The organism is Rahnella sp. RFA10(1/100) (genome assembly GCF_004195115.1).
Classification (GTDB): domain Bacteria; phylum Pseudomonadota; class Gammaproteobacteria; order Enterobacterales; family Enterobacteriaceae; genus Rahnella; species Rahnella perminowiae.
Genome location: NZ_SEWR01000004.1, coordinates 115343 through 172874 on the forward strand (window position 1 = coordinate 115343; position 57532 = coordinate 172874).

The window sequence follows — 57532 nt, forward strand, 5'->3', positions numbered from 1 at the left end:
TGTGCGTGCTGAGCAATCATCTTACGGGTGTTAATAAGTTCGCGATGATCGAGTACTGACAGAGGTTGCAGGAAAATCCAGGCTAACCAGATTTCAAATAACGAAACATCAAAGCAGTAGCGAACATTGCCGGTGATTGCGCCGTTTAACGGGAAATCTGCACGGATCCACTGGATGAAATTCACCATGTTTTGCAGGCTGATTTGGATCCCTTTGGGCTCGCCGGTGGTGCCGGAGGAAAACATGATATAAGCCAGGGGAATGCCGGATGCATCATGCAACCGCTGACGGCTTTCCCTGAGCAATTCATGCAACATGGCTTCAGTACAACCTGACGCGCTGACAGCTGCCGTGTGGATAGCCCCGGCAATGTTTATCTGAACGGCTGGCGTGCCGGTATTCACCAGCAGGTCAGCGCCAGCCGTGCGTGCAATTTTCTCAACGCGCTCAGGACTGTGGTCCGATTCAACCGGCACCACCGGACAACCGCAAATCAGACATGCCCACCAGGCGGCAATAAAATCAAATGACTTATGCCCGTATACCAGCACCGGTTTTAAATGGGTGTTGTATTCGGTCTGGTGCCGGCGTATCTGCACGGCAAGATCTGCCGCGCGCTGGCCCAGCGCCGTATAATCACAGCTTTGCGCGTGATGGGTCCAGGCCGCACCGGGCTGATGCCGGAAACGCATAAAAATGGCGATAATTTCTGTCCATGCATCCATTTAAGCAGCCCGGTTCGCGAGCTGGAGTTGAATGAAGTTCGATAAACTGCCGACGGTTTCGAAATGCTCAAATTCTAATGTGGCGGGATCAAGGATCAGACCATCGATTTTCTCTTCAAGATACATAATCAGCTCAATATACAGGCCGCTTTCAAACCCTAAATCGCGCTCCAGATGCGTTTCTGCATGTAATTCTGAGAGATGAGAACTTTCAAGCACTAAACCGATAGCTTCAATGATGGTTGAGGTAAACATGATGATTTCCTTATAATTTTACGGATTCGCGTTTAACATCATGGGGCGGGGATAACAGGAGTTCAGGCAGCCGGTTACGGTCAATTTTTCCATTAGGATTTTTGGGCAATGATTCGCTGAAATAGTAGCGGTGAGGGCGCTTGTAACCTTCAAGATGTGTCTGACAGAACGCTTTAAGCAGGGCAATATCAGGGGCTGTCACACATTCAATACAGGCGATGATTTCATCACCGTAAACCGGATGAGAGAGGCCAATCACCGCCACTTGTCCGACGCCGGGTATACGTTTTAGTACGCCTTCGACTTCTCTGGGGGCAACTTTCTCACCGTTGGTTTTCAGAATGTCATCTTTGCGGGCGACAAAATAAAGCAGGCCGTGTTCATCCAGCCTGCAGATATCCCCCGTATAAAGTACGGATTCGCCGGGAAGCGGGCCGGGACGCAATTTATTTTGCGTTTGTTCCTCATTGCGCCAGTATCCCCGCATGACTGTCGCACCACGGATTACCAGTTCACCGGTGGCATTGTTACGGTGTTGCACGCCGTTATCATCGACCACCCAAAGTTCGGTATTCGGAATGGCGTAACCGACACTTTCTTTATGCGTTGACAACATCGCCGGCGGCAGCCAGGTGCAGCGATGACATTCCGTCAGGCCATACATAGAAAAAATTTCCGCCTGAGGGAATAAGGTGATCAGTGTATCAATATCATTGGAATGCAGTGCGGCAGCCGTATTGGTGATTTTACGCAGAGAAGAAAAATCATAACGCTTTGCCAGAGGGGCAATCAGAGCCAGCAATGTAGGAACAATTGGCAATACCGTTGCCTGGTGTTTCACCAATTGTTTTAGGGCAAACAGCGGGCGACTGAAATCCTTTTCAATGATCAGTGTTGCGCTTGCTCTGGCGGCCAGAATCGCCTGATAAAGCCCGTAGTCGAAACTCATCGGGATAGTGCAGAAGATGCGATCGCTTGCCCGGAGATCCAGATAAGTGCACACCGACGACGCCGCACTCAACATATTGCGTTGGGTGAGCATGACACCTTTGGGATGGCCGGTGGAACCTGATGTATATATCAGGCTGGCCAAATCGATATCCAGCGCATTTTCCACCGTCAGCGGCGCAACGTCTGCTTGTGCTGCGATATGCTGTAAGGTCAGCAATACCGGATGGATCAGGTTCTCCGCACCAGGCTTATCAAACAGCACCGGGCCCGGGGAGCGCTGGCCTTGTTCATCGGCGGGCAGGGCAAACAGCGCAGCAGCTTGTTCACTGCTACTGACCAGCAATGCAGCCTCGGCATTGTTGAATATCCAGCGCACGCGCGCGACGGGCGTATCAGGATTTACAGGAACAAAGACAGCCTGCAGGTATTGAACCGCCCAGAAACACACCACAAAGTCGATACTGTTGGGCAGCCAAACCACCACCCGGTCGCCCCGTTTAATAGAATGTTGCTGCAAATAGCTGGCCGTCTTCATGACCCGCCGGGACAGTGCTGCCCAGCTTATCTCATCATCACCGGCAACCAGGGCTGTTTTCTCCGGGAATGCCTGTGCAGAACGGGCCAGCCAATGCGTTAAATGGCTTGTATTCATTGATTACCCTCACTTTCTGATTCGAGAACCATGGCGCCAAAGGTGCCCGCCACACCGGATGCCAGCGCAAGCATGCACTGAGACTTCGCAGGATGATCGTGACGGGCGAGAAGACTGTGGAGATTAAGAAACGCATCGCTGCAAAAGCAGTGACCCAGCGTGTAAAGGTTATGATGGAAAATGATCTCTCTGCCAAAACCGGTACGGTCGGCAATGCGATCAAAAGTCACCGGGCTGATGTGATAGGGGAGCACGGCGCTGAGGTCTTCAGGCTTGCGCCCGGCGGCTTCCAGCGCTTTTTGAATGGTTTCGGTCATCATCGGCAGAAATGCGTGATCATAAGCATTTTCACTTTCACGATCCGTTGACCGCATACGTGTGCCATAAGCAGCAAGTTGTTGTATGTGGAGTGCACGCAGGCGAAGTGACTGTACCGAAGGCAACATACCGACCAGCGTGGCGCAAAAAGCTTCGCCGAAATAACCGTTCTGATCGACGTATTGTACCGTACGGTGAAAGCATTTTTCGCCGGTGATCAACAGGCCACACACCGGGGCATTATTCTGCTGCGCGGCGCTCATTTTTGCCTGCAGATATTTCAGACTCATCAGACCCGAAGCGCAGGATGCCTGGGTTACCGAAAAAAATTCAATATCCCGATCACCAAAAAGCGCCTGAAGTCCGCCGGACTGTCCGGTCATAAGGTCGAACGGACTGACGGCATGCAGAGAATGCGCCCAGGCAACATAGCGAATTTGACGAAATAACCCGGGGTCACACTCCGCGCGTAATTGCTGCAGCAGTCGGATGATCAGATCCGGTAATGCCTCATGTTCAAAGAGACTGGCAGACTGCATCTTATGAAACCGGCTAAAAATCTTATGGTTGCGCTCCCCCCAGCGGTATTTTTTTTCCAGTACAGACAGCGGCGTAAGAACGGGAGCAACCAGTTTTGTGGTGGCATGGATATACACGATCAGCCCTCCATCACGAAACTGGCAAATATCATATTCTTCCCCTCCGGGACGATGAATAAGAATCGCGTATTATTCCGGGCCAGCTTTTTTAGTAATACCCAGGGCGCTGAAGACAATAAGGCATCGTCCCAGGTTTCTATCTGGATAGACGGGAAGTTTTCATCCCGGCGCAATACAGACGACAACTGCATTGTTGTCAGAATAATCAGAGGCAATTTGTTTTCCGTATCACTGAACATATCCAGCGTGGACAGCAAAGGATAAATGCCCGCCCCGGAAAGCGGGAGTGCGGTCTTCTGATAATTTTTAAAGATAATATTGCCCGGCACGCTGCGGACACCGGCGGGTGCGAAGCTCTGTAAAAGGAGCAAACAGCAACTGGCAGAAGGCCGGAAACTGGCGAGATAAGGGCTGTCATAAAGGATCGCATCCTGATCGGCCATCATCAGAAGCGCCTTGCGGGAACGCCCGTCCCCGCCAATATCCTCCAGGTAATCTTCAATGATTTGCAGCGCAACAAAGGCACTGCTTAAACCATGATCACTGATGGCGATACCAAAAGCGTTATGAGAGCCGGTTTCGTAAATAATGGCATTGGTTACCGACGCGCCGATTTCTGCATCAGGCGTCCAGTGGGTCAGCACCACCAAATCGAGATCATTCACCAGCGCCTGTTCTTCAAGCTGAGTGACCAACTTTTTGAGCATCGCCGTGAAGGTCAGGTTATCTGCATTATACCAACGGGAGACCGGCCGAAGCGGGGCTTCATTTATCCGGGAATGGGACTGGAAAAAAGCGTTAACAAAACTTTTAACTTTATCGAGTTGCTCACTGTCCGCTGCCGGAGAAGGCACGTTATTTTTTTCAAACTCATGCCACAGAATATTTGATGCGGAAAACTCCAGAGACATAGAGGTACCTTAGGCGTTCGCAACAGATAATGGCTGACAAATCTGAGGCGCCAATAATGTTTCAATGTTATCTGCGGTCCGGATAAGAAAAGCCTGATCTTTCTCCACCAGAATTTCGGCAGGATGACCAAAACCTAAAAAGTTTACCGGTGAGGCACTGGCCCCGTAAGCGCCTGAATGTCCGATGCCAATAAGATCACCTGGACGCAGTTCAGCCAGCATAACGTTCTCGCCTAATAAATCTGTGGGTGTGCAAAGCGGCCCGGTGACCTGGTAACGATACTGTTGGTCGGAACGGGTTTCACCCAGGCGGGCCATGGGAAAATTACGGCGAATCAAAGAATTGATCCCTGCCGCACTGCCGTGACAGTTGGCACCTCCGTCACAAACCGCGAACCATTCATCCCGCGAGGGCTTGAGGTAGTTAACCCGGGTAACGAAAACACCGGCGCGGGCAATCAGATACCTGCCCAACTCGACGATAATTTTACACCGGGGAAAATTTTCGTGATAAGTACGGATAATGTCCGCTAACGCATCACCCAGCGAATCAATATCCAGCGCTTTTTCTTTGTCAAAATACCGGACACCAAAACCTCCGCCGACATCAACAAAATCAAAATGAATCTTGTAGGTATTCTGCAAAGATTCGGCCAGCGACAGAATATTCAAAGTATTTTTAGCCAGTGCCTGCCAGTCAAGGATCCGCGTACCGAGATAAATGTGGATCCCCGCGAGCCGTAAATGACTCTGCTGCCCGACACAGGAAAAGGCCTGTGGTAAAAGTTGTTCGTCTATGCCAAATTGCCGGGGCTTGCCGCTCATCACCAGTTTGGCTTTTTCGCCAATAAAGTCCGGGTTGATGCGTAACGCAATGGTTTGTATAACGCCCATGCTTGCTGCAATGTCATTAAGCAGTTTCATTTCTTCAATGGATTCTATGACGACAGCTTTAATACCAATACGACAACATTGCGTTAATTCAGCAATGTATTTTCCGGGGCCGACGAAAATAATATCTTGCGGCTCGACGCCCTGACTTAATACCGTTTCGAGTTCTGCCAGAGAACATACTTCACAGCCTGTTCCGGCCTGGTTTAACAGGCGTACTAATGCTTTATTCGGATTCGCTTTAAGCGAATAAAAATAGTGAATATCATCAGGAAGTGAATTTTTTAACGCTGAAAAGTCTGCCCGTATTTGCGATGCGCTGTAGGCATAGAAAGGTGTCGGAACCTGGTCAGCCAGACGCTGATAACTAATGTCTTCGATTTTTTCTGCGCTGATAAACCGGCTGTCAGGAGGAAAAGCTAACATGGCTATACCTCCGGCTTAACAGCGCTTCAATTTCATTGATATTTTTGAAGTTTTCGAACAGATCGCCATCAAGGATATCAAAAAAACTCCCGGATGAATCGGTTCTGGTTTCCATCCACTCACCCATTTCTGCGATGAAACCCACTAAATGTATTGAGTCAAGTAAGCCTTCAGGTCCGTAGATTTCAGCGCCCTCTGCGATTGCTGCCAGCTTCCTATTGTCAACACCCACTTTCTCTAAAGATGAAAGTATAAATTCTCTCGTCGTCAATGAAATAGACATTGGTTTCGCCACCTTAAAAACTTCGAACCCACATCTTATCCAGCATGACAGAAAAGATTTGCTTGAAATTGCACCTGTTGTAAAAATAGGAAATCACTGAATGTCTGCGTCCCCGTCGTTTTCAATCATTTTGGTCAGAAGAGGAGGTTAATTGCGTTAAATACCGGAGGGCGGGGTATGGTATTATTTTTTTAAATTTCATATTCAGAAGGTGTTATGTTCAAAATATATCTGATCCTTGCTGTTTCTATCTGCGCTGAAACGCTGGCTACCACGATGATGAAGGCATCCAATGGATTTACCCGGTTAGTTCCGAGCGTCATTGTGATTGTAGGTTATGCCATATCGTTTTACGGACTTTCCCAGGTTGTTAAAGTGATGAATATCGGCATCGCCTATGCTATCTGGGCAGGAATGGGGATTTTCCTTGTGTCGACAATGTCATTTTTCATCTACAAACAACGGCTTGATACGCCTGCGCTGATTGGCATGGGCTGCATCGCCCTCGGTATTATGATCATCCAGCTTTATTCAAAATCAGTGTCGCATTAACCCCGGTACTCCCGTGTTGTCTTCCATCATTTTTTGACCGCCGTATCCGGCGGTTAATTTCACTGTTTTTGCACATTAGTTACAACATACTTATATGTGGAGAGATTTCCTGTCCGCGTTATCTGTATGTGCCTTTTTCAGTTGAACCTCCGCGTACCTCTGCAGCCGGCATGGCAGGCGGAGACTGGCTTATCCGGCAGGCGGATAAGAAATACCCTAACACTCATTATGAAAATGCCTTGACCCTGTGATAGTGATCACGTTTATTAGCCAGATTATACAGACATGAAATAGTTCACCTTGCTAAGGATAATAAAATGACTGAGTGCTCATCGCTGGACACCCGGCCAGAAACTTCTGCGTTCCGCCGCTGGCTGGCGGTTTTCTCACTGGCCTGCGGCACCTTCGCGCTGGTTAATACTGAATTTTTGCCGATCGGTTTACTTTCGCCGATCGCCCAGTCTCTGGGCATTACCGAAGGGCATGCGGGTCTGGCGGTGATGTTGCCCGGTTTAGTGGCTGCAATTTCTGCGCCGCTGATTATGTTGTTTGCCCGAAAAATGGATCGCCGCACCTTACTGTTGTTGCTCAGCGCAACGGTGATCGTGGCCAACGGTATCGCCGTACTGGCGCAGTCGTTCAATATTCTGCTGATCGGACGTATTATTCTGGGTATCGGCGTGGGGGGATTTTGGTCGTTTGCCATTCCCTCCGGACGACGGCTGGTGTCAGAAGAGCAGGGTGCACGGGCCATTTCGCTGATCACCGCTGGCGTGGCGGTCGGCACGGTCGCAGGTGTACCGGCGGGCGCTTTTATCGGCGATCTGTTCGGCTGGCGGATGGCGTTTACGCTCAATGCCGTACTGGCGCTGGCATTTTTTGTGTTGCAATGGGTGGCGCTGCCTTCGCTGCCCGCCCAGCAATCTATCGGCCTGCGTGCGATGCTTGGCGTCACGAAAGTTGCGGGGATCCGCTATGCGCTGATCATCGGGGTATTTATGGCGGGCGGTCATTTTGCGGCCTATACCTACCTCGAGCCATGGCTGCGGTTTAACCTGCACCTTTCTGCCGGCAATATTTCTTTGTTACTGATGGGCTACGGTGTGGCGGGGTTGTTAGGCACACTGACCAGTGAAATCACTGTCCGTGAGTTCGGTGTGAAGAAGGCATTTATGCTCAACATGCTGCTGCTCAGCGTCTCGGTGCTGGTATTGTCGCTGTTTCCGGTGCCGCTGGCGCTGGCCTGTGTACTGGTAATTCTCTGGGGATTAGCCTTTGGGGCCCTGCCAGTATGTCTGAATATCTGGACCTATCAGGCGTCACCTGCGTTGTTTGAAACCGGTTCGGCGTTGCTGGTGTGTGTCTTCCAGACATCGCTTGCGCTGGGTGCATTGTCTGGTGGTATCCTCGCTGACCACGCGGGCGTCAGCAGTGCCTTTCTGCTCGGCGGTGTGCTGACACTGCTGGCAGGCATCACCATCTTTCTGTCCCGCCCTCAGCCTGCGGTATTACAGGCTGCGGGCGAATAATCGGTTTACGATCAGGAAATCTTTCCACATAAGAGTATCTCCTTCGACAAAACCCGCGCAGAGCGGGTTTTATGCGTTGTAAGGCAGATGAAACTCAATAGTTGCTTGTTTTCTGTCCGTTCCCATAACAGTCCCGTATCTGGTTATTTCTTTTTCGTATTTGCCCATTACGACCTGCTTTGAAACACTGTGAACTTCAGCGATGTTATTTCAACATTTTAATTATTCACGGAAAGAGTAAAAACTTTTATGCGCATAACACTAAAATTTTCAGTTCTGGCGTTGTCTCTGGCAGGTGCACTGGCGCTGAGTGCTTGTGACCAAAAATCGCAGGAAAACCACATTAAAGTGGGTATCAGTGCGGGTATTGATCAGCAGATGTGGGAAACCATCAAAAAAACCGCCAAAGATAAATACAACCTTGATGTGGAAGTCGTGACCTTCAACGATTTCGTGTTGCCAAACTCTGCGCTGAGCAGCGGTGACATTGATGTGAACTCATTTCAGCACCGTCCTTATCTGGATAAGCAGATCAAAGAGCGCGGCTACAAGCTGGTGGAAGTGGGGAAAACCTTTGTTTATCCCATTGCAGGCTATTCCCGCAAGATAAAATCCATCGATCAGCTCAGTGATAACGCGCAGGTGGCGGTACCTAATGACCCGACTAACCTGGGGCGTTCGCTGCTACTGCTGCAAAAAGAGGGTTTGATCAAACTGAAAGAGGGCGTGGGTTTGCTGCCAACGTCTCTGGATATCATTGAGAATCCCAGGCATCTCAAAATTGTTGAAATCGAAGCACCGCAGCTGACGCGCGCCATTGATGACGACAAAATTGAACTGGCAATCATCAACACCACTTATTCAGGACAGGTCGGGCTGACGCCGGGCAAAAATGGCCTGTTTGTCGAAGATAAAGATTCACCTTATGTAAATATTATCGTGGCACGGGAAGATAACAAAGACAGTCAGGCAGTGAAGGAACTGGTTGAGTCTTATCAGACGGATGCCACAGTAAAAGCGGCTGACGCTATCTATCACGGAGATGCGGTAAAAGGCTGGTAAAGCAGGCAGGAAGTAGAATCATTGAATCCTGGGATTTAACAATCTCAGGATTTTTTATTTTAATACACAGGCTAAAATGAATATCTATTCAAAATAGAACCACGCCGTTTTAATCAGTCCCTTCTCCACTTCAAATACGGCAATGCTGTTAACCGGGGTGTCATAAATCCCGTAAATCATTTCATGATCAAAAACGTTATTGCCCAGTACTGTTCGCGAAATCAGCTCAGCGCGTAACGCCGCGTTGTTAAACCGGTGGTGCTTGTAAAAAGTTCTGAGTGCTTCTTTGCCCTGTAAGGAAGGCGACATGTTTGGCATACGATATGCGATGAAATCGTCGCTGTAGCAGGAAACGAAGGTATCGAGATCGTGACTGTTATAAGCCTGAAACTGTTTTTCTACCGGGATAACGACGTCCATTTATTACCGCCTTTAATGAATAATTATACTGTAATATCGAATATTAATTCATTAAAGGAGCAGAGGCAATACATGGGAAATAAAAAGGCCACCACGGCGGCCTCAATGGTCAATCGATGTGGTGATCAGCACACGCCAAAATCGCCGTCTTCATGATACAAATCGACGGTATCGGCTTTTACTGAAATTTCTGTGGCAGAAAAGTCATCTGTCCGCGAGCACCACAGCGTGTCGCCCTCAACGCGCCGGACAATCATTTTCGGGCCGCCGGTTTTGGACTGAACGAGATCTTGCGGTTTAAACATGCTTTATTCCCCGGTTATCTATGTTGTTGTGATTCATGGAAAAGGTGTCCGCAGACCGTACAGTACGGTCATCCTCGCGGATCACTCATCAGAAGCTATACTTAAAGTTAATGTAATACAAACCGGAGGAAAAGATGACCATACATAAGAAAGGACAGGCACACTGGGAAGGTGACATTAAACACGGTAAAGGCTATATCTCTTCTGAAAGTGGTGCCCTGAAGGAACAGCCATATGGATTTAATACCCGTTTTGAAGGCAAGCCAGGCACCAATCCGGAAGAACTGATTGGTGCGGCGCACTCAGCCTGCTTCTCCATGGCGCTCTCGCTGATGCTGGGTGAAGCCGGGCACACGCCGGAAAGCATCGATACTGTTGCTGATGTTTCACTCGATAAAGTGGATGGCGGTTTTGCGATCACCAAAATCGCACTCGACAGTAAAGTGAAACTGCCAGGCATCGACAAAGATAAATTTGATGAAATCATCAAAAAAGCCAAAGCAGGCTGTCCGGTTTCTCAGGTACTGAACGCTGAGATCACGCTGACGTACCAGCTGGAAAACTGATGATTTAACAGTTCAGGATTTTCTGAAAAAAGCCACGCGATGTTTGCGTGGCTTTTGTGTGGTGAATCATGCTCATTTTTAAACAGGCGTTACTGAAAGTTTTGCCGCGGCGAAAGCAACCCAGAGACAGCAATCCCATTTGCCTTCTTATCCCGGGATACAGGAGCACTGTTTAGAAAATCTTCGCACAAGGCAGAGTTTCACCGCCTCAGGTTATTCCGGCGCGCCGCCACTTCCCTGTTGTGAGGGCCATTTCCAGTCACGAACTTCAGGCAAATCCTCACCATACTCACGCACGTAGCGATGATGCGCGGCAATTTTCTCTTGCAACGTATCCAGAACATCATCCGCCTGGCCTTGCAATTTTTCCGTATGCAGAATGGCTGCCTGCGCCAGGTGAAAGCGATCCAGCTTATTGAGCACGGTCATGTCAAACGGCGTGGTGGTGGTGCCTTCTTCCATAAAACCGCTGACGTGGAAATTGCGGTGGTTGTTGCGCTGGTAGGTTAAGCGGTGAATCAGGCTTGGATAGCCGTGGAAAGCGAAAATCACCGGTTTGCTTTGGGTGAAAATGTGGTCAAAAGCAGCTTCGCTCAGTCCGTGAGGATGTTGTTCCTGGGTCTGTAAAGCCATAATATCCACCACGTTCACCACACGGACGCTGAGATCCGGCAGATATTCCCGCAATAAATCGACCGCCGCCAGGGTTTCCATGGTTGGCACATCGCCCGCACAAGCCATCACTACATCAGGTTCCGTTCCGTCCGGCTCATGGCCCGCCCACGGCCAGATGCCCATCCCTGCGGCGCAATGTTCTGCGGCTTCGTCGGCAGACAGCCATTGCGGGGCAGGTTGTTTACCAGCCACAATCACATTGATGCGGTCCCAGGTTTGCAGACAGTGATCTGCGACCCACAACAACGTATTGGCATCCGGCGGCAGATAAATACGCACGATATCGGCTTTCTTGTTCGCGACATGATCCATAAAACCCGGATCCTGATGGCTGTAGCCGTTGTGATCCTGACGCCAGACATGGGAGGAAAGCAGGTAGTTGAGAGAAGAGATCGGCTGACGCCACGGCAATTTACGGGTCACCTTCAGCCATTTAGCATGCTGATTAAACATGGAGCCGACGATATGAATAAAGGCTTCATAGCAGTTGAACAGCCCATGCCGTCCGGTGAGTAAATAGCCTTCCAGCCAGCCCTGACACTGATGCTCACTGAGAATTTCCATCACCCGTCCATCGGCAGCCAGTTGCTCATCGTAAGGTTCAATGTCTTCCTGCCAGGTGCGGTTGGTGACATTAAACACATCGCTGAGCCGGTTAGACGCAGTTTCATCCGGGCCGAACAGACGGAAGTTATCAGGATTGAGGGTAAAGATATCGGCCAGATAGCGGCCGAGCATTTCTGTTGATTGCACCTGCGGTTCGCCGCGTGAGGTCAGCTTAACGGCGAATTTGGCCAGTTCTGCCGGCACCAGTTTCCGCCGCAGTCTGCCGCCATTGGCGAAGGGCGAGGCACCCATGCGTTTATCCCCCTGTGGTGCCAGCGCCCGTAATTCCGGCTTCAGGCGTCCCTGTTCATCGAACAGATCGTCAGGCTGGTAGCTGCGCATCCAGTCTTCAAGGATCTGGCGATGCTCGTCGTTGTCACGGCAGGAAGATACCGGCACCTGATGTGCGCGCCAGAAACCTTCGACTTTTTTACCGTCAACAGTCTTCGGGCCGGTCCAACCTTTCGGACTGCGCAGGATGATCATCGGCCACGCGGGAACACCGTCGTTGGACGTACCGGCGCGGGCGCGTTGCTGGAGATCTTTGATCATATCCAGTGAAATGTTCAGTGCGCGAGCCATCTGAATATGCATCTGTTCCGGCTCGTGTCCGCTGACAAATAATGGCTCGTAACCATAACCGGAAAATAACTGACGTAGATCGTCGTCGCTCATTCGCCCCAGGAGGGTCGGGTTAGCAATTTTATAACCATTAAGATGCAGTATCGGCAGTACTGCGCCGTCCCGCACGGCATTGAGGAATTTAATGCCGTGCCAGCCCGAGGCCAGCGGACCGGTTTCGGCTTCACCATCGCCAATGACGCAGGCGGCAATGAGATCAGGATTATCAAATACTGCGCCGAACGCATGAGACAGAGAATAGCCCAGTTCGCCGCCCTCGTTAATCGACCCCGGTGTTTCCGGCGCCGCATGGCTGGGAATGCCACCGGGGAATGAGAACTGCCTGAACAGTTTTTGCATTCCGCTGGCATCCTCGCTGATCTGCGGATAAATCTCGCTGTAGCTGCCTTCAAGCCAGGTATTTGCCACCATGCCGGGGCCGCCGTGACCCGGACCGCAGATATAAATAATATCAAGATCACGCTGGCATATCGCCCGGTTGAGGTGCGCATAAATAAAATTCAGACCTGGCGTAGTGCCCCAGTGCCCCAGCAGACGAGGCTTGATGTGCTCAGGTTTGAGGGGTTCGCGCAGCAACGGGTTATCCATCAGATAAATTTGCCCGACAGACAGGTAATTGGCGGCCCGCCAGTAGCGGTCAATGAGTCTCAGTTCTTCTGTAGTAGAGAGGTGTGAAGGGGGGAGTGTCATCGTTTCCTCCTGGATGGGTTGGATGAGGTATACCTATTAACCCTAATAGAAAAATGCGATCCCGGCCAAGTTGCGCAATCTGCGAATTCTGACAAATGGCATTACATCAGCTATAGATACTGAGCGTTACCTTAAAAATTCGAATAATTTACCGGGGTTATAATGAAGGATAAAAGCGAAAAAACAGGTCTGATCGGGCTGGCAATCGGCGCGGCGGTTATGGGGTTAATTTCCAGTGGAACCGTCATTAACCGGGAAAGCATCATTGAAGAATTGCGACGGCTCGGACGTAAAAAAGGGGATGGCCTGGAAGATGAGATCTTTGTCAAAGCCGCTCAGCTGGTCGGTAAAGGGCAGTGATTGAGTAAACGGGCGCAAAAAAATACCCGCCAGGGGAGACGGGTATTGGATTCGTTACAAGGGGAGTATCTTAGTATCTGTAGATAGCTACAGAAAACACTATGCTATCCCCTTTATGCGAATCATTTATTTAGGAGAAATCTGTTTTCTCCTGAACGGTTATTTGCGGCCTAAAAGCAACCCCAGCACCACGCCAATCGCGCCGGCAGCAATCAATCCCGACAGCGGATTTTCTTTGATCTTATCCGCCACGTCAGAGACAGCTTCACTTGCCTGTGCGGAGTATTTGCGTGCAGCACCTTTCAGCTGGTGTTTAGGAGAATCAACAAAATCTCCAAATTGCTTTTGTGCTTCACCGGCAAACTCATTGACCGTGTTTTCTACTTTATCTTCCACACGGTTAGGATCTTTATCAAAGTCTTGTGATGACATATCGTGCTCCTTTTTGGGTGGATTTTAAGTCTAGTCGAAAAGTCAGGACATGCAGGGTTTGCCTGCGAAGGAGTCATAGATATCAGACTTTTCTTGCCAGCAGTGTCGCAAAACGCAGCGAATAACGGTGTCCGTTTTCGTCACGTTTATGCAGTTCTCCGACATCCTCGTTGTATTTCACTATCTCCCAGTCGCGATAATAATCACGCAACTCTGCCGGCTTAAACGTGAACGGGAAAGGCAGCGGGCACGGATAATCCGGGCTGTCCATGGCGGCGACAATCAGGTTATAGCCGCCCGTTACGGTGGCTGCATGCATATCTTCAATGATGTGTGGGATGCTGTCGCGTTGCAGAAACATCATTACTACGGTCGAAAAGATAAAATTATATTCACCGCTGAAACGGTGGGTGTTCAGATCCGCTTCGCTGATAGTGATGTTGGTCAGGGATTCCGCCGCAATAATATTATTCACTTTTGCGACGCTTATGGCGTTGTTATCCCAACCCGTCACATCAAAGCCTTTAAGGTTAAGATACAGGGAGTTACGCCCGCTGCCACAGCCTAAATCCAGTGCTTTACCTGACTGTACATAATGTGTTGCGTTGATTATTTCTGAGTGGGTACGGGTCAGACCGTATTTTTCGGTGTAAAAATCTTCTGGTGCGGGTTGATGAGTCATGCCCTGGCTTCCTGAAAGTGAATCGAATATCAGCGATTATCCTCTAAAACGACAACCGCGCCATTATCCTTAATGGTCAGGGACCTACGCAACAAGGCATTTCTTGCCACAATATGTAAGGAAAGATAATCAATTGAGAATTTTCCGTAAATAAAATTTCTGTTATCGTGGCGTTCTTAACTGGAGCCTGCCCTGGAATATCTGAATGCTTTTAACCCTCGTCTATCGCAGTCACATCAGCGACTCTGTCCGGCCTGCTTCTCTGGCAGAGATGGTGTCGCGAGCCAACATCGAGAACGAACGCCGTAGCATTACCGGTATTCTGCTTTTTGACGGAATGCACTTTTTCCAGTTGCTGGAAGGGCCGGAAGAAGCCGTCGATGCCATTTATAGCAAGATTTGCAGCGATCAACGCCACAATAATGTCGTTGTTCTCATGCGTGATTACGCACCGTCGCGGCGCTTCGGCAATGTAGGGATGGAGCTGTTTGACCTCAGGCATCATCATGAGGATGTTGTTCTTCAGGCAGTGCTGGATAAGGGAACGTCTAAATATCGGCTTACCTACGAAGACCGCGCGCTTCAATTTTTATGCACCTTTGTACAGGCTCGCGAAAAGGAAAATTATCTCGAAATTTTGCCAGCGGATGCCTGGTCCTTTATCGCAGATGAGTCACTGAAACCTGAAGCAGGATTTATCTTTCCCGAGATGAAGGATTACAATTTTACGTTTCAGCCGATTGTTGATCCCCTCAGTCGAGAGATTATTTCTTACGAAGCGCGTCTGTGCGGTCCCGGTGGCGGTTCTCCGATGGAATATTTCTCTGCACTTAGCGGCCCAAACATTTATGAAGCCGATTTACGATCCAAAAAGCTGGCTTTTGCGCTTGCCCGAAAGATGGGGATTGGCGACAAAATGCTGTCAATCAAACTGTTGCCTATGACGCTCGTCAGGGTACCCGACGCGATTGGATTTTTGCTTCGTGAGATTGTTGCTCATGATCTGGTACCGGAGCAGATTATTGTGGCAATCACAGAAAACGGTGTCGCGACGCGCGAAGATAATTTCGCGACAGCGTTACAACAGCTTAAAGCCTCAGGGATGCGCCTGGCCGTTGATGATTTTGGCGCCGGATCTGCCGAATTATTGCTGTTGACCCGATGCCAGCCTGATAAGATTATGATTGACCGCAATATGATTTGTGACATCCATACCAGCGGACCCAAACAAGCCATCATTCAGGCCATTATCAGATTGTGTTCTTCTTTGGAAATATCGGTCATCGCGGCGGGTATTGAAAAACCAGAAGAATGGATGTGGCTTGATGCGGCAGGGGTCTGTAATTTTCAGGGACCGCTGTTTGCTTCGCCCAGGCTAAATGGGGCGCCGGTTGTTACGTGGCCGGAGATTAAGCAGGAATATACATTAATGAATCAAAATCTTTAATTATGCCGGGTCTGTTAAAAGATTCTCAGAAAAGTAAACTCATCAGCCGGTGAGGTATCGTGTATTTTCCCGGCTGATTTGAAAAATTTATTGCCATACAGACGATATTTTATAGTGTGTCATCATCAGGGGTACGGTATACCACATACTCAAGTGCTTCTAAATATACATCCTGTTTAATCGAATCACTTTCCTGCTCAATTTTTTGAATCAGGCAAAGAATAATATCTTTATGCGTAACCCGTTCTTTATGACTTTTTAAATTCTTATAAATACGGATGACAGTTTCATTTCCGACCAGAAGTTCCGGATCCTCTGCCAGAATGTAATCAGCCAATTTGACATGAGTATAAGACACATCTTGCATTTTGATACCCTCCGCACCTGCTGTTTATGAGAGAAAGCACGCTCAGTTTTAAAATTGAACGTGAAACGATTAAATATCAGTAGCCGGGTTCAGACGCTGATGTCATCAGGCGTCATACCCACAACTATTTCCAGTGCACTACGCAAAATATCCAATTGTACAACATCGGAAGTGCATTCAAGTTGGGTGATCAGGTGCAATATAATGGCTTTATTTGTCACTTTGCCTTTTTCAGCCAGAATGACACGAATAGCGGCACCCAAAACTTCGGTTTCACTCAAAAAAAGTTCGCCCGCTTTGTTAAAATAGTTATAAGCTTCTGAATTAAAACCAGAGTCTGTCATCGGCTGGGATTGGTTTGATTTCATCGGGTCGCTGTGATTTAGCGTATAGCTCTTTGATGAATCAATGTCTTTTCTTGTCATCGGACGGCCCTTCAGCATTGAAAAAGTGTCGCACATTGTCGACATCCCGCACTTCGTAAGTGATTCGCCCACGTTTATCAGCCAGATCATGGCGGATCTCATTAATAATTCGCTCACAGGCGCTTTTTCGATTGATGTTGTCAGCACTCACAGCCATAAACTGTAATTGTGCAATAAGTCTGTCAGTCGATATTGGGCTCTTAGATTTAAGCAAGGAAATTACAGCCTCACCTATCAGCTTATCAGTTAATCTTTCTTCGTTACTTCTATACATATTAGCAGCCTCTGAATATACGCCGGCCAAAGGTCTTGGGCAGATTAGCTTCAGGTTCAGAGTTAGTACTTTACGCCATCAGGCATAAAATTTGGTAGGCTGTGAATTAATCAAGCCCGCATAATATGTCGAACTGAAATGCTATGAAGCCAATCGTTGCACTGTAATCTTAATCAGGATGGATCATGAATCTCGCTCAAGTACCAGACGGATAAGCTTCATATAATGCTTTTCCTCTTCTTCGCTGCCAGCGGCTTCAACACGATTTAAAAGTTTCGAACATAAAGCTTTGCGATTGAGATTCTTCCCTGCCTCAAGGATTTCAACCACAACACGCCCCATGGTTTCCTCATCAGAAAAGACCTGCGTATAGAGGGAATGAGACGTGTCCGGGGACGTTCCATTGTGCCTGTTCTGACGCATGATTAACCCTTATGTTAATAGATGTGTGATTAATGATTGCCTGTGTGACTATAAAGTTATACAAGATGTGAAAGGTTGTACAGGTATTTTAAGAAAAAAAAAGCCCGCAATGTCAGAGACTCAGAATTTTCCGATCTCAGGCCGGGGAAGCCTTGGCATGCGGGCCTTTATTCAGTCGAATGTTGAGCCATTTACCACCTACTGGCTGGTCTGCCGGTACAGGTAACTGCCGATGCCATGCACCGGATCACCCTCAAAACCCGTTTTTTGCATACCGATTTTTTCCAGAACATGCTGTGAAGCCAGATGATTTTCACGCACGGTAGCAGAAATCTGCGGTATACCCAGTTTCTCAAAACCGGTGTTGAGCACGGCGGTGGCAAACTCCGTCGCCAGCCCTTTTCCCCAAGCTGCTGTCGCAAAGCGATAACCGAGAAACACACGATGATTTTCGTAGCCTTCACGGATACCCAGTCCGCCGAAACCGATGATCTCGTCAGGCTTATGGTTCAGTGCAATTGCCCAGTGCCCGAAGCCATGATCCGACCATTCCTGTAACCAGCCGCTCAGTTTTTCCTGCGCAGCCGTCATGTCTTTCAGCGGACCGCGCGGATTAAATAAATTAGTTTGCGGATCGCCGTAAATAGCAAAAAAAGAACCGATATCATCAGCCTCTACTGGCCGGAGTAGCAACCGCGCTGTTTCGAGGATCATAGTGAGCGTCTTCCTTCTGTGAACTGCACTAAATCTTACTCTGGGCAGGAGACTCCGCCATCTGTTTTTTGAGGAAATCAATAAAACGCCGCACTTTTTCCGGCACATGGCGGGTGTTGGGATAGAGTGCGAAAATGCCCTGCGGTGGGAAACGGTGATCGGGCAGCAAATGGCATAACCGCTGTGCGTCGATTTCCGGCTGTACCAGCCAGTCCGGCAGCAGGGCGACCCCTGCGCCTGCGAGTGCAAAAGCTAACAACGCCGACGCGCTGTCGGCCACAATGGCTGCGGGCGAAGAAACCCTGAACGGTATCTTATCTCTGCCGGGGGTTATCACCGGCCAACGCATTGGCAGCGGCAACCGGCTATGAGCAATTTCCAGTTGCTTAACGTTAAAACTCACCACCGCTTTGGTCAGCTCGAGCGAAGTTGCTGCGCGGGTAAAACTGCCTGCACTAACCACCGCAATGAAAATCTCCAGCCGCTGTAAATTCAGCATTCCGGGTCTCCTCACTGTCAAAATAATTTTGACAGTGTAACTGCATCACGTCCGTTTATCCCTCCGAAAATCTCCGCTACATTGCCCGCCTTTAAACATCAGTGCGAGTTTGACGAACTTGTCGAAGCTGCCAGAGCAGCAGCCGATGGTGGTGATTTCGCCGCATATATTTCTGCGCAGGGTGGGGCGAATGTCCCACGCGATGAGTAAACGGTAATAACCGCCCACCAAGTGATTGATGAGTTAAACGAGTACGACGAAGAGATCCAGAAAATCATCGGTGTTTATGCCCCTCATCTTGGCACTGACTGAGTAGCGTTGCGTGTGGTGCCTTTGACGAGCTAAGAAAACCAAAGAAAAAATGGCTACCAGTGTACTCTGGTAGCCTTGTCTTAACCGATGAATCAGGATTTATGTTGTAACTGTTCTGGAGCCAATGCCACAGAAGCGATTGTTCGGCCTTGTTGATCGCAGAATTCAACTTCATAAGCCATCGATGGCGAACTATAAACATCTATAATTGCCCCGGTCATTCCTTTAACTAGCCCCTCATCAGGCAGGTCTACATTTAATATAACAACATCAAAAAGTGAAAATTCCATATCTGGCCTTTATTTAACGAAGATAGTAGTCATTCTGGGAACGGAGGAACCGGTATCGTACATCCAACCTGTTCGTACAATTGCTGTATTCCCATTAATCCCTGTAATTGGCATCTCTACAGCCATACGTTGACCAAAATTGTCTGAGCCTAATAGTTTTGCTGGGTTGGAGACAATACCAGCCTGAACTTTAGTAATTAGGTCGTCAACATTCGTCTGGTTATAGCCTAAAGCTGACTCGAAAACCTTAGCTTTGTTACCGCCAACAGGATGGTCTGGATTTAACGCATATGAAATGAGTTTTTTAGGATCAATTACAGCTTTATCAGCGTTCAACAATGTTCCTGATTTTAATAGAAAGCCCGTTTCTGAAGTAATTGAATTTGTTTTCGCAAGATTTTCCAGTTGCTTTATCTCGCTAATTGCACCCATTCGACCAAGACCTAATCCCGCTGCCGCAGAGACAATAGCAATCGCCGAACCTGCGGTTGTCTCATTCAGCATCTGATCATAACCTGCCGGAGCTTCACCGCCGAGCTGCTGAGCTGTTTTGGCATAGCCTTCTATGTTTCCATTGTAGACACCGCCAGCAGCTAATAACCGCCCGGCAGCTTTACTATTGATTGTCTTAGTTGACTGGGCATGTTGAACAGGTGCTGAACCCCACCCCCCGTAATCGTATTTCTGAGTTGGAAGGGCTTTTACACCTTGTCTTTCGGCTACGGCGAATTCATAAGCATCCATAGTCTGTCGAATAAACCATTCGTGGTACAGATAGGCTCTGTCACAAATCAGGTCACCATTTTCATCAACGTAAAATGGGTTTTCGACCCAATTCCATTGCTCAGTGGTATCCACACCAATCAGCCAGCCTAACTGAAGATGCTCTTTTATTAAGTCGTAAATGGGATCCACATACCCGGCCTGTGCGCGTCGCCATGTGGGCTGTCCTGAGTAAACGCGCTCAGGAACACTAAAGGGGCTGAATTTGCTGCGGTAATTTCGCTCATCCAGATCATAGTGGGTTTTAGATTGTTCTAAAGCGTGCTCGGGTGAGCAGATATAGGCGAAGCCTTCTGGGCTGAGTTCCCATTTAATTTCACGGCCTTCGTAGAGTGTAAACATGATGCACCTGCTAATCCTTGCAGTTTTGGTTGATCAGATTTTCATCATATTACTTTTTTTGACTTAACCAAAATTATTGTGTTTATATGCCTAAATAACATTTAGTTAGTGAAGTAAATGCATGCATCAAAACCGCCAAAAATATGGCGGTTTATTCAGTATCAACAATGCTTAAAGCGCATAATCAACAAACCTTCCTGATGTGATCGCAGAAACAAAAAAGCCCCGCACAGTTAAATGCGGGGCTTTTTTGTCGTTAAATCTCGAAATGGTCAATATGTGGACGTGGTTTGAAATAAATGCTTATATTTCAATTTGGTAAACCCTAAATCATGTCACCTTGAACTGTCTTAATAGCAAAAACAAAAGGAAATGCGATGAATCGTTTTGTTAAAGAAGTGTTTGATGCACATGTATTGATCCAGTGCTGGTTTTCCGATCCCGCTGCACATCAGCAGGCAGGAACCGAACTCCTGGCGCGTTTTAGTCCGGCATTTTCGATGGTAACCGTCACCGGTTACCGGTTGGATTATCCTGCATTATGTGCCTTTTTCAGGGAACAGCGGGGCACGAAAATCGGTTTGGAGATTAACGTTGAAGCACCCGTTGTTATTGCTGAAAATGAGGCAGGCGCAGTCGTTGCGTATCAGGAACGCCAGCAACTGCCAGGTCAGCCGGAGACGTTGCGTTATTCGACAGTGGTATTTGAAGTCGATACTGACGGGAAAGTGCTGTGGCGGCATCTGCATGAAACGGCGGCCGCTAATGGTCACTGACAATAATTCTTTTTCTTTCAGAAAATGATGCGGGTCAACAGCAGCGTTTATTACACAATAATAATCTGTAATCAAACTCGCTGACACTCAGTTTATGATAAAATCACGCCGCCTTGCAGGACAGAGGCTTATTCCCAACGGAGAGGGATGCGTGATATGACGTTATTTGATGTTAAAGATAAGTGTAAGTTAAATATGTTAGTGTTTTTCTTATACATATTGATTGTTTTAGTTCCTGTTACAGTGATGTCTCATCGCTATTTTTTTCATGAAACGCCTGCTGTAGTCTCAATATTTCCCGTCACTACCGCCATTTTATTTGTGCTGCATACCCTTATCGCCTTTTTCATGCTGATGCAATACATGGCGAATCGCAAGAAACTCTACCTGGCTGTATTATCCTTTGCGTACTCGTTGTCGGCATTCTATCTGGTTTACAAGCTGCTCTATTATCCGGGGATCTTCCTGACCGGGGCAGTGCTTGAAGGCTCCGTCAATGATCTGGCTATTTACTGGGTCTTTCGCAGTATCTCGATGGCCGCTGTATTTTTGCTCACTGCTTTCCTGTATCAGCGCAGGGATACTCTGTGCATCAGCCATCGTCGGGTGCTGAGCGTTGTGCTGGCCGCAAGCTGCCTGGCTGTGATTTTTGCCTATTTTCTTTCCAGTAAAAATCCGCTGTTCGGCATGGAGATTGTAACGGCAGACGGACGTGATTATAGCCAGCTTTGGTCTGGAAAAATGGGGTATGTTATTGGCGGTATCTGGGCACTTGCCACCGTCCTGATTATTTCTGTGACCCGGCTTAAAAATACCTTCTGGCTTGCTATCGGATTGAGCTGCATTTCCTATTTAGGCAACGTATCTATTTTACACAGCAGCATTTATATTCATTCGCTGGTCTGGTATTACGCGCGTTTTTTTGAAGTGTTATCGACGTTCTTTGTCGTGATTGTTTTACTATACGATATTTCTATGGTTTACAAGAAAACATTGATGAAATATCAGATTTCTTATGAGTCTTCTATTCGCGATCCGCTGACTAATCTCTATAATCGCCGGTATTATTACGATGCAATGAAAACTTATTTAGATAAAAAACAATCAGGGGTAAGGCTGGCGGTAATGGTGGCTGACATTGATTATTTCAAACGCTTCAATGATACCTACGGACACATTCAGGGCGATGAGGTCATTAAATATGTTGCCTGGTCACTTTCGCATTCCCTGCGTGATCAAGATATTCCTTCACGCATTGGCGGTGAGGAATATTCCGCACTGGTGATCGGTGCCTCTGAAGAGGAGGTTCGTACGATGGCAGAGCGTTTTCGTATCAACGTGAAACAACATCATAGGTCAGAATTTCCCGGCACTCTCCCCGCGCCGGTAACGGTCAGCGTCGGCATCTATTTTATGGGTAGTGAGGATGATAAAGCCGAAGCTTGTGTGGCGAAAGCTGATGCTGCGATGTATCAGGCGAAGCAAAGCGGCCGCAATCGCATCGTGGTGTTCGGCGAGGCGTCCCTTTGAGAAGATGACATAAAAACGGCCTTCCGTGAGGAAAGCCGTTTGTTGATGAGCAGAACGTTTAGTGAGCCAGAGTTTTTCTCACTTCACTGACGTCTTTTGCTGTGACAGCCGGTGCGTTGTTGCTCCAACCCTGACGGATGAAGGTCGACAATTGTGCTGCTTCTTCGTCAGTCAGACGGTGGGCAAAGCCCGGCATGACCAGTGTCGACGGTGCACGTGCCGTTGAAGGTTGCTGTGCACCCGCGAGAATGGTGTGGATCAGTCCTGTCGGGTCTTTCGCGTTCACAATCGTTGCCTGATCCAGCTGCGGGAACACGCCTGGTGCGCCTTTGCCAGTCACAAAGTGGCAGGCACCACAGTTATCCAGATACAGACGCTCGCCTTCGGTGAGATTTTTCGCTGCCGTCAGTCTGGCTTCGGTCGCGCTGGCTTTCTGCGAATCTTGTGCCGGAACCGGTGGATTACCGCCCAGGAACTTGATGTATGCCGCAATGGCTTTGAGGTCTTCATCGGTCATATGGGCGGTGCTATTTTCCACCACAGACGTCATTTCGCCGCCTACCGCCGCTTTGTCGTTACGCCCTTTGCCCAGATAATCGACGATCTCCTGTTCGTTCCAGTGCGCTACGCCGCGCAGCGACGGGACGTCCCAGTTATTGAGGCTGCCACCCGCCAGAAAATCAGAGTCGCTGCTGTCGAGTGCTTTTTCATTCATGCCGAAGCCGCGCGGAGTGTGGCAACTGCCGCAGTGGCCCAGGCTTTCCACCAGATAAGCGCCGCGGTTAACCTGTGCGGACGCACCGCCGATTGGCTGGAATGGTTTGTCAGACGCAAACGCCCAGTTCCAGAAGCGCATGCCCCAGCGCTGGCTGAACGGGAAGCTCAGATCCGTTTCCGGCGGTTGTTCCGCGCTCGGTTTTACGCCCTGCATAAAGTAAACGTAGAGCGCGTGCATATCCTCATCGCTGATTTTGGCGTAATCAGGGTAAGGCATCGCCGGATACAAACGGGTGCCATCCGGCAGCACGCCTTTACGCACCGCATCCGAGAACTGGGCTTCGGTATAACCGCCAATGCCGTGGTCTTTATCCGGCGTAATGTTGGTCGAATAAATGGTGCCCAGATTCGAGTTGATCGCCAGCCCGCCTGAAAACGCCGGTTTGCCAGCCACCGTATGACACGCGCCGCAGTCGCCCAGGCGCGCCACATACTCACCTTGTTTTATGAGCGCGACGTTGTCGGCTTGTGCATTCGTGGCTGCCTGCGCATTCGCCATAAAACCTGCACCCAGCAGCAAGGCATTAGCGATAAATAAACTTTTGAGTTTCATCGTGTTCATCTCCGCTTATGCCTGAACCAGTGGACCGGGATTTTTCAGGTACTGATCTTTAATGGCCTGCGCCGCCATCAGGGTGATCGCACCAATGGTATCGGTCGGGTTAGCCTGGAAGTTTTGCGGGAAGGCATTGCCGCCCGGCACAAAGACGTTATGTACATCCCAGCTTTGCAGGAACTTGTTCAGCGCAGAAGTTTTCGGGTTGTCGCCCATCACCGCGCCGCCCACGTTGTGCGTGGAAACGTATTTTGTCAGGTCAAAGTGCGCGTCCATCGGCAGGAAACTTTCGCTGTAGCTGTCCGGATTCAGCTCTTTAGTGATATTGCCAACGATACCTTTCAGATATTGCTGCAATTTGAGTTCGTTCTGTTTCCAGTCGAAGGTCATGCGCAGCAGCGGATAGCCATATTCATCTTTATAATTCGGATCGAGATCCAGATAAATATCGCGATAAGACTGGCAGGTGGTGGTAATGCTGATTTTCATCGAATGGCCGTACCATTCTTCCATCCCTTCTTTCCAGCCGGTGCCCCACGCAGGCGTGCCTTTTGGCAGCGAGGTGCTGATTGGCGTGCCGGTGGCCTGCGAACTGTGGATTTTCGCGCCGCCGATAAAGCCCAGCGCAGGACCGTCGAAGTTGCCCGGAGAGATATCGTTGAACATCTGGCCGGTGGCACCTGCGGTAGCGAACGGATTGAAGTTTTTGTCTTTGAAGAACAGCGTCGAGCCGCCGTTACTGAGGAACGCATAGTTACGGCCAATCACGCCTTCTTCGGTAATTGGATTATAAGGCTTGCCGATCCCTGACAGCAGCATCAGGCGCACGTTACAGAACTGGAAGCTACTCAGCACCACGATTTTGGCGGGCTGGAAACACTCGTTGCCGTCTGCATCCATGTAGATCACGCCTTTCGCGGTTTTCTTATCATCATGCAGTTCGACTTTCAGCACGTTGGCATGCACTTCATAGGAGAAGTTATCCATACGTTTAAGTGCATCCATGACCGCCGTCTGCGGTGAGGCTTTCGAGTAGTTCAGGCACGGATATTTACTGCAATAACCACAGTAGTTACAGGGTGCAATTTGGTTGCCGTAAGGGTTAGTCCAGGCGCGGGAGACACAGGCTGACGGATTCGGGAACGGGTGATAGCCCATCTTTTTGGTCACTTCAGCAAACATACTGCTGTTAAGCGTATCTTCCAGTGCAGGCAGGGGATATGGCTCGGAGCGGGGTCCTTCGAACGGATCACCGCCTTCCATAATCTGACCACGAAGATTGCCGGTTTTGCCGGACTGGCCGCAGATGTGCTCAAACTTAGTGTAATACGGCTCAATTTCATCCCATGTGAATGGGAAATCCATGATCCGCATATCTTCCTGCAAGATGCCCGGTTTGTAAGCTTCGTCAGCGTAGGTTTTAAGTTTTAAATCAGTCGGCGTCGGGCGAATCAATACTGCTGTCCAGTGCAGACCGGAACCACCAACGCCGGTACCCGGCGCAAATGCACCCCATTTACGGGTCGGAAGGGCAGTTTCACGCATGTTGTAACGCACGGTGACGGCGGCTTCTGCCGGGGTCGCCATGACTTTATTGCGTACCGCGTAGGCATATTCGTCCGCCGGTTTCGGGTAAGCAAATTCTTCATAACCACGATCGCCGCCACGCTCAAGCGCGCGCACGGTCAGGCCCGCCATTGCCAGCTCAATACTCATCAGTGAGCCAGCCCAGCCGAGGCCGACAACAACAACGTCGACTTCCGGTTTAGTTACTTTTGCCATCTTTAATCCTGTCATTCATCAGAAAACGGTAATAGGGCGGGCACTCAGGCACGCGCGCCTTGCAGGCTCACAGGTCCCAGCGGATAAGGGACATTGTGCTGCTTAACCCATTCGGTGAAACTGGCGCGGGCGCCGGGGAAGCCGATGGCTATCCATGCTTTCATCCCTTTGTTTCCGCCGTAGATCGGGTCTGCCAGATAACCGTGTTTGGTATCTGAAAGCAGTTCACTGAAGAATTGCGAAGCCACGAGGTTCTCTTCACCAAGATCCGCAAACTGAATGCCATTTTTCTGCAGCTGCGTCAGAACGTTGTCTTTGTCCTGAGCGGCGAGGTCATGGAAGGCTTTCTGGTGGTTTTGCTGACACCAGGCGTTCGCCAGGCGAATGCCGGTTTTGTAGATTTGCTGCGGACGGAACGGGATCTGATACCCCATTGTGGCCGGAGCATGCACATTGAACGGGCCCTGCATGTAAATTTCATCACCAAAATCACCGTGCATTTGCTGGTCGATAAAAATCGGCACGTTGGTTTCGAGTGCGCCCGGTGCTTTACCTTTGCCACCAGCAGGGATCAGGCGGTCAGCAGCGGCCATAATAAACTGCCACTCATCGGTACTGAAAAATATGGGTTTATAATCGAGTAAATCCGGGGCAGCCATTTCCGCAGCTTGTGCCGCCGACAATCCTTTCATCATTATGGTGCCGACCGGCAGAGCCATCAGCGACCCAAGTAAAAACTTGCGACGGGTTGTTTTTTTTTGAAGGAGCATAGAATTACGACTCTCACATGCCTGATGTTAAGTTTGGGTTAATTATTATTATTTTGGGGTACAAATTTATAATATCACTGCTACATCTAAAATAAATGAATAAATTCCATGCGAACTGTGCGGTGGCTAATGTGGTGGTTTTAAATAATCATGGAATAGATTTTAAATCCTTTTAAAACAGCTATTTATAAATTTTCTATTTACCAAAACTCAAATTAAATTAGCATCAGTTATCAAAGATCATTGTCTGTCTTCACTGGCTGAATTTAGATCAATATAATTGCGCACGGAAAGTTCCTGTTATTAGTTGTTGTGAATGTTAGCTAACATTTTTAACAAATAAGAATTGATTTCAATTTCGGATAATAACGCAGCACGGCTCCCTCCCCTGCGAAGGGGAGGGTTGGGGTGGAGTATTAAGGTCAAAAACATAAACTGAAATGTGCGCGGGCCCTAAGCCGATTCCCGAATCACCAGCCGGTAACCCATATCGACAATTGGCTCTTCAACCACGATGCCTTCAATTTTATCCGCCAGCATATCCGCCGCGCGGATGCCTAAATCCCACTTTTCAACGCTGACTGTGGTTATCGCCGGGCGGTTGTGGGCAGCAAAATTCAGATCCGCAAAACCGATCACCGAGAAATCATCCGGAACACATAAACCCTGTGCTTCGGCTTCCATAATTGCACCTTGGGCCAGCGTATCAGAACTGCAAATGATGGCGTCGAACGGCTCACCGGTGGCAAGCAGTTGTCTGAGTGCATGACGCCCGACTTCCATATTGGCCGGACGTGAGACGATCACTTCTTTAATATCGTGCCCGGAGAGAGTCCGTAATACACTGATGGCTCCGTTTTTACGTACCATGGCGCGGCGATCCGAGGCGCAGATAAAACCAAAGCGGGAAAAACCTTTGCTGAGGAAATAGTCACCGATGGCATTGCCGACTTTTTCGTGCGAGAAGCCAATCAGCATATCTATCGGCGTAGGTGTCAGATCCCAAATCTCCACCACCGGAATATTGGCATTCAGAATGATTCTTTTCAGTTCTGAGGTGTGATGGATGCCGGTCAGCACAATCCCGTCCGGTCGACGCGAAAGCAAGGTCGCGACAATATCGGTTTCATCTTCCGGCTCATAGCCGACAATACACAACAGCATGTGGTAACCCCGCGCCGCGAGCTGGTCGCTGATCGCCTGTACAGTATCGACAAACATATTATTGTTGATTTGCGGCACCACGACGGCGATGAGTTTTGTGCGACGGGTGGCCAGTCCGCCGGCCAGCATATTAGGAATGTAACCGGTGCTTTTTACGGCCTCCATCACGCGGGCAATGGTTGCCGGACGCACGACTTTAGGATTGTTTAAGGCGCGGCTGATCGTCATCGGGGAGAGGCCGGCGGCCTGTGCGACATCTTCGAGCGTGGCCGTGCGGGAAAGGCCATTTTGGATATTTGTTTTCTTATTCAAAGTATTGACCACTGAATTCGGGCGTCAAAATAGTAATGTTTGCGCAATCATTATCAGTTTCTCATATTGTTCCCTGCTTGGGTAAGGGGAAATGTTAACTTTCTGTTGCGTTGCAGCCCGGCTCGGTCTTATTTATCCTCGCGAATTATTTCCCCAAAACGTGAAGGGAGTCATAGGGGATGGTCAAGGAGAGAGGATTTCTGTAAGCACCGAATTATCGCGTCCCGGCGCGATGCCGTATAATGCTTTCAAGCAGAGACGATTCATCATTTTCATTTATATGCTCTGAATACATTCTCACAGGTGAAGGAAAAACCGTTGCCAGAGCTGCAATCTATCGGGATATGAGGGTTTCATCATGGAAAAGAAAGTCATTTATTTGTTTTGCTCCGCCGGAATGTCCACTTCATTGCTGGTTTCTAAAATGAAGGTTCAGGCCGAGAAATATGAGGTCCCGGTCATTATCGAAGCATTTCCTGAAACACTGGCCGCTGAGAAGGGTATGGCGGCAGATGTCGTTCTGCTTGGGCCGCAAATTGCTTATATGCTGAATGAAATTAAAAATGTCTTGCCCGGCAAACCGGTTGAGGTGATTGATTCTGGCCTGTACGGCAAAATCGATGGGTTAGGTGTTCTGAAAGCAGCGGTTGCTGCGATCAAAAAAGCAGCAGCGCAGTAATTTTAATTTTTCCTTATTTTTAAATTGATCGTCTTTATATTGAAATTTTTAAGTCAAAGAGAACTCCAGTCAAAGAGCGAATTTCTTCCCCTGGCCGCCGGATGGCGGCATTAAAGGAAAATAACAATGAGCAAAGCCATTGATTCACTTGAAAAGATACTCCTTCCTTTTGCCGTCAAAATAGGTAAACAACCGCATATTAATGCCATTAAAAATGGCTTTATAAAACTCATGCCGCTAACCCTTGCGGGTGCCATGTTCGTTTTAATTAATAATGTATTCCTGAATTTCGGGGCCGGTTCTTTCTTTTATTCATTAGGTGTGCGTTTAGACCCGTCAACTATCGATACACTGGCCGGTCTGAAAACCATCGGTATTAATGTTTATAACGGTACGCTCGGTATTATGTCGCTGATGGCACCGTTCTTTATCGGCATGGCATTAGCGGAAGAACGTAAAGTTGATTCGCTCTCCGCCGGTTTATTAGCCGTCGCGGCCTTTATGACCGTGACGCCATACAATGTCGGCGAAGCCTATGCAGTAGGTGCAAACTGGTTAGGGGGCGCCAATATTATTTCCGGTATGCTGATAGGTTTGGTTGTCGCAGAAATGTTTACCTTTGTCATTCGCCGGAACTGGGTTATTACCTTGCCGGCGAGTGTGCCGTCTTCTGTTTCCCGATCTTTTTCAGCACTCATTCCGGGTTTTATTATTCTGTTTATTTTCGGGATGATTTCCTGGTTACTCGGATTATATGGTCATAACTTCCACCAGATCATTATGGATTCTATTTCCAAGCCTCTGGCGGCGATGGGCGGCGTGGTGGGCTGGGCGTATGTGATTTTCAACTCCCTGCTGTGGTTCTTTGGTGTACACGGTTCGCTCGCACTGACCGCTCTCGACAACGGTATTATGACCCCGTGGGCCCTGGAAAATATCGCCCTGTACACCGAGTACGGTTCCGTGAGTGCTGCCATTGATGCCGGGAAAACCTTCCATTTCTGGGCAAAACCGATGCTGGATTCCTACATCATGCTGGGCGGTTCCGGTGCGACGCTCGGGCTTATCATCGCCATCTTTATCGCTTCACGCCGTGCCGATCATCGCCAGGTGGCGAAGCTGGCGCTGCCGTCAGGTATTTTCCAGATTAACGAGCCTATTTTGTTTGGTCTGCCGATTATCATGAACCCGGTCATGTTCATTCCGTTTGTCCTGGTCCAGCCGATTCTCGCAGCTATCACACTTGCGGCTTACTCTCTGGGGATCATTCCCCCGGTGACTAACCTGGCGCCGTGGACCATGCCGACCGGGCTGGGCGCCTTCTTTAACAGTAACGGCAGTATCGCTGCGCTGCTGGTCGCGTTGTTCAATCTCGGTGTCGCCACGCTGGTGTATATGCCATTCGTGATCTTATCTAACAAAGCGCAGGCGATCATTGAAGAAGAAGAAAGCGAAGAAGACATTGCAGCCGCATTGAAATTTTAATCTCAACGGAGGGCGGGCAGAGGCCATCTTCCCGCTGTTATCCGGCCAATCAAGGAGAGACCAGGATGATGGATTTAGACAGTATTGTAGAAACTGAAAACGAAATGCAGGATCTCGAAGAAGTGGTCATGGGGTTGATCATTAACTCCGGACAGGCGCGCAGCCTGGCTTACGCAGCGCTCAAAAAGGCCAAAGAAGGAGATTTTGAGCAGGCGCACGCGGTAATGGCACAGTCAAAAATGGCCCTCAATGAAGCGCATCTGGTGCAAACCAAACTGATTGAGGCCGATCAGGGCGAAGGGAAAACCAAAGTCAGCCTGGTACTGGTGCACGCGCAAGATCATCTGATGACGTCAATGCTGGCCCGTGAGCTGATTGCGGAACTCATTGAGCTTCATGAGAAAATAAAATAACGTAGGGATCCATAATGCAGCCACCGGTACTGAGCATGGAAATCAAGACAGCGCGCGAAAATCAGCTCTTCGACGGGCAGAATTTCCACATGTTCATCTACAACAAAGTAGAAAGTATTTCCGGGCTGCATGAGCATGACTACTATGAATTTACAGTGGTACTGACCGGGCGGTATTACCAGAACGTCAATGGCAAACGGGTATTGTTAGAACGCGGCGATTTTGTGTTTATCCCGCTGGGATCTCACCACCAAAGCTTTTATGAGTTTGGTGCGACGCGGATATTAAATGTCGGGATCAGCAAAGCGTTCTTTGAGCAACATTATTTATCTTTATTGCCATCCCGCTTCGTGGCATCACAGGTTTATCAGATTAAGACTGAATTTCTGGCTTATATAGAATCTGTGATTGCTTCGTTGAATTTCAGGAACGGGGAATTTAATGAGTTTCTGGAAATGGTGACGTTTTATATTGTGAACCGTTTACGTCATCACCGGGAATCCGAAGTAGCGACAGATGCGCCAGGCTGGCTTAAAAATGCTATTGAGAAGATGCATGATAAAGCACAGTTTGGTGACAAGGCATTAGTGAATATGGTGGCACTTTCCGGTAAATCTCAGGAATATCTTAGCCGAGCCACGCAGCGACATTATGGCAAAACGCCGATGCAGATTATTAATGAAATCCGTATTGATTTTGCCAAAAAGCAACTGGAAATTACGAATTACTCGGTTTCGGATATTGCATTTGAATCTGGTTACAGCAGTCCGAGTATGTTTATTAAAAACTTTAAAAAGCTGACATCTTTCACCCCGAATCATTACCGGAAGAAGTTATGCAGTATTAATTAATCCGAATCATTTATTTCTCTGTTTAAATTTGCAGTGCATTATTATTGCACGGGAGTTCCTATGCGTAAAAAACTGAAAGTCGTCACCGTCGGTGGCGGAAGTAGTTATACCCCGGAATTACTGGAAGGCTTTATTAAACGCTACGATGAACTGCCCATTACTGAATTATGGCTGGTTGATGTGGAAGCCGGGAAAGAGAAACAGGACATTATTTTCAACCTTTGCCAGCGTATGGTGGAGCGCGCAGGCGTGCCGATTGTGATGCATAAAACACTGGATCGCCGCGAAGCGCTGGCGGATGCCGATTTCGTCACCACGCAACTGCGTGTCGGCCAGTTGAAAGCACGCGAGCTGGATGAACGTATCCCGCTGAGTCACGGTTATCTCGGTCAGGAAACCAACGGGGCTGGTGGATTGTTCAAAGGGCTGCGGACTATTCCGGTGATTTTTGACATCATCCGGGATGTCGAAGAAATCTGTCCGGACGCCTGGGTCATTAACTTCACCAACCCGGCGGGTATGGTGACAGAAGCCGTATTCCGTCATACCCAATTCAAAAAATTTATCGGCGTATGTAACATCCCGGTCGGCATGAAAATGTTTATTCAGGATGTGCTGAAGCTGGCACCGCAGGATGATTTGTCTATCGATTTGTTTGGCCTGAACCACATGGTGTTCATCAAAGATGTTCTGGTCAACGGCGAATCACGTTTCGCCGAACTGCTTGACGGCGTAGCATCCGGCACACTCACCGCCGGTTCGGTGAAAAACATCTTTGATTTGCCCTTCAGTGAAGGGCTGATCCGCTCCCTGAATCTGCTGCCGTGTTCTTATCTGCTGTATTACTTTAAGCAGAAAGAGATGCTGGCGATTGAAATGGGGGAATTCTACAAAGGCGGCGCGCGCGCTACGGTGGTACAGAAGGTTGAAAAGCAGCTGTTCGATCTGTACAAAAACCCTGATCTGAATGTCAAACCCAAAGAACTGGAATTGCGCGGCGGGGCCTATTATTCCGACGCGGCCTGCGAAGTCATCAGCGCGATTTACAACGATAAACAAACCGAGCAGTACGTCAATTTCCCGCACAACGGACATGTTGATAACATTCCGGCTGACTGGGCGGTGGAAATGACCTGTACTATCGGGCGTGACGGCGCAAAACCACACCCGCGTATCACGCATTTTGACGAAAAGGTGCTGGGGCTGATTTACACCATCAAAGGGTTTGAGATTGCCGCGAGTGAGGCCGCACTGAGCGGTGAACTCAATGACGTTCTGCTGGCGATGAATCTCAGCCCGCTGATCCATTCCGATAAAGATGCCGAAATACTGGCGCGCGAAATGTTGCTGGCTCATGAAAAACTGCTGCCAAATTTTGCCAAAACCATTGCTGCGCTGAAATAACCCATGGCCTTCCCCGAAAAGGGAAGGCGTTCAACCGGGACATTTATGGATAAATTACTGATAGTGAACGCCGATGATTTCGGGCTTTGTAAAGCGCAAAACTACGGGATCATTGACGCATTCAACAACGGCGTGGTGCGGTCGACGACGGCGATGGTCAATATGGCCAGTGCTGAACACGCGGCGGCGCTGAGCAAAGCAAATTCTGATCTTGCCGTGGGCATGCACTTCGTGCTGACGCTTGGACGTCCGTTGTCACCCATGCCGGGTCTGGTCCGCGACGGTGAACTGGGCAAATGGATTTGGGAAATGGCCGGGCAGGGGACGTTACCGCTTGATGAAATCAGGCATGAACTGCAAAGCCAGTTCGACCGTTTCCTGGCTCTGTTTGGCCATTTGCCGACCCATCTCGACAGTCATCATCATGTGCATATGTTCCCGCAGATTTTCCCGATCGTTGAGGCATTCGCGCAAGAGCAGGGCATTCCTGTACGCATAGACCGTGAGGAAATCCGCAGGGGCGACATTGCGCTGTGCGGCGCGAAGAGTACCGACGGTTTCGACAGCAGTTTCTACGGTGAGGCGGTTTCAGAAGCCCTGTTTGTGCAAACACTGGACAGCGCGACACAACGTGGTGACCGCTCGGTGGAAATCATGACCCATCCGTCGTTTATCGATAACACCATTCTGGCGAGCAAATATTGCACTCCGCGCCTGGCGGAGCTGGATGTGCTGACGTCGGCCTCGCTCAAAACTGCGATAACTGAACGCGGATTCCGGCTGGGATCGTTTAAGGATTTATAAGCCGTAATACGCAAAGGCTGCCGCGGGCATCAGGTTCGCGGCGGCCTTTGTGCAGGCATCAGCCCGGTCCCTCACTCCCCGCCGCCAGCAGCGGGACCAGAATGTCGCTGATCGGTGTAGGAAGACCCCGGGCGAGCCCATAACGCTGTACGACGCCGTTACGTATATCCCATTCCAGCGGGCGGTTAGCCTGGCGATCGGCGAGAATGGATGTGCCTAAATCTGCCGGCGCACGATGAAAACCCTCAACGATCTCTTGCGGAACGGTATCGCTAAGTACCGCCCCCTCTGCACGCGCGACCGTCAGACATTCCTGCAGATATGCCAGTGCCAGTTGCGTGATATCCCCGCGTGAGAACATACCTGCCCGGCGGTTTGCGAGAACCATCAGACCAGCGACCGCATTCTGCAGCAGTTTGCGCCATGCGATCGTGAGGAAATCGGATGACAATTCAACCGCACAGCGCGTGTCACTGAGCGCCTCAGCGATCCGTTTTGCCTTTGGCACATCCGGCAACGTCAGTCGTGGTTTGGCGCGCAGCCGGACTGAAGCATCCGGTTCGCGTTGTGCCGGGAACCATACGACGGAAGGCAGTACCGTTGCTCCGTTAACGTAAGGTTCCAGCAGCGTTTTCTGTTCAACGCCGTTTTGCAGTGCACAGACAACGGTATTTTCATCGCATAAGGTGGTCAGCCAGCCAGCGCTGTCAGCCACCTGCGTCGTTTTCACCGCAACAAAAACCAAATCGAAAGGACGGGTAACGGTTGACGGATTGTTCAGTACCGGACCTGGTACTACAATTTCGCCGTCATCATGGCGCAGAATTAATTCGGGGTGTGCGGTGCGCCCGCAAAGTAGCGGGGTGCGGTTCACCTCATGCAGTACTGCGGCGATGGTGGTACCAATCGCACCGGGGCCTATCAGAGCTATAGCAGGGCGGTCAGACATTTTAAGTTCTCCTGATTTGATTAACCCATCAATAATGTGCCGGTGGCAATCACCGCACATGCCAGCATTTTTCTCAGCGTGAGTGTTTCGCCAAGGAACCAATAACCCAGAACAGCGGCAAACAGTACGCTGGTTTCGCGCAGCGCGGAGACGGCACCCATCGGTGCGGCCGTCATGGCATAAATAATAATGCCGTAAGCCAGCAGCGATACCAGACCCCCCGCGGCCGCACTGAGTAAACCAGGCCGCCAGCGCAGTAAGCTTTTTGTGTCGCGCAGAACGATATACAGCACTGGCATCAGCACTCCCCATAACATGCTCATCCACACGGTATAGGAAAACGGATTGCCGGAGACGCGTACGCCCATTCCATCCACTACGCTGTATGCGGCGATAAACGCGCCGGTAGCCAGGGTATATTTCAGGCCTGGCATCGCCAGTTTGCGGCTTCTCATTGCAAGCATAAGAATACCGCCAGAAATTAGCGCGATGCCAAGAAGGGTGTTAAAAGCGATCTTCTCCCCGGCGAACAGCGCTGCGCCACAGGTCACCATCAGCGGCGAGGAGCCGCGTGCAACCGGGTAGGTTTGCCCGAGATCCCCGCTCTGATAACTGCGTATTAAACACAGGTTATAGCTGACATGCAGCAGGGCAGATAACACCGCATATCCGATGCTCGCCCGGGCAGGCAGTGGCAGAAATGGCGCGATGACAACGCAGCTCAACGCAATCGCCACACACATGATGGTCATCGACCACAACCGGTCATTACCGCTGCGTAATAAGGCATTCCAGCTGGCATGCAGCAGGGCGGCGAATAATGTAAGTAAAATAATATGAGCGGGCATGTACCGATGCTAAACAGCCTGTCCCCGGATTAACAGTGAAGTGTTGTCATCGGGGTATGAGCAATGATTCATACTTCAGCGGTAACTTAACTGTGCCTGTTGTGACTCGGCCAGCAGCCAGTTACGGAATTTAATGATATGTGGCTGCGTTTCGATGCCTTGCGGACAGACGAAGTAATAGGCGGCCGGTGAAGGAAAATTGATGTCAAAGAGCCTGACCAGACTGCCCTCACGGATTTCTTTTTCTACGTGTCCGCTGCGCGCTAACGCAATGCCCTGGCCCAGTAACGCGGCTTCAATCGTCATATTAGTATCGGCGAAGCGTACACTCTCGTGCAGCACATCGGTGTTTATCCCGACCAGCTTAAACCAGGCATCCCATTTCGGTACCAGATCGGCTCCGTCACGCGTCAGCAAGGGAAAACGCAACAGTTCAGCAGGCCCGGAAGGGGTACCAAAGCTGGCTAAAAAAGCGGGGCTGGCCACCGGAAATAATTGTTCGCGGAACATAAATTCTGTATGCAGTGCCGCATAATTACCATGTCCGAAACGGATCGCCACATCGGAATCTGCGCTGGCGAAGTTGATGGCTTTATCCGTACTTTCCAGCGACACCAGAATCTCCGGATGCAAACGTGCTAATTCCGGCAGACGCGGTAACAACCACTTTAAGGCAAAAGAATAGGTGGTGCTGACACGCAGTCGCACCCGTCCTTTCTGTTCACGCAGATCCGCAAGTGTGGTTTCAAGTTTACTAAAGAATTCCCGTACCAGAGGGGCGAGCGCGGCACCGGCAGGTGTCAGGCTAAGGGTTTTACCCCGTTGGAAAAGTTGCAGGCCCCAGATTTCCTCCAGTTTTTTCAGCTGATGGCTGACCGCACTTTGTGTAATAAACAGTTCGTCTGCGGTTGAGGTAAACGTTGTGTGGCGGGTGGCCACTTCAAAGGCACGGAGTGTGGCTGTAGGAGGGAGGTCACGCATCATGGTGTTCCTGTTAATGAGCAAATGCTCATAATAGGGTATGGCGTAGCCTGTGCAAAAGATACGATGACAGAAAAAATGGCCTGCGTTACAGGCCATTTCCATGTTGTTCTTAAAGGGTCAGAACGAGAAGCACGAACACCCTAAAGCCCCCCAGAAGGCGTTGTCATCGGACACCGGGACATCAGAACCCCGGGCAATATCATGGCTGTGTTTATGCACGCCGCACGGGCCAACGCACTGATGTCCCTGACGAACCAGCCCGACACGCGCGGCACCTTGTGGCGGTGCAGAGCGGTAATGTCCGGGTACCGTGGTGACCGGCGACCAGTCCGGCAGCACCGGAATCGCTGGCGGAGCCAGAGGCGAGAAGCTGCCGGCAGCATAGACCACTTTACCATCGACTACGGTCATCACTGATTCGATACCCTTGATACGTTCTTCCGGCACGCTGAAGAAATCTTCGGAAAGCACCGCCAGATCGGCCAGCTGTCCGGCTTTGATCTGACCTTTCTTGCCCTGTTCGCTGGAGAACCACGAGCTGCCCTGTGTCCACAGCATCAGCGCAGTTTCGCGGTCAATGCGGGCCTCATCATCATACATGGCCATGCCGCCTACTGTACGACCTGAAACCAGCCAGTACAGCGCCGTCCATGGGTTATAACTGGCAACGCGGGTCGCGTCGGTACCCAGTCCGACCGGCACGCCTGCGGACAACATTTTTGCCACCGGCGGCGTATGTTTAGTGGCTTCGATACCGTAACGGTCAGCAAAATATTCTCCCTGGAACGCCATACGATGCTGTACCGCAATGCCACCGCCCAGCGCTTTGACGCGCTCAATATTACGTTCGGTGATGGTTTCCGCGTGGTCAAAGAACCAGTGCAATCCGTTGAACGGAATATCGCTGTTCACTTTTTCAAAGACATCCAGCATCCGGCTGATCGATTCGTCATAGGTTGCATGCAGGCGGAACGGCCAGCGGTGCTCCACCAGATGACGCACCACGCGTTCAAGTTCGACCTCAGTTCCCGGCGGTAAATCCGGACGCGGTTGCAGGAAGTCTTCAAAGTCTGCCGCTGAAAATACCAGCATTTCACCTGCGCCGTTATGACGGTAGAAATCGGTACCCTGGCCAGGTTTGAGCATGTCAGTCCAGAGTTCAAAATCTTCCAGCTCGTGTTGCGGCCGCTGGGTAAACAAGTTGTAGGCAATGCGTACCGTCAGCTGATTTTTCTGATGAAGCTCATCAATGATCTGATAATCCTCAGGATAATTCTGGAAGCCGCCGCCCGCGTCTATGGCGCTGGTCAGGCCGAGCCGGTTCAGCTCACGCATAAACTGGCGTGTGGAATTCACCTGCTGTTCCAGCGGCAGTTTCGGACCTTTTGCCAGCGTTGAATACAGGATCATGGCGTTTGGTTTGGCGATCAACATGCCGGTCGGATTGCCGTTGCTGTCACGCTGAATTTCACCGCCCGGTGGATTTGGCGTGTCTTTGGTATAGCCGACCACTTTGAGTGCGGCGCGGTTGAGCAGGGCACGGTCGTATAAATGCAGGATAAACACCGGCGTATCCGGTGCGGCCTGGTTAATTTCATCGAGCGTAGGCATGCGGCGTTCAGCAAACTGAAACTCGGTCCAGCCACCGACGACGCGCACCCATTGCGGGCTTGGCGTACGCAGCGCTTGCTCTTTGAGCATACGCAGGGCATCGGCCAGTGAAGGTACGCCTTCCCAGCGCAGTTCCAGATTATAATTCAGACCGCCACGGATCAGGTGCAGATGCGAGTCATTCAGGCCGGGAACGGCGGTATGGCCGTGCAAATCGACCACCTGCGTCTGTGCATCAGCAAACTGCATCACTTCATTTTCGGTACCGACAGCCAGAAATTTACCGTCTTTGATTGCGACGGCATTTGCCAGCGGTTTTTCTCTGTCAACGGTATGGAACTTGCCATTAAGCAGGATCAGTGAAGCAACATTATTTATTGGATTCATTGGAAAATCTCCTGTTATTGCGCGGAAGAGCGCGTCAGCCATGAATGAAATACGCGTGTAACGATCGGCATCCAGAGGAAAACCACCAGCCCGACGACCGTTGCGTCATTAAGTAAATGACCGCCTTCGGTGCCTTTAAGCTGCGGCAAAAACTGCCCCCAAAACCAGGGCACAATGTGAGTCGATGGGTAAATCACCCCTAATGTCAGCAGATATTGTTTCCAGCGTGCTGGCGGGCGGACATTCGCACTTGGCGGGGTGAACCAGAATTCGGCGCCGGGACGCACCTCGGTGTTGTCGTTTTGCAATAACAGCGGGCTGACTTCGGCGACCAGTTGTTTACGCAGATCCGAGTTATGCCATGCGTTGAGGTTTTCCAGCGTGTCGAAACGCACCAGAATGGTGTAAGCATCGCCGCTGCGGTTCGGGCGTATAACGTTGACGCCCAGATGGCCCGGAAAGGTGCTGGCCTGCGGCATAATTTTATTCAGCCAGGCCTCGTATTGTGTTTCGCTGGCTGGCGCAATCTTGTGGGTAATAACGAGCGTGACATGTTGCTGGTGGGGCTGGGACAGGGACATACATCACCTCAGCTGATTAAAATAAAAGGGTTTATCGAATCAATGAAATGATGTTAGTCGGTGGGTTGAATCAATGATAGGTGAGAATTTTTGGGGACTTGTTAAGTTTTTTTGTTAATTACTGCGTGCCTGCAATATGCAAGCTACGCTGTTTCATCACACGATGCAGATTCGACTCCAGCCAGTCCGCGAGTCCGGCAACCTGATCTTTTACTTCAACGCCGAGCGGGGTCAGAGAATATTCCACATGTGGTGGCACCACCGGATAAGCGCGGCGGTCGATGAAACCGTCTTCTTCAAGGGATTGTAAAGTTTGCGCCAGCATTTTTTCACTGACACCACCGACTTTGCGGCGCAGCTCGCTAAAGCGCAACGTATTATCGCTGAGGGCGATCAGGATCAGTAAGCCCCAGCGGCTGGTGATGTGGCGTAGAATTTCGCGCGACGGGCAGTTGGGATCCAGCACTTCGCCCCGGCGGATTTGCTCTGTCAGTGGTAAACGTTCAGCGGGTTGTCCGGAAGAAATTATTTTCATACTAACCTTTGGGTGCGTACTTACGAAAAGTTAGTATATCGCATAGGATGTGCTTACGGCGACGCTTTTAGCGTCTTTAAAGTATAACTTTTCTGTCGAAGACTTTTTGGAGAAACCACTATGATCGCAGTTACCGGTGCTACCGGCCAGTTAGGCCGCCTCGTTATTGCCGCACTTTTGAAAAAAGTGCCTGCTCATCAGATAATTGCTGCGGTACGTAATCCGCAAAAAGCGCAGGACCTGGCAGAGCAGGGTATTCAGGTACGTCAGGCCGATTACAGCCAGCCCGCCACACTGGATTCGGCTTTTGAAGGTGTCGAAAAATTGCTGCTGATTTCTTCCAGTGAAGTCGGTCAGCGCGAAGCGCAACATAACGCGGTCATCGATGCAGCAAAGCGTGCAGGCGTGCAACTGCTGGCCTACACCAGTTTGCTTCATGCAGACAAAAGTCCGCTGGGACTGGGTGTTGAACACCGTGCGACAGAAAAAGCATTAAGTGAATCCGCTATTCCTTTCGTGCTGCTGCGTAACGGCTGGTATACCGAAAACTATGCGGCAAGTATTGCCCCGGCGCTGGCACATAACGCGTTTATTGGTTCAGTGGGTGAAGGAAAAATCTCTTCCGCTGCGCGTCAGGATTATGCTGAAGCCGCCGCCGCAGTACTGACCCAGGAAAATCAGGCCGGTAAAATCTACGAACTGGCCGGGGATGATGCCTACACGCTGGCTGAATTTACTGCCGAAATTGCCCGTCAGTCCGGTAAAAAAGTCGATTATATCAACCTGCCGGAGGCGGATTTTGCCAAAGCGCTGCTCGGGGCCGGTTTACCGGAAGGTCTGGCGAATATGCTGGCTGATTCTGATGCGGGTGCCGGGAAAGGCGGCTTGTTTGATGATTCCCATACATTGAGCAAACTGATTGGTCGTCCGACTACGCCAGTTAAAGATGTCATTGCAGCGACGCTGAAAACGCTTTAATAAAAAAATGATTGCACTCCGGCCTGTTAATATCATGCCTTAACAGGCCGGTAATATTTCTAGATCACATCATCCTGCGTTGAAAGCAACACCAGCTCTAACAAGTTGCGACAAGCTTGCTGATTACTGACGTTGGTCTCCTGTTCCAGCTGACGCACCAGACCTTCAATGATGGCCTTATTGCTTACCGGATAATGGCTGGAGAGAAGTCCTGAAACGATAGTCCCGAGGATCTCCACTTCGCTTAATGTCGGCGTTTCCCGAATATTTAAATAATCACTGATTTCTGTAACTGTATGTTCTGCTTCGATTTGCATGTAGACCTCCTTAAACTTTTCAGCAGACTTGTCTCATGTGAAAAGTGCCTATTACCAGTCAGAAAAGAGAGTATTGTGAAGTTTCTCTTCACAATTTCCGGCCCTGACTCATCTGATCATTGAATTGCGCATCACGAAATCCCAGCCGTGAAAAAAACCTTTGGAAGAAGGGAAATCCAATTTTCCTTCCAAAGGCCAGGCTGAACACGCCCGTAAAAGACGGACTAATGATGAAGCAGGGGTAACAGAAAGTTATACAAAGATTTCAAATCTGTACAGGTATGGTCGTAAAATATCTTAAACTTTGTTGCTAGCAATCTAAAAAAAGCACAAAAAGTTCATCGTTCTGGTGTGTTAATACATTCACGTAACAATTAAGTTCCGCGCGTAATGGTTCAGAGCGTGAATTTATCTTCCTGTACAACTGAAATGGAGTGCGGCAAAATATGCGCCTTTTTTGCTCGGGTCATAGGCAATATCCGACAGTAGATAAGGAGTCATACGGTGAAAATCAATGTCATTGGCACCAGCGGAAGCGGGAAATCCACGCTTGCACGCAATATTTCTCAGAAACTGAATATTCCTTATATTGAACTGGATGCGCTGTTCTGGCGTCCGGACTGGCAGGGCACGCCGGATGACGAATTTTTTGCCCGTCTGGCAGAAAAACTGGCGGCCAGTGACGGCTGGGTGATTGACGGAAATTACAAACGTACGCAGGCAGTGAAATGGCGCCAGATCGATATGATCGTGTGGGTAGATTATTCGTTCGGACGTACGTTATATCAGGCGGTGAAACGCGCCGTTATCCGGGCATGGGGACAAAAGGAAATCTGGGCAGGCACAGGGAACCGTGAGTCGTTTCGTAAGAGCTTCTTCAGCCGGGATTCGATTATTCTCTGGACGTTGAAAACTTATGCGAAAAACCGGCGTCAATATCAGGCATTGTTTAACGATCCTGACTGGCAGCATGTTCGCTTTGTTCGTCTGACATCACCCAAGCAGACTCAGGATTTTCTGCATAATCTGACCCAGCTGTAACACTATCCGCGGGCTGAATGCCCAGGGCGTTGCCCGTACACTGTTGAGTAGGTTTTCCGAATTAACTTACTGATAATCCATGATTTCTTCGCCTGTCTCCCACACCCAGACATAGCGTCCGGTCGTAAGGCTGGTGTCAATCGTGACAGGCCATTTACCTGTCTTATTCCATCTTGAGCTATACCAATCTATGACATCCTGATTATTCACCATAAGCGGTCATTCTCTCTCGCACTGGTGTTGTAACGACGGGTGCTTTTCCAAACAATTTGAGATATGTCACTCGCAGGAATTACAACACCTGGGAAAGGGATCCAGCGCGCCACAAATGCCCCAGGATTATCGACATAGGAGAATTTGAGACGTTTGGTACTTCCAGTTGTCAGTGTGCGCCGCCGTCATCTTTAAGCCATAGGTAAGCGGGTATCGCCATTTTGATAAGTCCCATTTAACAGTGAGGGTATAGTTATGCCCATCAATCGCCGAAAACAATTAGCGCCGAAAACAATTAGCGGAAATCGTAATAAGTTGATTTTCATAGGCTTATTATTGGTGAGCATTCATCATCGGGACGGTGCAAGAGTGCCTTAGTACCTTTTGGGGCAATACGGCGCTGAATGCAGATTAATGACCGGAATTATGGAACGAAGCGGCCTTCACTAATCAAGCCACAAGGGTTTACGGCAAAGTTATACTGAATCCTCCATCATCGACTTCAGCAGACGGACTAAATGCTGTTGATCGTCCGGAGAAAGTCTTGCCAGAAATTCAGTATCTACCTGCTGACCGGCGGGCCGGATTTTCGCGAGAACCGCTTTCCCCTCCGCCGTCAGTGTAATAAAACGCCGGCGTTTATCTGCCGGATCGGCTGCACGGATCAGCAGCCCGCGTGTTTCAAGACGTGCCAGCATTTCAGCCAGTGTCGCTTTACTGCTGAAGGCGACATCCGTGAGTTGGACCTGCTCAATTCCGGGGTTTTCAGCAATAGCGCGTAACACTGCATACTGCGGTTTCGTCAGTTCCGGGATGCACTGCTGCCATCTCGCAGTGTGTTGCTGGAATACCTTACGCATTAAGTGAAAGGCTTCCTGTCTCAATTGTGTGCTCATCATCATTTCCCGAATTTCTTATTGGTCTGACTCTATCTTAGCAATCTCTGAAGAACGAATGTGACAAGCTATCGCAGGGTTCTCAAAAAGGGCATAAGAGAAGGATTATTCTCATAAGAACAAAGCGCTTTTCTTGTAAAGGAGAATCAGCCTGTCTCTCAGGCCGATTCTCCTGACCAGACGAACATCCGGAGTGTGTTCTACTAAACGGATTCTGTGGTGTTAAAAAACACATTTTCCGGATGTTTTAATCCTAAATTTTCCCTCAATGTATTCCCTTCATATTCTTCACGGAACAGTCCGCGTCGTTGGAGTTCAGGGATCACGAGATCAATAAAGTCATTGACGCCCCCGACAGTGTCCGGAGGCTGGATATTAAAACCATCGGCTGCGCCTGCATTGATCCACTCCTCCATTTTATCAACGACTTCTTTAGCGGTTCCTGCGATGGTGATATGCCAGTCATCTCCTCTGGCAATAGCCCGGTACATGTCTTTGATGGTGTATTTATGTTCTGCTGCTTTCTGAAGCAGAAGCTTGCTGAAATGGCTGTTGATCCATTCAAGTTTTAATGCTTCAACATCAAGCGGGAAAGGGGCGTTAATATCCAGGTGCGTTAAATCACCGAAGAAGGGTTTGATCAGGGCAAACCCCACATCGGGCGTGACGAGATCTTGCACTCTGTCCAATTTTGCCTGTGCTTCTTCACGCGTCTGGCCGACATAAACCATCATTCCCGGCATTACGAAGACTTCATCCTCTCGTCCGTACTCCCGGGCCTTGCTTTTGATTCGCTGATAAAAATCTCTTGCACCCTCTAAGTCGGGCTGTCCGGCATAAACAATATTGGCGTATTTACCGGCCATCGTCACGGTATTGTCTGAGTCGCCAGCAGTTACGAGCACGGGCTGGCCCTGGGGAGATCGTACAATATCCAGCGGCCCACGGACTTTAAAATGTATCCCCTCATGTGCCAGAACATGCATTTTGCTGCGATCGACATATAACCCTGTCTCCTTATTTACAGGAAATGCATCATCACCCCAGCTATCCCATAACCCTTTTGTGACATCAATAAACTCCTGGGCACGCGCATAGCGAATGGCCGGATCCGGCCTCTTTTCAAGACCGAAGTTTCGTGCTTCTTCCAGATTGTGTGAGGTCACAATGTTCCACCCTGAACGTCCGTTACTGATTTGATCTAAAGTGGCGAAGGCACGCGCAGTTTTATAAGGATGACCGTATGTTGTAGATACCGTGGCGACAAGACCAATATGCCGGGTATGTACAGCAATGGCCGAAAGGATTTGCAGGGGATCATTTTTATGAACCGCATGGCCTTTCGTTTTCGTTCTTGAATCATTTTCTATATGGTGTGAGCCAAGGACATCGGCCAGAAACACTAAATCAAATTTTCCTCTTTCGGCAGCTTTTGCAACGTCAATAAAACGCCATATATTCATCATATTATCTTGTGGAACTTCAGGAAGTCGCCAGGATGCAACATGGTAGCCATGACGCCAAATGGACAGACCTAACTTAATTTTTCGTTTCATCATAATTCCTAAGGCCAATAAAAATAAAAAAGGCAGGTATATTTGAGGATTAAAATATCTCAGTCGCATGAATGCGATTATTTAAGGCTGCTAATTTTCGAGTGCCATCTGTGCGTGGTAATGTCACGCATTGTAATTGATCAAACCAAACGGCATCCGGGTCATATTTCGCAAGGAAAGGCTTTCTGCATAATGACGGATCGCGAGCCTGTAGATACTGAAGAGAAAGATATTTCTCTTCATTGAGTTCAATGATGCCGTCGATACAAACTTTACCTGAGGTCGCCGACATTATGGGCCCTCTGACCGAACGTGAAAGCCCCGAGACTTTTGAATAGGCCTTCTGGAATATGTCATAACACTCTACCAGAGGGACTTCGAAATACTGCTTCGGACCGGTATCCCGCTCAACGAACATGTAATAAGGAATACAACCAAGCTGAACCTGTTTAGTCCATAAATCTATCCAGGTCTCTGGTTTATCATTGATATGTTTTAGCAAAGGTGCCTGGGTTCGGATGACGGCCCCGGTCGACAGTATTCGTTTTATCGCCTGCTGGGTTTGTGCCGGTGCCAGCTCCCGTGGATGATTGATATGGGCCATAAAGGCTAAATGCCTGCCACTTGCTGTGATTTTTTCAAATAATCTCATGAGGTCGTCTGCATCTTCATCACTCGTGAAACGTTGCGGCCAGTAGGTAAGTGCTTTAGATCCCAACCGTATTGTTGAAATATGTGTTTCGTCGAGTAGTGGTTGAATGTAGCGCTCAAGTATCCGGGTCCGCATAATCATTGAATCACCGCCAGTAATTAATATATCCGTGATCTCAGGATGAATTTTCAGATAGTCGATTAACTGACGAATATCTCGTGACTGAAAACGATCCTCTGTTTCACCCACAAACTGAGCCCAGCGAAAACAGAAACTGCAATAGGCATGGCATGATTGACCGGCACTGGGAAAGAACAATGCCGTTTCATTGTATTTATGCTGAATGCCCTGAATTTTCTGATCATTAATCGTTGGTACATTAAATGCCTGGCCTGAAGGATGCGGATTCAACTCTGTGCGCACGTCTCTGACCACGTCAAGCAATCCGCTACGACTGCCGCGTTGAGCATGATGAATACGATTGAATTGTGAGTCTGTTAACATACCTGATTGTGGAAATACCAATTGAAAAAGGGGATCGCTAATACCCGCATCCCAGTCAATCAAATTCTCCAAATAAAAGGTGTTAACACGGAACGGTAAGATCTCTGAAATAACGTTGAACGTTTCCTTATATTCACTGGGTAATTTATCCCAATAAAGGGATTCACGAAACTTATTTGCATTCATTGGAAGAAATACAGTGCTGTTGCTTGACATTGTCACTCCTGTTACCGGATATGTTATGAGAAATTAATAATGAATGACGGAATTATTCAATAAAACAGGTATCAATCTTTCCCAACAGGGTTTTTTAATTCGACAGCCATCCAGTCCACAGAAAGTGTGGTGAATGAAGGGTGTTGTATATCAAATCTATGGTATATCTCTTCAGAAAACCCGGGTGTTATCGGGCGTAATGCTGTTGCCAGCGCGATAAGTGCACGCGCAATTACTCTGGCCCGGGTTCTGTTCAGGGCGGAATTCATAAACACGGGTTTTTGTTGCAGTGCTGCGTCTAAACAGAATGTGGTCATTTCATCCACAAAAGTTTCCACACTGCGCGTTATTTTACGTAAATTTGGCATGCTGAGCGAATAACACTGTTCTATTGATGCCATAAACAGAGAGGTGACTTCAAAGAAAGAATGACAATCGGCACACCATTGCCCGGGTCCGGGCAGGTTTTTGCTATCAGAGAAGGGCTCAAATAATCTGTCAGCTGCTTCCAGCATTACCGGTAGTTGTCCGTTCCAAAACTCTGCATTAAAGCGTTCGAATTCCTGGCGATGAAAGTCTGCTTCCTTACGGTGAGTCCGGTTTCTACAAAGATAAAAACGTAGCGCCTGAGCATTTTCAGGGGTGACATACTCATCCACCCAAATAGCATGATTACGCGATGTGGAAAACTTCTGGCCTTCGAGCAGCATCATGTGATTCGGGATAACATACATTGGCATAAATTCTGGCATTCCCAATGCGGCAAGAACGGCAGGGATGACAAGCAAACGGCCAAAAGCATTATCAACCCCAAACAGGATCGCCAGCTCAGGCAATTCATCGCCCGCTATTGCATGCCAGAGCCGGTTTTCACCTTGTAATGCGTACATCTGTTCAATGGCGAGTAAATGACGTGGGACATACTCCATCGGTACCGTGAACCTGAGATTATCGAGTCCGGCCATTTGCACGGGGACTCCCGCACTGTTGGGGTTTGTCAGGCATACTTCCGGTAACCCCCGCTTAAGCCAGCCTTCAATAAACAATTTGGCAAATGCCGGAAGGCTTGCGCTGGCAGCAAAACGCTCCAGTTCATTTTTTAGCGCATCAAGCCGTAAGAAAAGTCGCGTGAGCGGGCGGCGTTCAAGAGACACACCCTGTAAATTAACCGGTCTAATCAGCTCAGCATCAAGCACTAACGCCCCGCATCCCTCGCATTCAGTCCCAGACGATTCGCCACCACAATGAGGGCAGTCACCATGCACAAAGGCATCAACGCAAAATTGACGTGTTGAAGGGTCATAAGGTACGTCGTATGTTCTTTCAACAATCAGACCAGCAGACATCAGTTTCTCAAGCACTTCATACAAAATGGCGGTTGAGCGCTGTGTCGGACGTGTTTCAAGGAAGATATCCTGTTCAACGTTCAGTAATTGAAGTGACTGTTTTAATCTGCGGGTATTCGTTTCTGCCAGACTATAGTAATCAGTGCCTGCTTTAGCCGCAGCGATCTGAATGTGTTCCAGATGCCCGTGTGTACCCTGCACCAGAAAGGTTTTTCTTCCCGACATCCTCGCGGCTCTGGTCAGCACATCTGCCACCATAAAAGGCCCTGCAGCGTGGCCCAGATGCATTCCGCCGTTAGGCGTCAGCATGGCGGGCACGATCAGTAATGGCCTTTGGGACCCTTGTGAACGCAAAGCGCCTTGCTCCGAACTCTGTTCGAATATTTCACGATGATGCCACCATACGGTTTGCATCACGGCGTTTTCGTCAAGTGCTTCAATACGATGGCGGCAAAGAGGTTCGACCCGAATACTGTCACCCGCCTGCAAAATGAGATCCTCACCATTAAGGCAGACGCGTACACTGCCGCTGATAACTGTCCAGAATTCCACTTCCGTATGGTTGTGGCGCTCGGTACTGCTTCCAGGCGTCAATTTTAAAATGCGGATCGAAATATCTGAGGCTTCAGGCACAGGATTAATACGGTAAATACCCTTATCCAGTACGGCTCGTGAAAGATATTTTTCTTGAGTAAGATTAATAATTTCAATATGTGACAATTTTAGTATCCTTATTATTCATGTTACCTGTCAGTGTTTCGTTGTTTATGCTGACCGGTTCTCTACCGGAATAACGCATATTTTTAATCAGTGCATCACCTATCACTCTTCCTCTTTCTGATACCCCTGCCAGGGTGTGCTCTGTCGGGCCATGCTGTGCCTGAGAATGGTTAATAATAAAAATATCTGGAGCTGAAGGTGAGCCGAACTGCACAGAGAAATTTTCAGTCACGACTAAATCATCATTGATAATTTCTGGTTGCAGCGGGCTGATTAATGACTTATGTAAAATGTTTTCAAATCCGGTTGCGCAGATAATCAGATCAGCCGTTATTTCCATTGCCCCATTTTTTGATTGCCTTTGTTGCAATGTCACGGAAATTTTATCTGACTGTTTCTTAATACACTCTATTAAGGCGTAGGGATAAAGATATAAGCGCTGGCAATGGTTGACGCGGTCGGAAAATGTTTGTTCGTAGATAGCAGATAGCACATCATCTGTGACAGTGGCGTAATTAGTGTTTCTCAGACCTGACAGCATATTCTCGCGTTCAGCAATGTCATAATTGAAAAATTCCGTTGCGCGCGGATGCGTATAAATATCATTGACGAAAGGGTTGGCATCCGTCGATTTGAAAAGGAAATCACGCGAGACCACACTAATTTTACCCACTGAAGTTTTTTCGAGTAAAAAGCGAATGATTTCACCTGCACTCTGCCCGCGCCCTACCACGACAATATGGTTCTCAGCTGATAGTTCTTGCGTTGCTACCTTATTTAAGAGCTGACTGGAGTGAATGACGTGCTGGTTTTCAGTCAATAACACCTCAGGAATAAAGGGCTTATGCCCCTGAGATAATACTAACTGACGCGTCTTTAAAACTTCTGTTTCACCTGCGCTATTTCGCAGTGTGACTTCAAGAATATCTTTTCCCTGTGGCGAAGATATTCTTTTTAAGTTGTAAACCTCACTATTATAAGAGATGAAGTCTTGCAGTTTTGATGCTACCCATCCGAGGTAATCAGAAAAAAGATTCCGGGAAGGATAATAGGTGTTCAAATGCATAAACTGATAAAGTAATTTTTGTTCTTTAAGGTAATTAAAGAATGTATAAGGGCTGGCCGGATTCCTTAAAAAAGCCAGGTCTTTCAATAAAGAAACCTGTAGGGTAGAAGTAGGCAAAGCCAGGCCAGGATGCCAGCTGGCATTCTCTCTTTTCTCTACCAGGCGTATGTTGTCCCCACTCGTCAGGATGCCGGCTTCATCCAGGTAACTCAAGACCGAAAGGTTCGCGGGCCCTGCACCGACGAGTAAGATATCCAATATCGCGCTCATACTGCCTCCGTAATCATGCATGTTAGGGTTCCGGATGTGGTGATCTCCACATGCCGAAATTTTTTTATTTCGTTTAAAAATTTTAAGCCAATCAGCCCTGCCGGCTTTTCATGCGGATAAATAATGTTTTTAAGTGCCATTTCAAAAATAACTTCTGTTGCAGTGATAGCAAAGGCACAGGTCATAAATGCCATGGCGGTAATATCCGGCGCGGGCTGGAATACTTTAATGATTAGCTCACCTTTTTCACCCGATGAACTGATATGTTGCCATTTGCATAAAACGAAATCTTCACTTGTCGTTTCAACATTCTTACAGGCTGCAGTAAACAGTGTTTCGGCCACATCTCTGATACTGGTATTTAATTTGCCGACGTTAATTTCTTGTCGGGAAAGCAGGCCTAATTCCTGACAGGCCCGTGCAGCGTAGGAAAATCCCGGCCAGCGCAATGTATTTTGCGAAAAATTAACCACATGCTTTTGGAAATATTCCGCCGTTGTTGCAAGCATTGCATCGTCAAAGGCTTCAAGCAGACCAATCGAAGGAAAATAATGATGTTTTACCTGCGCGAACCTTGGGACTGAAAATGTCTGGTGATCCTTTATTGTTAATGCCAGTCGGGGGTCGATGGGCAATTTCCTGCCAAATGTTAGCCGATAACCAAAAGGCCCGGTCGGGGTCACCGGGATACCGCCGCAAAAGCTTTCTATCGTATGACTTTGCGGAAATCGCTCCAGAATAGAAGAAGACATCGATTCCATTAGACCAGGTTCCAGGCCGGTGCCTAACAGCAGAGGATGCTTTCTGTTACCCATCGCCGGGATTAATGGATCATTCAGGTCAGGGCGACCCAGTACAATAATGGGACAATCAATCTGTGATGCCAGAACATTGATAAGTTCCCTGGCATCATGCCAGGAAACAGCAATAATAATGGCATTTATTCCCAGTGGGATTTCAGTAGTAAATGTTTCCTCTTCAATAACGTTAACGTTCAATCTTCCTGACGCGATAAACCCACTATATTCCGGGGGAAGATTATTGAACGCCTCCGGGTTAATATCAAATAAAAAGATGCGCGCCCCGTTATGTAAAGCCATTTTGAGTAAGGCTCGCCCCATATTGCCGGCCCCAATAATGGCAATGCTTCTGTCTTGCAATGACATGACGTTTATTCCTGAAGGAAATTTAATTATCTGTACGCATTTAAAAAATGGCCGGAATATATTTTTCTGCAGATATCTTCCAGCGCATTATTTAATAAAGCGCGGTCATGACGATCATTCCTTATTGAATATTAATGCTTAACGAGGTTGTAACGTTGTTTAGTATATTTAAAAGTATGTCATAAGAAGGTGCATGAGCGACAACCGATGCTACACGATGAGTGGTATAGCTTTCCGGTGGCAGGGTAATGGTGCTGCCTACCGGGATTTCAGTCATAACGTTATCCAGCCCCCCGGTATCCAGGATCGCCTGATCATAACCTGTCAGACCTGAAAACTGACCTTCTTTTTCTGCAAACAGGTAACGTATGCCGGCATAGGATCCCTCTCTCAAGGGGCGCAATTCGGGGACCTGACCAATAGCCACTCTGATAATATTGGCGACATGATCTACCCCGGTGCTTCGTGGCACTAAATGGGTAGTGATATAACCACCACCAGGGCGTCCGTTGATTTCAATCAGCGTAAATTTGTCATTTTCAATTTTACCTTCGATATGCAAAGTACAATTGTCACAACCTACTGCCTGAACAATGGCAACAATTTTTCGCTGTACGTCTAATTTCGCTTTATCAGACGCTGCAGAAGGAAATATATGTTGTGATTCAAAAGGGAAGGGAGTGGTGGTCGACTTGTCGGTTATGCCGATAATATCCACTACCCCACGGTGTACCAGAACCTCAACACTGACCTCCTGTCCCTGAACATATTGTTCAACAATAAATTCATCACCGTGTGAGTTGAAAATAGGGTCATTACCTGCGGAAACCAGTGAGCGGAGATTGCTGATAGCGGATTCAAGCTCCTTTTCGCTTTTCAGAATAAAGATCCCTTTTGAACCATTGCCACCTGTTGGTTTTACAACTGCCGGATAACCTAATGTCTCCATGGCAGTATACAGTTCGTCGAGAGAGGATATTTTGAAATACTGCGGAGATACGTCCTCAACTTCCGAAACAGCCTGACGTGTAAGAAATTTACTTCTGATGATTTTGACCGCTTCGGGAGTTAATCCAGGTAATGACAGAGCCTGGTTGATTCTGGCAACAAAACTCAGTTCCAGATCTGTCCAGCTGAATGCACCGACCACGTTATGTCGCGAAGCTACATCTTTAGCAACCTTAAGACCTAATTCATGATTTGAGGTATCGCATTCATGCCACTCCAAAAGGTGCTCTTTAGCCATTTCAGGGATAGTACGTCCGATAAGTACGACTGAAAGCCCTAATCTTTTTGCTGCTGCCAGGGCTTCAAATCTTTCGTTATTCGTTCTTCTTAAACCCGCAAAAATCACCACTGAATTATTCACAAAACCTCCGTCTCTGGGAATTACATACATTTAATTAACATTTATGGTGCCTTGGAATTTTAGGATTTGCCTTAAGTAAAGTAAATATGAAATATCTTTTTGGGGAGGAAAGTGCGCTATTGAAAAATATTCATGGCGTAAACTATTGAAAATAAATTTTTCATTAATAATCATATAGTTAATTTTTTATTTGTCATTCATGGTGCGGAAATATTTAATAATAAAAATAATCCACGTTTAACAAATTTTTGTTTGTATTTTATTCCAATGATTGATATTTGGCGGTAATTAAGCATGTTGCAAAATTTTAATATTATTTATTGTGTTATTTAAGTAATTATGTTTACATATTAGTAACAACTTTGATTGGCCTTTCACCCCAACTAGCTTTAGTAAGGGAGTTTTCCTGCGCGTTATATATAGAGAAGGGTTTTATTGAATTTTCACGACGCTCTCGGTTTAGAATTTATTTAATAAAAGTGTTATTGAAAATTACATTCAAATATTAATTGTTTTTTGGCGAAATAGGGTGTTTATATTTTTCTGCAACATTTTTCTTGGTTTTTCTCTGAAGAAAATAAAAATATCCTTTTTTTAAAAAAGTTATTTTTATTTATTTTATGCTAACGGACAGTATTAAAAACTAAGCTGGCGTGATTTTAAGTGAAGTGTTCCGGCCTACAGAAGTGATGAGTGATAATTCATACATGCAGTATTCTTTAACAATGTGGAAAAGAATAAGCTTCTACTTTTATGCTATAAGAAATATTATTTTCAGGAGTTTTTATGGATGCATGGCAATGAGGATGCCATTGAGCGAATATTTAAGGAGCCAAAGGATAGGGGAGACTGACGGAGGTATAAACAACAGGGGTAATCCGGGCAATGAAAGTCCGCCCGGATTATCAGGATCACGCGAGGGAGGTATGGCTTCGCATACAGAACAGACTGATTAGTACAGTGACAGCAGACATGAGAATAAAGATAATGTGGAACAAGGGACTGTGTTCATTTGTCCATACGGCGAAAACAGCACCAAGACTTTCACCTATACCTACGGCAAGGATAGAAAGTGAAAAAATAGCTGTCCTTTCATATTCTCCCGTGTTGAAAGACATAATGCTTTGATATGCCGGGATAGCGATAATTTCAGCCGTGCTTATCAGGAAAAGAAACAGGTATAGCATTGCCAGCGAATTATGGAGAGATAACACTAAAAATGCTAAGCCAAAGAGTAAAAATGAGATAATAAGTTTGGTATTATCATCAAATCTGTCAATTAAATAATTAACCGGATAGGCAAGAACTAAGACGGCCAGCCCGTTCAGTGCCGTTACCGTCCATACCAAGTCTGTTCTATGCAAACGGTCGATCACAAAGAGTGGCATTGTGGTTAACGCTAACGAATAGATGAACCACACAAGCAGGATAAGTAGCAGCGTCAGTAAAATCACTTTCCTCCTGACCAGGCTCATTAATACTTTGAAGAAATGTCCCTGTTTGGGGAGGATTATTTTTCTTGTCGCCCAGTAGGTGTATGCACAGGTGAGTGTAAACAGTAAGGACATTGTTTCAAACATATAAACGGGCCCGACATGCTGATACAACATGCCCAGGAGTATGGCCCCACCACTTGAAGCCAGGTTTGTGACCGTACTGAGCAACGAATAGTTTAAAGAGAGTGACTGATTTTTCAAAAAGGAGGTGGCAATACGGATAACAATTGAGTTATTCCCGTAGAAAAGCCCGACGAGAAATGCGCCTAAATAGAGTTGTGTAATCTCGCCACGCGATAGCAGGAAGAAGCCCAATCCTCCTAACAGTTGCAGTATTGCAAGTAAAAGAGGGAAGTTTATTCTATCCAGATAGGGTGAAAAGGCTAAGCGGCCAATTCTCGAAAAGAATATCAACGTGAATAATATACCGCTGGTATGGGCTGCTGACAGCTGCAAGTTTTCGTGTAAATAAGCGATTAACAATGCCTGAGGAGCAAAGAAGGCAAAGGCCCCGATGAAATCCTGGACAAGGATGATTTTAAATATTGAAGAGTTTTGAAATGCTTTTTGCATTATTTAACGCCTCCTCATAACTTGCACCCTCAGCACACAATAAATTGCGTTCGCCCAGATAGGCGTGGCCAACAAACCCTGGTTTTTGGTCTAAATCCGGCGGCAAAGCAGAGGGGCGGCTTACTCCTTTACGTTCTGACCACACAGCCATATGCTCTTTTTTCTGTGCTTTATAACAGAGAGTATCGGTTAGCTGGCTTTGCCATACATTAATACCTGCTGTCTCGGCCGCCATCACTGAGATGAAGTCACCCCCGACACGGTTGTGAATTTCTCCCAAAATAATACCTGCATCAGTATCCCAAAACTCGGCGTGGATCATGCCGTATTCGATACCAATCACTTTGCACGCAGACTCCACTAATGCCCGGGCCTGACGTTTTTTCTGCTCGTCAAGAGAAACACCTGCCGGATTAACATGCCCTTGCTCAAAAAAAGTCTCTGCAAATAAAAACTTTTCAGTGATATTTAGCATTCTGAACTTTTTGCCAACGAAAAGGGCTTCAAGGCTGTATTCTTTACCTTCCACCTTCTCTTCAAGGATGAATGGGTAACCTTTCTGCGGGAGTCTGGGAATAATATTATCAATGTTGTCTGAACAGACAGAATATACCCCGCGACTGCCTGCATCGGTGACGGGTTTAAGGATGGCTTCATGACCGGAAAAATGTATTCTTAATTTTTCCTCTACATCACTTGCTGAATAACACAAAAAAGCTTCCGGCTGGCTGATGCCGCATTTTCGTAACAGCTCACGACAAAGATACTTGTTTTGTATCAGCATGATTGTTGCAGGGCGTGTCCATGAGGAATCTAATAATATATTAAGTTTACTATTTACAAACTGAAGTTTTTCGCGAAAAGCATAACTCCGTTTTATATAGGGATACCTGGCCAGTAAATCCCGCATTGCTTCATCATCGTAATGATTGGTTACCACCACCTCGTCGGCTTTTTGCGCTCTGTCGCCAAACACCCTGAGATTTTCTTCTGTGTCGGTAAGCAGGATTTTATATCCTGCTTCTTTGGCTTCATCGAGTAAATCAGGCCCCTGTACCACGCTTGCCCCACCGAGTAATAACAACCAATTCTCTTGCACCCGTGAACCCTCATTTTCAAAATGCCTGAATAGAAATGTATTGCTTTCAGTCTCCAGGTATTCATAACAATACGTTAACTTGTTAGCAATAAATTACATCATAACCAAAATTTATCAAGATAGAAAAATGCATTTTTTTCATTAATAACAAGAAGATGAAAACATTTCATTCAGAGTTTTAATCCTGATATGGCAACATTAACCACTGTTTATGTTGTCACCTGAATTATTTAAGTTGAATGCACTGGTGTCGGGGTCGCTGGATTCAAACATGCTTTTTTTTCCCGATCCCTCAGGTTCAGCCCTATTTATTAGCAAAATTTATAATTATCGCGGGTATCATTTTCTCTCCTTCTCCCGTTCCGCAGGCGAGACGGATCTCATCATGTTACCGGTATCACACAAATCAAAAATCATAAGAAATTTATGATATCTCGCAATTGTCGCTCTCTTTTAACCATTCTATAACAAGTCCTCGGACCACGGACGGACTGACTTTTTTATGTTTAACCCTACAAAAGGCAGGACGAAAAATGACTGCGAAACTATCCGTAAAAGAAAAGGTGAGCTACGGTCTGGGGGATATGGCGAGCCATATTGGCCTGGATAATGTGATTATATTTTTGACGTTTTATTACACCGATGTTGTGGGATTACCGGCAGTATTTGTCGGAACAATGTTTCTGGTTGCCCGCGTCGCTGACGCCATAGTGGATCCCGCGATGGGGCTGATCGCTGACCGGACGCAAACGCGTTTCGGTAAATTCCGGCCTTATATTCTCTGGCTGGCGTTACCTTTCGGAGCCAGCTGTTTGCTGGTTTATGCGGTACCGGAATCCCTGACCTTGGGTGGAAAGATGGTATACGCCAGCGTCACCTATTGCGTGAAGATGCTGATGTATACCGCCATCAACATTCCTTATTGCTCGATGGGCGCGATCATCACGCCTGATAATACCCAGCGTATTTCCCTGCAATCCTATCGGTTCTTCCTTGCCACGCTGGGTGGTGCAATGTCCACCTTCCTGATGATGCCGCTGGCAGAGATGATGGGTGGCGGCAATAAACTTGACGGCTATTTTGGTGCGATGGCAATCATGGCGTCGATCGCCGTGGTGATGTTCCTGTTGTGTTTTTTAAACACCAAAGAACGTATCAGTGCGCCGCCGACGCACGAGAATTTTCTCTCCGATTTACGTGATTTAGTGCGTAATGACCAGTGGCGCGTGGTGGCGGCGCTGATCTTCTTCAATATCTCCTTCGGCGTAGTACGCCTCGGCGCGATGATGTACTACGTCACCTATTATCTTGGCCACGCCAGCTACTTTATGTGGCTGCTGGCTGCACATATTGTGGGTAAGAGTCTCGGCAGTTTGCTGGTAAAACCGCTGACCCGCAACCGCAGCAAACTCGCGGCCTTCACGCTGTGCGCGGTGCTGACCGGTGCGCTGAGCGCGGCGATTTTCTTCGTTCCGGCATGGATTTCCCTGCTGGTGGGCATGACGTTGCTGGTTTCAACCTTCTATCAGGTCACTACCACACTGATGTGGGTGATGATGTCTGACGTGGTGGATTACGGCGAATACAAACAAGGCAAGCGCATGGATGGCACGGTGTTCTCCACTTTGCTGGCGATCCTCAAAATGGGGATGGCGGTGAGCGGAGCGGTGGTCGGCTGGACACTGGGCATAAGCGGTTACGTGCCCCATGCTGCCCAGCAGAATACCGTCGCGATGTTGTCGATTATCGCATTGTTCTCACTGGTGCCGGGCATCTTGTCGATGTTCAGTGCATTGTCGATGCGCTGGTACAAACTCAATGACGCCACCATGAAACAGATTAATCAGTCCAAAATTTCCCGGGAACATGAGCCTGAACGTCAGGCCACCTTGCATACACAGGAGTCCGCATGAGCGAATTAATCGCCGAAAAAAACCGTATTCTCTGGCATTTCGATCAACAAACGCTGGTGATTGAGCCCTGGGGAGAAAACAGCCTGCGCGTGCGGGCCACCTGCCGGCCTGAGCTCAATGATTCGTTATGGGCGCTACTGCCAGCGGATGTTCAGCCAAAAGCTGAGATCAGCCGCAGCGCAGAAACCCTGACGCTGCGCAACGGCAACATCACAGCATCGGTGAATATCAAAGGGCAGCTGGCGTTTTATAACTCACGCGGCGAGCTGATCCTTGAGGAATTCTGGCGTCAGCGTTCCACCGTCGGCATCGGTGCGACGGAGAAAAGTCAGGACAAATACATCAGTGCGCTAAAGATGGATGCCCGCGAATTTAAAGCCATTCCCGGCGGTAAACATCAGCTGACCGTACGTTTTGAGTCGCGCGCGGATGAGAAAATCTATGGCATGGGGCAATACCAGCAAAATTGTCTGGA

58 protein-coding genes and 2 pseudogenes (2 of these 60 cut by a window edge) are annotated in these 57532 nt (G+C 48.4%); 19 read left to right on the forward strand and 41 right to left on the reverse strand.

What is annotated here, in order from left to right:
- The 7 genes in view from ETV65_RS13950 to ETV65_RS13980 are tightly spaced (at most 10 nt apart) and all read right to left on the reverse strand, a layout consistent with a single transcriptional unit that may run on beyond the window.
- Positions 1–725, reverse strand: the start of a protein-coding gene (locus tag ETV65_RS13950) for an AMP-binding protein (protein ID WP_129953421.1). Its footprint begins 829 nt before the window's first position; the window shows 725 of its 1554 coding nt (coding positions 1–725); it begins with the start codon at positions 723–725; the stop codon falls past the left edge of the window.
- Positions 726–980 carry a phosphopantetheine-binding protein gene (locus tag ETV65_RS13955; RefSeq protein WP_129953422.1) on the reverse strand — a complete coding sequence of 85 codons (255 nt, stop codon included), beginning with the start codon at positions 978–980 and terminating at the stop codon, positions 726–728.
- A gap of 10 nt (positions 981–990) precedes the next feature.
- Positions 991–2583 (reverse strand): AMP-binding protein, encoded by a 1593-nt coding sequence (locus ETV65_RS13960; RefSeq protein WP_129953423.1) that lies wholly within the window; start codon positions 2581–2583, stop codon positions 991–993.
- The gene (locus tag ETV65_RS13965; protein ID WP_129953424.1) at positions 2580–3557 is read right to left on the reverse strand and encodes a 3-oxoacyl-[acyl-carrier-protein] synthase III C-terminal domain-containing protein; all 978 of its coding nucleotides are present in this window, start codon (positions 3555–3557) and stop codon (positions 2580–2582) included. The genes ETV65_RS13960 and ETV65_RS13965 overlap by 4 nt, the downstream gene beginning before the upstream one ends.
- 2 nt (positions 3558–3559) lie before the next feature.
- Positions 3560–4471, reverse strand: a complete 912-nt coding sequence (locus tag ETV65_RS13970; RefSeq protein WP_129953425.1) for a hypothetical protein — start codon at positions 4469–4471, stop codon at positions 3560–3562.
- Between the two features lie 9 nt (positions 4472–4480).
- On the reverse strand, positions 4481–5788 hold the full coding sequence (locus ETV65_RS13975) for a diaminopimelate decarboxylase (RefSeq protein WP_129953426.1): 1308 nt from the start codon (positions 5786–5788) through the stop codon (positions 4481–4483).
- Complete coding sequence (locus ETV65_RS13980; protein ID WP_129953427.1) at positions 5769–6071, reverse strand: hypothetical protein; 303 nt, start codon at positions 6069–6071, stop codon at positions 5769–5771. Before ETV65_RS13980 ends, ETV65_RS13975 begins: the two co-directional genes overlap by 20 nt.
- A gap of 216 nt (positions 6072–6287) precedes the next feature.
- Between ETV65_RS13980 and ETV65_RS13985 the strand changes: the two genes are divergently transcribed.
- From ETV65_RS13985 to metQ, 3 genes are all read left to right on the forward strand, one after another.
- Positions 6288–6623, forward strand: coding sequence for an SMR family transporter (locus tag ETV65_RS13985; protein WP_129953428.1), 336 nt, complete (start codon positions 6288–6290; stop codon positions 6621–6623).
- 317 nt (positions 6624–6940) lie between these two features.
- Complete coding sequence (locus tag ETV65_RS13990; protein ID WP_129953429.1) at positions 6941–8152, forward strand: MFS transporter; 1212 nt, start codon at positions 6941–6943, stop codon at positions 8150–8152.
- A 249-nt stretch (positions 8153–8401) separates the two neighbouring features.
- Positions 8402–9214: a methionine ABC transporter substrate-binding lipoprotein MetQ gene (gene metQ, locus ETV65_RS13995; protein ID WP_129953430.1), complete on the forward strand. Its 813-nt coding sequence runs from the start codon at positions 8402–8404 to the stop codon at positions 9212–9214.
- An 84-nt stretch (positions 9215–9298) separates the two neighbouring features.
- Here the strand turns inward: metQ and ETV65_RS14000 are convergent, their stop codons facing one another.
- Complete coding sequence (locus tag ETV65_RS14000; protein ID WP_129953431.1) at positions 9299–9634, reverse strand: nuclear transport factor 2 family protein; 336 nt, start codon at positions 9632–9634, stop codon at positions 9299–9301.
- A gap of 125 nt (positions 9635–9759) precedes the next feature.
- Positions 9760–9939, reverse strand: a complete 180-nt coding sequence (locus ETV65_RS14005; RefSeq protein WP_129953432.1) for a DUF2158 domain-containing protein — start codon at positions 9937–9939, stop codon at positions 9760–9762.
- Between the two features lie 134 nt (positions 9940–10073).
- Here ETV65_RS14005 and ETV65_RS14010 point away from each other — a divergent pair, with 134 nt between their 5' ends.
- Entirely contained in the window at positions 10074–10505 is a 432-nt protein-coding gene (locus tag ETV65_RS14010) for an OsmC family protein (protein ID WP_129953433.1), read from the forward strand.
- Between the two features lie 213 nt (positions 10506–10718).
- Here ETV65_RS14010 and ETV65_RS14015 read toward each other — a convergent pair whose 3' ends face one another.
- Positions 10719–13118 (reverse strand): phosphoketolase family protein, encoded by a 2400-nt coding sequence (locus ETV65_RS14015; protein WP_129953434.1) that lies wholly within the window; start codon positions 13116–13118, stop codon positions 10719–10721.
- Between the two features lie 162 nt (positions 13119–13280).
- Between ETV65_RS14015 and ETV65_RS14020 the strand changes: the two genes are divergently transcribed.
- Entirely contained in the window at positions 13281–13478 is a 198-nt protein-coding gene (locus ETV65_RS14020; RefSeq protein ID WP_129953435.1) for a hypothetical protein, read from the forward strand.
- Positions 13479–13637: 159 nt separating this feature from the next.
- Here ETV65_RS14020 and ETV65_RS14025 read toward each other — a convergent pair whose 3' ends face one another.
- The gene (locus ETV65_RS14025) at positions 13638–13910 is read right to left on the reverse strand and encodes a CsbD family protein (protein WP_129953436.1); all 273 of its coding nucleotides are present in this window, start codon (positions 13908–13910) and stop codon (positions 13638–13640) included.
- An 82-nt stretch (positions 13911–13992) separates the two neighbouring features.
- The gene (gene tehB / locus ETV65_RS14030) at positions 13993–14592 is read right to left on the reverse strand and encodes a tellurite resistance methyltransferase TehB (RefSeq protein ID WP_129953437.1); all 600 of its coding nucleotides are present in this window, start codon (positions 14590–14592) and stop codon (positions 13993–13995) included.
- A gap of 205 nt (positions 14593–14797) precedes the next feature.
- Between tehB and ETV65_RS14035 the strand changes: the two genes are divergently transcribed.
- Positions 14798–16039 carry a diguanylate phosphodiesterase gene (locus tag ETV65_RS14035; protein ID WP_129953438.1) on the forward strand — a complete coding sequence of 414 codons (1242 nt, stop codon included), beginning with the start codon at positions 14798–14800 and terminating at the stop codon, positions 16037–16039.
- A 109-nt stretch (positions 16040–16148) separates the two neighbouring features.
- Here ETV65_RS14035 and ETV65_RS14040 read toward each other — a convergent pair whose 3' ends face one another.
- From ETV65_RS14040 to ETV65_RS14065, 6 genes are all read right to left on the reverse strand, one after another.
- Complete coding sequence (locus tag ETV65_RS14040; protein WP_129953439.1) at positions 16149–16406, reverse strand: biofilm development regulator YmgB/AriR family protein; 258 nt, start codon at positions 16404–16406, stop codon at positions 16149–16151.
- 89 nt (positions 16407–16495) lie between these two features.
- Positions 16496–16774: a biofilm/acid-resistance regulator YmgB/AriR gene (locus ETV65_RS14045; RefSeq protein WP_129953737.1), complete on the reverse strand. Its 279-nt coding sequence runs from the start codon at positions 16772–16774 to the stop codon at positions 16496–16498.
- Positions 16775–16811: 37 nt separating this feature from the next.
- Positions 16812–17105, reverse strand: coding sequence for a hypothetical protein (locus ETV65_RS14050; protein ID WP_129953440.1), 294 nt, complete (start codon positions 17103–17105; stop codon positions 16812–16814).
- A gap of 183 nt (positions 17106–17288) precedes the next feature.
- Entirely contained in the window at positions 17289–17528 is a 240-nt protein-coding gene (gene ycgZ / locus ETV65_RS14055) for a regulatory protein YcgZ (RefSeq protein WP_129953441.1), read from the reverse strand.
- 198 nt (positions 17529–17726) lie between these two features.
- Positions 17727–18242: a GNAT family N-acetyltransferase gene (locus ETV65_RS14060; protein WP_129953442.1), complete on the reverse strand. Its 516-nt coding sequence runs from the start codon at positions 18240–18242 to the stop codon at positions 17727–17729.
- A 28-nt stretch (positions 18243–18270) separates the two neighbouring features.
- Positions 18271–18741, reverse strand: coding sequence for a LysR family transcriptional regulator (locus ETV65_RS14065; RefSeq protein ID WP_129953443.1), 471 nt, complete (start codon positions 18739–18741; stop codon positions 18271–18273).
- A gap of 105 nt (positions 18742–18846) precedes the next feature.
- Here ETV65_RS14065 and ETV65_RS25200 point away from each other — a divergent pair.
- A pseudogene (locus ETV65_RS25200) lies at positions 18847–19044 on the forward strand (hypothetical protein); the annotation flags it as partial.
- 101 nt (positions 19045–19145) lie between these two features.
- Here ETV65_RS25200 and ETV65_RS14075 read toward each other — a convergent pair.
- Together ETV65_RS14075 and ETV65_RS14080 are read right to left on the reverse strand one after the other, a co-directional pair.
- Positions 19146–19343, reverse strand: a complete 198-nt coding sequence (locus ETV65_RS14075) for a DUF4926 domain-containing protein (protein ID WP_129953444.1) — start codon at positions 19341–19343, stop codon at positions 19146–19148.
- A gap of 9 nt (positions 19344–19352) precedes the next feature.
- The gene (locus ETV65_RS14080; protein WP_129953445.1) at positions 19353–20468 is read right to left on the reverse strand and encodes a DUF6883 domain-containing protein; all 1116 of its coding nucleotides are present in this window, start codon (positions 20466–20468) and stop codon (positions 19353–19355) included.
- 377 nt (positions 20469–20845) lie between these two features.
- Here ETV65_RS14080 and ETV65_RS14085 point away from each other — a divergent pair, with 377 nt between their 5' ends.
- Together ETV65_RS14085 and ETV65_RS14090 are read left to right on the forward strand one after the other, a co-directional pair.
- A complete protein-coding gene (locus ETV65_RS14085; RefSeq protein WP_129953446.1) occupies positions 20846–21244 on the forward strand; it encodes a DUF4440 domain-containing protein in 399 nt (132 codons plus the stop codon).
- A 246-nt stretch (positions 21245–21490) separates the two neighbouring features.
- Positions 21491–22774 carry a GGDEF domain-containing protein gene (locus tag ETV65_RS14090; RefSeq protein ID WP_165383737.1) on the forward strand — a complete coding sequence of 428 codons (1284 nt, stop codon included), beginning with the start codon at positions 21491–21493 and terminating at the stop codon, positions 22772–22774.
- 58 nt (positions 22775–22832) lie between these two features.
- On the opposite strand, the gene ETV65_RS14095 is transcribed toward ETV65_RS14090, so the two are convergent.
- From ETV65_RS14095 to ETV65_RS14110, 4 genes are all read right to left on the reverse strand, one after another.
- Positions 22833–24113 carry a cytochrome c gene (locus tag ETV65_RS14095; protein WP_129953448.1) on the reverse strand — a complete coding sequence of 427 codons (1281 nt, stop codon included), beginning with the start codon at positions 24111–24113 and terminating at the stop codon, positions 22833–22835.
- Positions 24114–24119: 6 nt separating this feature from the next.
- Positions 24120–25889 carry a GMC family oxidoreductase gene (locus ETV65_RS14100; protein WP_129953449.1) on the reverse strand — a complete coding sequence of 590 codons (1770 nt, stop codon included), beginning with the start codon at positions 25887–25889 and terminating at the stop codon, positions 24120–24122.
- Positions 25890–25933: 44 nt separating this feature from the next.
- Entirely contained in the window at positions 25934–26659 is a 726-nt protein-coding gene (locus ETV65_RS14105; protein WP_129953450.1) for a gluconate 2-dehydrogenase subunit 3 family protein, read from the reverse strand.
- A 453-nt stretch (positions 26660–27112) separates the two neighbouring features.
- Positions 27113–28147: a LacI family DNA-binding transcriptional regulator gene (locus tag ETV65_RS14110; RefSeq protein ID WP_129953451.1), complete on the reverse strand. Its 1035-nt coding sequence runs from the start codon at positions 28145–28147 to the stop codon at positions 27113–27115.
- Positions 28148–28490: 343 nt separating this feature from the next.
- Here ETV65_RS14110 and ETV65_RS14115 point away from each other — a divergent pair, with 343 nt between their 5' ends.
- The 6 genes from ETV65_RS14115 to chbG all read left to right on the forward strand — a co-directional run bounded on the left by ETV65_RS14115 (position 28491) and on the right by chbG (position 33771).
- Entirely contained in the window at positions 28491–28814 is a 324-nt protein-coding gene (locus ETV65_RS14115; protein WP_255466699.1) for a PTS sugar transporter subunit IIB, read from the forward strand.
- Between the two features lie 126 nt (positions 28815–28940).
- Positions 28941–30299, forward strand: a complete 1359-nt coding sequence (gene chbC, locus ETV65_RS14120; protein ID WP_129953453.1) for a PTS N,N'-diacetylchitobiose transporter subunit IIC — start codon at positions 28941–28943, stop codon at positions 30297–30299.
- Between the two features lie 65 nt (positions 30300–30364).
- Complete coding sequence (chbA, locus tag ETV65_RS14125; RefSeq protein WP_129953454.1) at positions 30365–30712, forward strand: PTS N,N'-diacetylchitobiose transporter subunit IIA; 348 nt, start codon at positions 30365–30367, stop codon at positions 30710–30712.
- A gap of 14 nt (positions 30713–30726) precedes the next feature.
- Positions 30727–31563 (forward strand): transcriptional regulator ChbR, encoded by an 837-nt coding sequence (chbR, locus tag ETV65_RS14130; RefSeq protein WP_129953455.1) that lies wholly within the window; start codon positions 30727–30729, stop codon positions 31561–31563.
- A 60-nt stretch (positions 31564–31623) separates the two neighbouring features.
- The gene (locus tag ETV65_RS14135; RefSeq protein WP_129953456.1) at positions 31624–32967 is read left to right on the forward strand and encodes a 6-phospho-beta-glucosidase; all 1344 of its coding nucleotides are present in this window, start codon (positions 31624–31626) and stop codon (positions 32965–32967) included.
- 45 nt (positions 32968–33012) lie between these two features.
- Positions 33013–33771, forward strand: a complete 759-nt coding sequence (gene chbG / locus ETV65_RS14140) for a chitin disaccharide deacetylase (RefSeq protein WP_129953457.1) — start codon at positions 33013–33015, stop codon at positions 33769–33771.
- A 58-nt stretch (positions 33772–33829) separates the two neighbouring features.
- Here the strand turns inward: chbG and ETV65_RS14145 are convergent, their stop codons facing one another.
- The 6 genes from ETV65_RS14145 to ETV65_RS14170 form a co-directional block, all read right to left on the reverse strand.
- Positions 33830–34720 (reverse strand): oxidoreductase, encoded by an 891-nt coding sequence (locus ETV65_RS14145; protein WP_129953458.1) that lies wholly within the window; start codon positions 34718–34720, stop codon positions 33830–33832.
- Positions 34721–34740: 20 nt separating this feature from the next.
- The gene (locus tag ETV65_RS14150) at positions 34741–35568 is read right to left on the reverse strand and encodes a DMT family transporter (protein ID WP_129953459.1); all 828 of its coding nucleotides are present in this window, start codon (positions 35566–35568) and stop codon (positions 34741–34743) included.
- Positions 35569–35643: 75 nt separating this feature from the next.
- Positions 35644–36549: a transcriptional regulator GcvA gene (gene gcvA, locus ETV65_RS14155; RefSeq protein ID WP_129953738.1), complete on the reverse strand. Its 906-nt coding sequence runs from the start codon at positions 36547–36549 to the stop codon at positions 35644–35646.
- Positions 36550–36669: 120 nt separating this feature from the next.
- Entirely contained in the window at positions 36670–38550 is a 1881-nt protein-coding gene (locus tag ETV65_RS14160; RefSeq protein WP_129953460.1) for an amidohydrolase, read from the reverse strand.
- Positions 38551–38564: 14 nt separating this feature from the next.
- Complete coding sequence (locus ETV65_RS14165; protein WP_129953461.1) at positions 38565–39131, reverse strand: antibiotic biosynthesis monooxygenase; 567 nt, start codon at positions 39129–39131, stop codon at positions 38565–38567.
- 118 nt (positions 39132–39249) lie between these two features.
- Positions 39250–39666 carry a helix-turn-helix domain-containing protein gene (locus ETV65_RS14170; protein WP_129953462.1) on the reverse strand — a complete coding sequence of 139 codons (417 nt, stop codon included), beginning with the start codon at positions 39664–39666 and terminating at the stop codon, positions 39250–39252.
- 120 nt (positions 39667–39786) lie between these two features.
- On the opposite strand from ETV65_RS14170, the gene ETV65_RS14175 reads away from it, so the two are divergent.
- Entirely contained in the window at positions 39787–40644 is an 858-nt protein-coding gene (locus ETV65_RS14175) for an SDR family oxidoreductase (RefSeq protein ID WP_129953463.1), read from the forward strand.
- Between the two features lie 59 nt (positions 40645–40703).
- Here ETV65_RS14175 and ETV65_RS14180 read toward each other — a convergent pair whose 3' ends face one another.
- Positions 40704–40961: a biofilm/acid-resistance regulator YmgB/AriR gene (locus tag ETV65_RS14180; protein WP_129953464.1), complete on the reverse strand. Its 258-nt coding sequence runs from the start codon at positions 40959–40961 to the stop codon at positions 40704–40706.
- A 504-nt stretch (positions 40962–41465) separates the two neighbouring features.
- Here ETV65_RS14180 and ETV65_RS14185 point away from each other — a divergent pair.
- The gene (locus ETV65_RS14185; RefSeq protein WP_129953465.1) at positions 41466–42002 is read left to right on the forward strand and encodes an adenylate kinase; all 537 of its coding nucleotides are present in this window, start codon (positions 41466–41468) and stop codon (positions 42000–42002) included.
- Positions 42003–42208: 206 nt separating this feature from the next.
- On the opposite strand, the pseudogene ETV65_RS25370 reads toward ETV65_RS14185, so the two are convergent.
- From ETV65_RS25370 to ETV65_RS14235, 10 genes and pseudogenes are all read right to left on the reverse strand, one after another.
- Positions 42209–42391, reverse strand: a pseudogene (locus ETV65_RS25370) (STM2901 family protein); the annotation flags it as partial.
- Positions 42392–42691: 300 nt separating this feature from the next.
- Positions 42692–43111 carry a MarR family transcriptional regulator gene (locus tag ETV65_RS14195; RefSeq protein ID WP_129953466.1) on the reverse strand — a complete coding sequence of 140 codons (420 nt, stop codon included), beginning with the start codon at positions 43109–43111 and terminating at the stop codon, positions 42692–42694.
- 203 nt (positions 43112–43314) lie between these two features.
- The gene (locus tag ETV65_RS14200; RefSeq protein ID WP_165383738.1) at positions 43315–44667 is read right to left on the reverse strand and encodes an LLM class flavin-dependent oxidoreductase; all 1353 of its coding nucleotides are present in this window, start codon (positions 44665–44667) and stop codon (positions 43315–43317) included.
- A gap of 49 nt (positions 44668–44716) precedes the next feature.
- Entirely contained in the window at positions 44717–46039 is a 1323-nt protein-coding gene (locus ETV65_RS14205) for a lysine 2,3-aminomutase (protein WP_129953468.1), read from the reverse strand.
- 71 nt (positions 46040–46110) lie between these two features.
- A complete protein-coding gene (locus ETV65_RS14210; RefSeq protein ID WP_129953469.1) occupies positions 46111–48105 on the reverse strand; it encodes a class I tRNA ligase family protein in 1995 nt (664 codons plus the stop codon).
- Complete coding sequence (locus tag ETV65_RS14215; protein WP_165383739.1) at positions 48092–49441, reverse strand: SidA/IucD/PvdA family monooxygenase; 1350 nt, start codon at positions 49439–49441, stop codon at positions 48092–48094. Before ETV65_RS14215 ends, ETV65_RS14210 begins: the two co-directional genes overlap by 14 nt.
- A complete protein-coding gene (locus tag ETV65_RS14220) occupies positions 49438–50607 on the reverse strand; it encodes a saccharopine dehydrogenase C-terminal domain-containing protein (protein ID WP_129953471.1) in 1170 nt (389 codons plus the stop codon). Before ETV65_RS14220 ends, ETV65_RS14215 begins: the two co-directional genes overlap by 4 nt.
- A gap of 121 nt (positions 50608–50728) precedes the next feature.
- The gene (locus ETV65_RS14225) at positions 50729–51976 is read right to left on the reverse strand and encodes an ATP-grasp domain-containing protein (RefSeq protein WP_165383740.1); all 1248 of its coding nucleotides are present in this window, start codon (positions 51974–51976) and stop codon (positions 50729–50731) included.
- Between the two features lie 911 nt (positions 51977–52887).
- Positions 52888–54045 carry an MFS transporter gene (locus ETV65_RS14230; RefSeq protein ID WP_129953473.1) on the reverse strand — a complete coding sequence of 386 codons (1158 nt, stop codon included), beginning with the start codon at positions 54043–54045 and terminating at the stop codon, positions 52888–52890.
- The gene (locus ETV65_RS14235) at positions 54011–55144 is read right to left on the reverse strand and encodes an ATP-grasp domain-containing protein (protein WP_129953474.1); all 1134 of its coding nucleotides are present in this window, start codon (positions 55142–55144) and stop codon (positions 54011–54013) included. Before ETV65_RS14235 ends, ETV65_RS14230 begins: the two co-directional genes overlap by 35 nt.
- Positions 55145–55677: 533 nt before the next feature.
- Here ETV65_RS14235 and ETV65_RS14240 point away from each other — a divergent pair.
- Together ETV65_RS14240 and ETV65_RS14245 are read left to right on the forward strand one after the other, a co-directional pair.
- On the forward strand, positions 55678–57057 hold the full coding sequence (locus ETV65_RS14240; protein WP_129953475.1) for a glycoside-pentoside-hexuronide (GPH):cation symporter: 1380 nt from the start codon (positions 55678–55680) through the stop codon (positions 57055–57057).
- Positions 57054–57532, forward strand: the beginning of a protein-coding gene (locus ETV65_RS14245; protein ID WP_129953476.1) for a glycoside hydrolase family 31 protein. Its footprint extends 1561 nt past the window's final position; the window shows 479 of its 2040 coding nt (coding positions 1–479); the start codon lies at positions 57054–57056; its stop codon lies off the right edge, out of view. Before ETV65_RS14240 ends, ETV65_RS14245 begins: the two co-directional genes overlap by 4 nt.

Excerpts from the sequence above, each read along its gene's own strand:
- ETV65_RS13955 (WP_129953422.1), bottom strand. The coding sequence starts at position 980 with ATGTTTACCTCAACCATCATTGAAGCTATCGGTTTAGTGCTTGAAAGT.
- ETV65_RS13960 (WP_129953423.1), bottom strand. The coding sequence starts at position 2,583 with ATGAATACAAGCCATTTAACGCATTGGCTGGCCCGTTCTGCACAGGCA.
- ETV65_RS13970 (WP_129953425.1), bottom strand. The coding sequence starts at position 4,471 with ATGTCTCTGGAGTTTTCCGCATCAAATATTCTGTGGCATGAGTTTGAA.
- ETV65_RS13975 (WP_129953426.1), bottom strand. The coding sequence starts at position 5,788 with ATGTTAGCTTTTCCTCCTGACAGCCGGTTTATCAGCGCAGAAAAAATC.
- ETV65_RS13980 (WP_129953427.1), bottom strand. The coding sequence starts at position 6,071 with ATGTCTATTTCATTGACGACGAGAGAATTTATACTTTCATCTTTAGAG.
- ETV65_RS13985 (WP_129953428.1), top strand. The coding sequence starts at position 6,288 with ATGTTCAAAATATATCTGATCCTTGCTGTTTCTATCTGCGCTGAAACG.
- ETV65_RS13990 (WP_129953429.1), top strand. The coding sequence starts at position 6,941 with ATGACTGAGTGCTCATCGCTGGACACCCGGCCAGAAACTTCTGCGTTC.
- metQ (WP_129953430.1), top strand. The coding sequence starts at position 8,402 with ATGCGCATAACACTAAAATTTTCAGTTCTGGCGTTGTCTCTGGCAGGT.
- ETV65_RS14000 (WP_129953431.1), bottom strand. The coding sequence starts at position 9,634 with ATGGACGTCGTTATCCCGGTAGAAAAACAGTTTCAGGCTTATAACAGT.
- ETV65_RS14005 (WP_129953432.1), bottom strand. The coding sequence starts at position 9,939 with ATGTTTAAACCGCAAGATCTCGTTCAGTCCAAAACCGGCGGCCCGAAA.
- ETV65_RS14010 (WP_129953433.1), top strand. The coding sequence starts at position 10,074 with ATGACCATACATAAGAAAGGACAGGCACACTGGGAAGGTGACATTAAA.
- ETV65_RS14015 (WP_129953434.1), bottom strand. The coding sequence starts at position 13,118 with ATGACACTCCCCCCTTCACACCTCTCTACTACAGAAGAACTGAGACTC.
- ETV65_RS14020 (WP_129953435.1), top strand. The coding sequence starts at position 13,281 with ATGAAGGATAAAAGCGAAAAAACAGGTCTGATCGGGCTGGCAATCGGC.
- ETV65_RS14025 (WP_129953436.1), bottom strand. The coding sequence starts at position 13,910 with ATGTCATCACAAGACTTTGATAAAGATCCTAACCGTGTGGAAGATAAA.
- tehB (WP_129953437.1), bottom strand. The coding sequence starts at position 14,592 with ATGACTCATCAACCCGCACCAGAAGATTTTTACACCGAAAAATACGGT.
- ETV65_RS14035 (WP_129953438.1), top strand. The coding sequence starts at position 14,798 with ATGCTTTTAACCCTCGTCTATCGCAGTCACATCAGCGACTCTGTCCGG.
- ETV65_RS14040 (WP_129953439.1), bottom strand. The coding sequence starts at position 16,406 with ATGCAAGATGTGTCTTATACTCATGTCAAATTGGCTGATTACATTCTG.
- ETV65_RS14045 (WP_129953737.1), bottom strand. The coding sequence starts at position 16,774 with ATGAAATCAAACCAATCCCAGCCGATGACAGACTCTGGTTTTAATTCA.
- ETV65_RS14050 (WP_129953440.1), bottom strand. The coding sequence starts at position 17,105 with ATGTATAGAAGTAACGAAGAAAGATTAACTGATAAGCTGATAGGTGAG.
- ycgZ (WP_129953441.1), bottom strand. The coding sequence starts at position 17,528 with ATGCGTCAGAACAGGCACAATGGAACGTCCCCGGACACGTCTCATTCC.
- ETV65_RS14060 (WP_129953442.1), bottom strand. The coding sequence starts at position 18,242 with ATGATCCTCGAAACAGCGCGGTTGCTACTCCGGCCAGTAGAGGCTGAT.
- ETV65_RS14065 (WP_129953443.1), bottom strand. The coding sequence starts at position 18,741 with ATGCTGAATTTACAGCGGCTGGAGATTTTCATTGCGGTGGTTAGTGCA.
- ETV65_RS14075 (WP_129953444.1), bottom strand. The coding sequence starts at position 19,343 with ATGGAATTTTCACTTTTTGATGTTGTTATATTAAATGTAGACCTGCCT.
- ETV65_RS14080 (WP_129953445.1), bottom strand. The coding sequence starts at position 20,468 with ATGTTTACACTCTACGAAGGCCGTGAAATTAAATGGGAACTCAGCCCA.
- ETV65_RS14085 (WP_129953446.1), top strand. The coding sequence starts at position 20,846 with ATGAATCGTTTTGTTAAAGAAGTGTTTGATGCACATGTATTGATCCAG.
- ETV65_RS14090 (WP_165383737.1), top strand. The coding sequence starts at position 21,491 with ATGTCTCATCGCTATTTTTTTCATGAAACGCCTGCTGTAGTCTCAATA.
- ETV65_RS14095 (WP_129953448.1), bottom strand. The coding sequence starts at position 24,113 with ATGAACACGATGAAACTCAAAAGTTTATTTATCGCTAATGCCTTGCTG.
- ETV65_RS14100 (WP_129953449.1), bottom strand. The coding sequence starts at position 25,889 with ATGGCAAAAGTAACTAAACCGGAAGTCGACGTTGTTGTTGTCGGCCTC.
- ETV65_RS14105 (WP_129953450.1), bottom strand. The coding sequence starts at position 26,659 with ATGCTCCTTCAAAAAAAAACAACCCGTCGCAAGTTTTTACTTGGGTCG.
- chbC (WP_129953453.1), top strand. The coding sequence starts at position 28,941 with ATGAGCAAAGCCATTGATTCACTTGAAAAGATACTCCTTCCTTTTGCC.
- chbA (WP_129953454.1), top strand. The coding sequence starts at position 30,365 with ATGATGGATTTAGACAGTATTGTAGAAACTGAAAACGAAATGCAGGAT.
- chbR (WP_129953455.1), top strand. The coding sequence starts at position 30,727 with ATGCAGCCACCGGTACTGAGCATGGAAATCAAGACAGCGCGCGAAAAT.
- ETV65_RS14135 (WP_129953456.1), top strand. The coding sequence starts at position 31,624 with ATGCGTAAAAAACTGAAAGTCGTCACCGTCGGTGGCGGAAGTAGTTAT.
- chbG (WP_129953457.1), top strand. The coding sequence starts at position 33,013 with ATGGATAAATTACTGATAGTGAACGCCGATGATTTCGGGCTTTGTAAA.
- ETV65_RS14145 (WP_129953458.1), bottom strand. The coding sequence starts at position 34,720 with ATGTCTGACCGCCCTGCTATAGCTCTGATAGGCCCCGGTGCGATTGGT.
- ETV65_RS14150 (WP_129953459.1), bottom strand. The coding sequence starts at position 35,568 with ATGCCCGCTCATATTATTTTACTTACATTATTCGCCGCCCTGCTGCAT.
- gcvA (WP_129953738.1), bottom strand. The coding sequence starts at position 36,549 with ATGCGTGACCTCCCTCCTACAGCCACACTCCGTGCCTTTGAAGTGGCC.
- ETV65_RS14160 (WP_129953460.1), bottom strand. The coding sequence starts at position 38,550 with ATGAATCCAATAAATAATGTTGCTTCACTGATCCTGCTTAATGGCAAG.
- ETV65_RS14165 (WP_129953461.1), bottom strand. The coding sequence starts at position 39,131 with ATGTCCCTGTCCCAGCCCCACCAGCAACATGTCACGCTCGTTATTACC.
- ETV65_RS14170 (WP_129953462.1), bottom strand. The coding sequence starts at position 39,666 with ATGAAAATAATTTCTTCCGGACAACCCGCTGAACGTTTACCACTGACA.
- ETV65_RS14175 (WP_129953463.1), top strand. The coding sequence starts at position 39,787 with ATGATCGCAGTTACCGGTGCTACCGGCCAGTTAGGCCGCCTCGTTATT.
- ETV65_RS14180 (WP_129953464.1), bottom strand. The coding sequence starts at position 40,961 with ATGCAAATCGAAGCAGAACATACAGTTACAGAAATCAGTGATTATTTA.
- ETV65_RS14195 (WP_129953466.1), bottom strand. The coding sequence starts at position 43,111 with ATGAGCACACAATTGAGACAGGAAGCCTTTCACTTAATGCGTAAGGTA.
- ETV65_RS14200 (WP_165383738.1), bottom strand. The coding sequence starts at position 44,667 with ATGAAACGAAAAATTAAGTTAGGTCTGTCCATTTGGCGTCATGGCTAC.
- ETV65_RS14205 (WP_129953468.1), bottom strand. The coding sequence starts at position 46,039 with ATGTCAAGCAACAGCACTGTATTTCTTCCAATGAATGCAAATAAGTTT.
- ETV65_RS14215 (WP_165383739.1), bottom strand. The coding sequence starts at position 49,441 with ATGAGCGCGATATTGGATATCTTACTCGTCGGTGCAGGGCCCGCGAAC.
- ETV65_RS14220 (WP_129953471.1), bottom strand. The coding sequence starts at position 50,607 with ATGTCATTGCAAGACAGAAGCATTGCCATTATTGGGGCCGGCAATATG.
- ETV65_RS14230 (WP_129953473.1), bottom strand. The coding sequence starts at position 54,045 with ATGCAAAAAGCATTTCAAAACTCTTCAATATTTAAAATCATCCTTGTC.
- ETV65_RS14240 (WP_129953475.1), top strand. The coding sequence starts at position 55,678 with ATGACTGCGAAACTATCCGTAAAAGAAAAGGTGAGCTACGGTCTGGGG.